Annotated in this window: 60 protein-coding genes, 6 tRNA genes and 1 riboswitch (1 of these 67 cut by a window edge); of the genes, 20 read left to right on the forward strand and 46 right to left on the reverse strand. The window is 41.3% G+C overall.

The window, feature by feature from the left end; translation table 11 throughout:
* Positions 1-696: the 5' portion of a heme o synthase gene (gene cyoE / locus ORD22_RS07105; RefSeq protein WP_317645236.1), read on the reverse strand. The gene continues 216 nt to the left of window position 1, outside the view; 696 of the gene's 912 nt are visible here — the first part of the coding sequence; it begins with the start codon at positions 694-696; the stop codon falls past the left edge of the window.
* A gap of 550 nt (positions 697-1,246) precedes the next feature.
* Between cyoE and ORD22_RS07110 the strand changes: the two genes are divergently transcribed.
* From ORD22_RS07110 to ORD22_RS07120, 3 genes are all read left to right on the forward strand, one after another.
* Positions 1,247-2,239 carry an ABC transporter substrate-binding protein gene (locus tag ORD22_RS07110; RefSeq protein ID WP_317645237.1) on the forward strand — a complete coding sequence of 331 codons (993 nt, stop codon included), beginning with the start codon at positions 1,247-1,249 and terminating at the stop codon, positions 2,237-2,239.
* Between the two features lie 108 nt (positions 2,240-2,347).
* Positions 2,348-3,208 (forward strand): ABC transporter permease, encoded by an 861-nt coding sequence (locus tag ORD22_RS07115; RefSeq protein WP_317645238.1) that lies wholly within the window; start codon positions 2,348-2,350, stop codon positions 3,206-3,208.
* A complete protein-coding gene (locus ORD22_RS07120) occupies positions 3,205-4,452 on the forward strand; it encodes a quaternary amine ABC transporter ATP-binding protein (RefSeq protein ID WP_317645239.1) in 1,248 nt (415 codons plus the stop codon). The genes ORD22_RS07115 and ORD22_RS07120 overlap by 4 nt, the downstream gene beginning before the upstream one ends.
* A gap of 52 nt (positions 4,453-4,504) precedes the next feature.
* Here the strand turns inward: ORD22_RS07120 and cobT are convergent, their stop codons facing one another.
* Positions 4,505-5,566 carry a nicotinate-nucleotide--dimethylbenzimidazole phosphoribosyltransferase gene (gene cobT, locus ORD22_RS07125; RefSeq protein ID WP_317645240.1) on the reverse strand — a complete coding sequence of 354 codons (1,062 nt, stop codon included), beginning with the start codon at positions 5,564-5,566 and terminating at the stop codon, positions 4,505-4,507.
* Positions 5,567-5,726: 160 nt separating this feature from the next.
* On the opposite strand from cobT, the gene ORD22_RS07130 reads away from it, so the two are divergent.
* A complete protein-coding gene (locus ORD22_RS07130) occupies positions 5,727-6,227 on the forward strand; it encodes a ferritin (protein ID WP_317645241.1) in 501 nt (166 codons plus the stop codon).
* 30 nt (positions 6,228-6,257) lie between these two features.
* Here ORD22_RS07130 and ORD22_RS07135 read toward each other — a convergent pair whose 3' ends face one another.
* The 5 genes from ORD22_RS07135 to ORD22_RS07155 form a co-directional block, all read right to left on the reverse strand.
* Positions 6,258-6,464, reverse strand: a complete 207-nt coding sequence (locus ORD22_RS07135) for a cysteine-rich CWC family protein (protein WP_317645242.1) — start codon at positions 6,462-6,464, stop codon at positions 6,258-6,260.
* A complete protein-coding gene (locus tag ORD22_RS07140) occupies positions 6,461-6,610 on the reverse strand; it encodes a hypothetical protein (RefSeq protein WP_317645243.1) in 150 nt (49 codons plus the stop codon). The genes ORD22_RS07135 and ORD22_RS07140 overlap by 4 nt, the downstream gene beginning before the upstream one ends.
* Positions 6,611-6,623: 13 nt before the next feature.
* Positions 6,624-7,622 carry an Era-like GTP-binding protein gene (locus ORD22_RS07145; protein ID WP_317645244.1) on the reverse strand — a complete coding sequence of 333 codons (999 nt, stop codon included), beginning with the start codon at positions 7,620-7,622 and terminating at the stop codon, positions 6,624-6,626.
* 109 nt (positions 7,623-7,731) lie between these two features.
* Positions 7,732-8,289 carry a DUF420 domain-containing protein gene (locus tag ORD22_RS07150; protein ID WP_317645245.1) on the reverse strand — a complete coding sequence of 186 codons (558 nt, stop codon included), beginning with the start codon at positions 8,287-8,289 and terminating at the stop codon, positions 7,732-7,734.
* Between the two features lie 68 nt (positions 8,290-8,357).
* Positions 8,358-9,248 (reverse strand): LysR family transcriptional regulator, encoded by an 891-nt coding sequence (locus ORD22_RS07155; RefSeq protein WP_317645246.1) that lies wholly within the window; start codon positions 9,246-9,248, stop codon positions 8,358-8,360.
* Positions 9,249-9,379: 131 nt separating this feature from the next.
* Here ORD22_RS07155 and ORD22_RS07160 point away from each other — a divergent pair, with 131 nt between their 5' ends.
* Positions 9,380-10,348, forward strand: coding sequence for a DMT family transporter (locus ORD22_RS07160; RefSeq protein WP_317645247.1), 969 nt, complete (start codon positions 9,380-9,382; stop codon positions 10,346-10,348).
* A 48-nt stretch (positions 10,349-10,396) separates the two neighbouring features.
* Here ORD22_RS07160 and ORD22_RS07165 read toward each other — a convergent pair whose 3' ends face one another.
* The 6 genes from ORD22_RS07165 to argC all read right to left on the reverse strand — a co-directional run bounded on the left by ORD22_RS07165 (position 10,397) and on the right by argC (position 18,064).
* Positions 10,397-12,013 carry a methyl-accepting chemotaxis protein gene (locus ORD22_RS07165; protein WP_317645248.1) on the reverse strand — a complete coding sequence of 539 codons (1,617 nt, stop codon included), beginning with the start codon at positions 12,011-12,013 and terminating at the stop codon, positions 10,397-10,399.
* A 186-nt stretch (positions 12,014-12,199) separates the two neighbouring features.
* Positions 12,200-13,723 carry an S-layer homology domain-containing protein gene (locus tag ORD22_RS07170; RefSeq protein ID WP_317645249.1) on the reverse strand — a complete coding sequence of 508 codons (1,524 nt, stop codon included), beginning with the start codon at positions 13,721-13,723 and terminating at the stop codon, positions 12,200-12,202.
* Between the two features lie 168 nt (positions 13,724-13,891).
* Positions 13,892-15,022 (reverse strand): acetylornithine transaminase, encoded by a 1,131-nt coding sequence (argD, locus tag ORD22_RS07175; RefSeq protein ID WP_317645250.1) that lies wholly within the window; start codon positions 15,020-15,022, stop codon positions 13,892-13,894.
* On the reverse strand, positions 15,019-15,798 hold the full coding sequence (gene argB, locus ORD22_RS07180; RefSeq protein ID WP_317645251.1) for an acetylglutamate kinase: 780 nt from the start codon (positions 15,796-15,798) through the stop codon (positions 15,019-15,021). Before argB ends, argD begins: the two co-directional genes overlap by 4 nt.
* Positions 15,761-16,984 (reverse strand): bifunctional ornithine acetyltransferase/N-acetylglutamate synthase, encoded by a 1,224-nt coding sequence (gene argJ / locus ORD22_RS07185; protein WP_317645296.1) that lies wholly within the window; start codon positions 16,982-16,984, stop codon positions 15,761-15,763. The genes argB and argJ overlap by 38 nt, the downstream gene beginning before the upstream one ends.
* Positions 16,985-17,029: 45 nt before the next feature.
* Entirely contained in the window at positions 17,030-18,064 is a 1,035-nt protein-coding gene (gene argC, locus ORD22_RS07190) for an N-acetyl-gamma-glutamyl-phosphate reductase (RefSeq protein ID WP_317645252.1), read from the reverse strand.
* A gap of 201 nt (positions 18,065-18,265) precedes the next feature.
* Between argC and ORD22_RS07195 the strand changes: the two genes are divergently transcribed.
* Both ORD22_RS07195 and brnQ read left to right on the forward strand, forming a co-directional pair.
* Positions 18,266-19,045 carry an enoyl-ACP reductase FabI gene (locus ORD22_RS07195; RefSeq protein WP_317645253.1) on the forward strand — a complete coding sequence of 260 codons (780 nt, stop codon included), beginning with the start codon at positions 18,266-18,268 and terminating at the stop codon, positions 19,043-19,045.
* 1,073 nt (positions 19,046-20,118) lie between these two features.
* Positions 20,119-21,438 (forward strand): branched-chain amino acid transport system II carrier protein, encoded by a 1,320-nt coding sequence (gene brnQ, locus ORD22_RS07200; protein ID WP_317645254.1) that lies wholly within the window; start codon positions 20,119-20,121, stop codon positions 21,436-21,438.
* Between the two features lie 96 nt (positions 21,439-21,534).
* Here brnQ and argH read toward each other — a convergent pair whose 3' ends face one another.
* Positions 21,535-22,860 carry an argininosuccinate lyase gene (gene argH, locus ORD22_RS07205; RefSeq protein WP_317645255.1) on the reverse strand — a complete coding sequence of 442 codons (1,326 nt, stop codon included), beginning with the start codon at positions 22,858-22,860 and terminating at the stop codon, positions 21,535-21,537.
* A 309-nt stretch (positions 22,861-23,169) separates the two neighbouring features.
* Here argH and ORD22_RS07210 point away from each other — a divergent pair, with 309 nt between their 5' ends.
* The 3 genes from ORD22_RS07210 to ORD22_RS07220 are packed head-to-tail and all read left to right on the forward strand — an operon-like array spanning position 23,170 to position 25,498.
* Positions 23,170-24,102: a cation diffusion facilitator family transporter gene (locus tag ORD22_RS07210; RefSeq protein ID WP_317645256.1), complete on the forward strand. Its 933-nt coding sequence runs from the start codon at positions 23,170-23,172 to the stop codon at positions 24,100-24,102.
* 5 nt (positions 24,103-24,107) lie between these two features.
* The gene (locus ORD22_RS07215) at positions 24,108-24,560 is read left to right on the forward strand and encodes a protoporphyrinogen oxidase (protein WP_317645257.1); all 453 of its coding nucleotides are present in this window, start codon (positions 24,108-24,110) and stop codon (positions 24,558-24,560) included.
* Complete coding sequence (locus tag ORD22_RS07220) at positions 24,560-25,498, forward strand: TRM11 family SAM-dependent methyltransferase (protein ID WP_317645258.1); 939 nt, start codon at positions 24,560-24,562, stop codon at positions 25,496-25,498. The genes ORD22_RS07215 and ORD22_RS07220 overlap by 1 nt, the downstream gene beginning before the upstream one ends.
* 38 nt (positions 25,499-25,536) lie before the next feature.
* On the opposite strand, the gene ORD22_RS07225 is transcribed toward ORD22_RS07220, so the two are convergent.
* The 3 genes from ORD22_RS07225 to ORD22_RS07235 all read right to left on the reverse strand — a co-directional run bounded on the left by ORD22_RS07225 (position 25,537) and on the right by ORD22_RS07235 (position 27,452).
* Complete coding sequence (locus tag ORD22_RS07225) at positions 25,537-26,901, reverse strand: leucyl aminopeptidase family protein (RefSeq protein WP_317645259.1); 1,365 nt, start codon at positions 26,899-26,901, stop codon at positions 25,537-25,539.
* Between the two features lie 45 nt (positions 26,902-26,946).
* Complete coding sequence (locus ORD22_RS07230) at positions 26,947-27,102, reverse strand: hypothetical protein (protein ID WP_317645260.1); 156 nt, start codon at positions 27,100-27,102, stop codon at positions 26,947-26,949.
* A 113-nt stretch (positions 27,103-27,215) separates the two neighbouring features.
* The gene (locus tag ORD22_RS07235; protein WP_317645261.1) at positions 27,216-27,452 is read right to left on the reverse strand and encodes a hypothetical protein; all 237 of its coding nucleotides are present in this window, start codon (positions 27,450-27,452) and stop codon (positions 27,216-27,218) included.
* An 88-nt stretch (positions 27,453-27,540) separates the two neighbouring features.
* Between ORD22_RS07235 and ORD22_RS07240 the strand changes: the two genes are divergently transcribed.
* Positions 27,541-27,987, forward strand: a complete 447-nt coding sequence (locus tag ORD22_RS07240) for a YaiI/YqxD family protein (protein ID WP_317645262.1) — start codon at positions 27,541-27,543, stop codon at positions 27,985-27,987.
* Positions 27,988-28,036: 49 nt separating this feature from the next.
* On the opposite strand, the gene ORD22_RS07245 is transcribed toward ORD22_RS07240, so the two are convergent.
* Positions 28,037-28,336, reverse strand: a complete 300-nt coding sequence (locus ORD22_RS07245) for a cupin domain-containing protein (RefSeq protein ID WP_317645263.1) — start codon at positions 28,334-28,336, stop codon at positions 28,037-28,039.
* 237 nt (positions 28,337-28,573) lie between these two features.
* Between ORD22_RS07245 and ORD22_RS07250 the strand changes: the two genes are divergently transcribed.
* Positions 28,574-29,653 carry a type III polyketide synthase gene (locus tag ORD22_RS07250; protein ID WP_317645264.1) on the forward strand — a complete coding sequence of 360 codons (1,080 nt, stop codon included), beginning with the start codon at positions 28,574-28,576 and terminating at the stop codon, positions 29,651-29,653.
* 1 nt (position 29,654) lies between these two features.
* Complete coding sequence (locus ORD22_RS07255; RefSeq protein WP_317645265.1) at positions 29,655-30,182, forward strand: isoprenylcysteine carboxyl methyltransferase family protein; 528 nt, start codon at positions 29,655-29,657, stop codon at positions 30,180-30,182.
* A 46-nt stretch (positions 30,183-30,228) separates the two neighbouring features.
* Here the strand turns inward: ORD22_RS07255 and ORD22_RS07260 are convergent, their stop codons facing one another.
* The 4 genes from ORD22_RS07260 to ORD22_RS07275 are packed head-to-tail and all read right to left on the reverse strand — an operon-like array spanning position 30,229 to position 32,509.
* Complete coding sequence (locus tag ORD22_RS07260; RefSeq protein ID WP_317645266.1) at positions 30,229-30,957, reverse strand: thermonuclease family protein; 729 nt, start codon at positions 30,955-30,957, stop codon at positions 30,229-30,231.
* Between the two features lie 18 nt (positions 30,958-30,975).
* Positions 30,976-31,317 carry a fluoride efflux transporter FluC gene (locus ORD22_RS07265; RefSeq protein WP_317645267.1) on the reverse strand — a complete coding sequence of 114 codons (342 nt, stop codon included), beginning with the start codon at positions 31,315-31,317 and terminating at the stop codon, positions 30,976-30,978.
* The gene (locus tag ORD22_RS07270) at positions 31,314-31,688 is read right to left on the reverse strand and encodes a fluoride efflux transporter FluC (RefSeq protein ID WP_317645268.1); all 375 of its coding nucleotides are present in this window, start codon (positions 31,686-31,688) and stop codon (positions 31,314-31,316) included. Before ORD22_RS07270 ends, ORD22_RS07265 begins: the two co-directional genes overlap by 4 nt.
* A 26-nt stretch (positions 31,689-31,714) precedes the next feature.
* Positions 31,715-32,509: an alpha/beta hydrolase gene (locus ORD22_RS07275; RefSeq protein WP_317645269.1), complete on the reverse strand. Its 795-nt coding sequence runs from the start codon at positions 32,507-32,509 to the stop codon at positions 31,715-31,717.
* Positions 32,510-32,620: 111 nt separating this feature from the next.
* Here ORD22_RS07275 and ORD22_RS07280 point away from each other — a divergent pair, with 111 nt between their 5' ends.
* Positions 32,621-33,133 carry a gamma carbonic anhydrase gene (locus ORD22_RS07280; protein WP_317645270.1) on the forward strand — a complete coding sequence of 171 codons (513 nt, stop codon included), beginning with the start codon at positions 32,621-32,623 and terminating at the stop codon, positions 33,131-33,133.
* 49 nt (positions 33,134-33,182) lie between these two features.
* On the opposite strand, the gene ORD22_RS07285 is transcribed toward ORD22_RS07280, so the two are convergent.
* The 6 genes from ORD22_RS07285 to ORD22_RS07310 all read right to left on the reverse strand — a co-directional run bounded on the left by ORD22_RS07285 (position 33,183) and on the right by ORD22_RS07310 (position 38,819).
* On the reverse strand, positions 33,183-34,262 hold the full coding sequence (locus ORD22_RS07285; protein ID WP_317645297.1) for a Fe(3+) ABC transporter substrate-binding protein: 1,080 nt from the start codon (positions 34,260-34,262) through the stop codon (positions 33,183-33,185).
* A 286-nt stretch (positions 34,263-34,548) separates the two neighbouring features.
* Positions 34,549-35,226 carry an ABC transporter ATP-binding protein gene (locus tag ORD22_RS07290; RefSeq protein WP_317645271.1) on the reverse strand — a complete coding sequence of 226 codons (678 nt, stop codon included), beginning with the start codon at positions 35,224-35,226 and terminating at the stop codon, positions 34,549-34,551.
* A gap of 5 nt (positions 35,227-35,231) precedes the next feature.
* Positions 35,232-36,878, reverse strand: a complete 1,647-nt coding sequence (locus ORD22_RS07295; protein ID WP_317645273.1) for an ABC transporter permease — start codon at positions 36,876-36,878, stop codon at positions 35,232-35,234.
* Positions 36,879-37,026: 148 nt separating this feature from the next.
* Entirely contained in the window at positions 37,027-37,407 is a 381-nt protein-coding gene (locus tag ORD22_RS07300; RefSeq protein ID WP_317645274.1) for a metal-dependent hydrolase, read from the reverse strand.
* Between the two features lie 60 nt (positions 37,408-37,467).
* Positions 37,468-37,653, reverse strand: coding sequence for a hypothetical protein (locus tag ORD22_RS07305; RefSeq protein ID WP_317645275.1), 186 nt, complete (start codon positions 37,651-37,653; stop codon positions 37,468-37,470).
* 308 nt (positions 37,654-37,961) lie between these two features.
* Positions 37,962-38,819 (reverse strand): YitT family protein, encoded by an 858-nt coding sequence (locus ORD22_RS07310; protein ID WP_317645276.1) that lies wholly within the window; start codon positions 38,817-38,819, stop codon positions 37,962-37,964.
* A 226-nt stretch (positions 38,820-39,045) separates the two neighbouring features.
* Here ORD22_RS07310 and ORD22_RS07315 point away from each other — a divergent pair, with 226 nt between their 5' ends.
* The gene (locus ORD22_RS07315) at positions 39,046-39,210 is read left to right on the forward strand and encodes a Fur-regulated basic protein FbpA (RefSeq protein ID WP_317645277.1); all 165 of its coding nucleotides are present in this window, start codon (positions 39,046-39,048) and stop codon (positions 39,208-39,210) included.
* 226 nt (positions 39,211-39,436) lie between these two features.
* Here ORD22_RS07315 and metK read toward each other — a convergent pair whose 3' ends face one another.
* Positions 39,437-40,648, reverse strand: a complete 1,212-nt coding sequence (gene metK / locus ORD22_RS07320) for a methionine adenosyltransferase (protein ID WP_317645278.1) — start codon at positions 40,646-40,648, stop codon at positions 39,437-39,439.
* A gap of 176 nt (positions 40,649-40,824) precedes the next feature.
* A riboswitch (SAM riboswitch) is annotated at positions 40,825-40,944 on the reverse strand.
* 177 nt (positions 40,945-41,121) lie between these two features.
* On the opposite strand from metK, the gene pckA reads away from it, so the two are divergent.
* A complete protein-coding gene (gene pckA / locus ORD22_RS07325; RefSeq protein ID WP_317645279.1) occupies positions 41,122-42,708 on the forward strand; it encodes a phosphoenolpyruvate carboxykinase (ATP) in 1,587 nt (528 codons plus the stop codon).
* A gap of 50 nt (positions 42,709-42,758) precedes the next feature.
* Here the strand turns inward: pckA and ORD22_RS07330 are convergent, their stop codons facing one another.
* The 6 genes from ORD22_RS07330 to ORD22_RS07355 form a co-directional block, all read right to left on the reverse strand.
* Complete coding sequence (locus ORD22_RS07330; protein WP_317645280.1) at positions 42,759-43,556, reverse strand: alpha/beta hydrolase family protein; 798 nt, start codon at positions 43,554-43,556, stop codon at positions 42,759-42,761.
* Positions 43,525-44,007, reverse strand: coding sequence for an NUDIX hydrolase (locus ORD22_RS07335; RefSeq protein ID WP_317645281.1), 483 nt, complete (start codon positions 44,005-44,007; stop codon positions 43,525-43,527). Before ORD22_RS07335 ends, ORD22_RS07330 begins: the two co-directional genes overlap by 32 nt.
* Positions 44,008-44,054: 47 nt before the next feature.
* Positions 44,055-44,369, reverse strand: a complete 315-nt coding sequence (locus ORD22_RS07340) for a transposase (protein ID WP_317645282.1) — start codon at positions 44,367-44,369, stop codon at positions 44,055-44,057.
* A 105-nt stretch (positions 44,370-44,474) separates the two neighbouring features.
* Positions 44,475-45,797 carry an NAD-dependent malic enzyme gene (locus ORD22_RS07345; RefSeq protein WP_317645283.1) on the reverse strand — a complete coding sequence of 441 codons (1,323 nt, stop codon included), beginning with the start codon at positions 45,795-45,797 and terminating at the stop codon, positions 44,475-44,477.
* A 106-nt stretch (positions 45,798-45,903) separates the two neighbouring features.
* Positions 45,904-46,083, reverse strand: coding sequence for a YjfB family protein (locus ORD22_RS07350; protein ID WP_317645284.1), 180 nt, complete (start codon positions 46,081-46,083; stop codon positions 45,904-45,906).
* Between the two features lie 64 nt (positions 46,084-46,147).
* The gene (locus tag ORD22_RS07355; protein WP_317645285.1) at positions 46,148-46,597 is read right to left on the reverse strand and encodes a Dps family protein; all 450 of its coding nucleotides are present in this window, start codon (positions 46,595-46,597) and stop codon (positions 46,148-46,150) included.
* Between the two features lie 96 nt (positions 46,598-46,693).
* On the opposite strand from ORD22_RS07355, the gene yidD reads away from it, so the two are divergent.
* Positions 46,694-46,927, forward strand: a complete 234-nt coding sequence (gene yidD / locus ORD22_RS07360; protein WP_317645286.1) for a membrane protein insertion efficiency factor YidD — start codon at positions 46,694-46,696, stop codon at positions 46,925-46,927.
* A 90-nt stretch (positions 46,928-47,017) separates the two neighbouring features.
* Entirely contained in the window at positions 47,018-47,998 is a 981-nt protein-coding gene (locus ORD22_RS07365; RefSeq protein WP_317645287.1) for a metal ABC transporter solute-binding protein, Zn/Mn family, read from the forward strand.
* 25 nt (positions 47,999-48,023) lie between these two features.
* Here ORD22_RS07365 and ORD22_RS07370 read toward each other — a convergent pair whose 3' ends face one another.
* The 5 genes from ORD22_RS07370 to ORD22_RS07390 form a co-directional block, all read right to left on the reverse strand.
* On the reverse strand, positions 48,024-49,457 hold the full coding sequence (locus ORD22_RS07370) for an o-succinylbenzoate--CoA ligase (protein WP_317645288.1): 1,434 nt from the start codon (positions 49,455-49,457) through the stop codon (positions 48,024-48,026).
* 66 nt (positions 49,458-49,523) lie between these two features.
* Positions 49,524-50,342 carry a 1,4-dihydroxy-2-naphthoyl-CoA synthase gene (gene menB / locus ORD22_RS07375; RefSeq protein WP_317645289.1) on the reverse strand — a complete coding sequence of 273 codons (819 nt, stop codon included), beginning with the start codon at positions 50,340-50,342 and terminating at the stop codon, positions 49,524-49,526.
* 13 nt (positions 50,343-50,355) lie between these two features.
* The gene (menH, locus tag ORD22_RS07380; RefSeq protein ID WP_317645290.1) at positions 50,356-51,183 is read right to left on the reverse strand and encodes a 2-succinyl-6-hydroxy-2,4-cyclohexadiene-1-carboxylate synthase; all 828 of its coding nucleotides are present in this window, start codon (positions 51,181-51,183) and stop codon (positions 50,356-50,358) included.
* Positions 51,173-52,894 carry a 2-succinyl-5-enolpyruvyl-6-hydroxy-3-cyclohexene-1-carboxylic-acid synthase gene (gene menD / locus ORD22_RS07385; RefSeq protein WP_317645291.1) on the reverse strand — a complete coding sequence of 574 codons (1,722 nt, stop codon included), beginning with the start codon at positions 52,892-52,894 and terminating at the stop codon, positions 51,173-51,175. Before menD ends, menH begins: the two co-directional genes overlap by 11 nt.
* Entirely contained in the window at positions 52,887-54,263 is a 1,377-nt protein-coding gene (locus ORD22_RS07390) for an isochorismate synthase (RefSeq protein WP_317645292.1), read from the reverse strand. The genes menD and ORD22_RS07390 overlap by 8 nt, the downstream gene beginning before the upstream one ends.
* Before the next feature lie 231 nt (positions 54,264-54,494).
* On the opposite strand from ORD22_RS07390, the gene ORD22_RS07395 reads away from it, so the two are divergent.
* Positions 54,495-55,406 (forward strand): 1,4-dihydroxy-2-naphthoate polyprenyltransferase, encoded by a 912-nt coding sequence (locus tag ORD22_RS07395; protein WP_317645293.1) that lies wholly within the window; start codon positions 54,495-54,497, stop codon positions 55,404-55,406.
* A 155-nt stretch (positions 55,407-55,561) separates the two neighbouring features.
* The gene (locus tag ORD22_RS07400; protein ID WP_317645294.1) at positions 55,562-56,266 is read left to right on the forward strand and encodes a TraR/DksA C4-type zinc finger protein; all 705 of its coding nucleotides are present in this window, start codon (positions 55,562-55,564) and stop codon (positions 56,264-56,266) included.
* Positions 56,267-56,348: 82 nt separating this feature from the next.
* Here ORD22_RS07400 and ORD22_RS07405 read toward each other — a convergent pair.
* From ORD22_RS07405 to ORD22_RS07430, 6 genes are all read right to left on the reverse strand, one after another.
* Positions 56,349-56,420: transfer RNA gene (locus ORD22_RS07405), tRNA-Glu, on the reverse strand.
* 9 nt (positions 56,421-56,429) lie between these two features.
* Positions 56,430-56,520, reverse strand: a tRNA-Ser gene (locus tag ORD22_RS07410).
* A 10-nt stretch (positions 56,521-56,530) separates the two neighbouring features.
* Positions 56,531-56,605 (reverse strand) — tRNA-Asn (locus ORD22_RS07415).
* A 1-nt stretch (position 56,606) separates the two neighbouring features.
* Positions 56,607-56,683: transfer RNA gene (locus ORD22_RS07420), tRNA-Ile, on the reverse strand.
* Positions 56,684-56,688: 5 nt separating this feature from the next.
* A tRNA-Gly gene (locus ORD22_RS07425) sits at positions 56,689-56,762 on the reverse strand.
* 5 nt (positions 56,763-56,767) lie between these two features.
* Positions 56,768-56,843: transfer RNA gene (locus ORD22_RS07430), tRNA-Phe, on the reverse strand.
* Positions 56,844-56,856 lie beyond the last annotated feature (13 nt).

Genomic DNA, 56,856 nt, shown 5'->3' on the forward strand with positions numbered 1-56,856 from the left:
CAACATTTGGCGCTTAGTGAATTCAAAGCCGCGCACGACTGGTAACATCGCTACATTTGCCGCTTTGTAATCCTCGTACTTCTTCATCGCAATCGCAAATGTATGTGGCATTTGCCATATGAATAAAATCGCGAATAAAACGATAGGTACTATATGGTTTGCCGACATAATTGCTGCCCAACCGATGAGTGGTGTTACGGCACCCGACACACTTCCGATTACCGTATTTAATGTGTATTTACGTTTAGACCACATCGTATAGGGTATCACATACGTAAACCATCCGATAAATGCGTAGATTGCTGCTTCGAAAGTAGTAAGCAACAGTAATACCATACCAATCGCAGATAATACCAAACCAATATTCAACACCGTTCGTAAGGAAAAGTTCCCTGTCACCGTCGGACGTTGTTTCGTTCTTTCCATTAAGGTGTCAATATCCGTGTCATACCAGTTATTCATGACGAGCGCACCCGCCATTAAAAACGTACTGCCGATCATAGTCAGCCAGAATACGCTCCAATTCCCGGCAAGTGTCATACCTGAAAAGTGCAATGCTAGCCAAAATCCAGCGAATACTGGCAAGACGTTTGCTATAAGTACAGGTCCTTTTATCAATGATTTAATATCTGAGAAAAAGGTAGACGCCGAGCGACTATGCGTAGTAGTCGATACAATATGGACTTCTTTCGACATAAGTTCCGTTCTCCTTTTACGTTACATTTCTATACTAATTACATGCGTACTACTAACTATATCATCTTCTCAAAAGTAAAATCAAAAAAACTTGGTATTTCCTTTATAACTGTTACAAATCTTTGTCTATTCTATTGATAAAAGAAAATAGTTTATGATCTTGATTAAGTCTGTTGCAGACTGTATATATACTATACAATTATTCAACATCTTCCGCCATTATTCGACTCAAGGAAAACCTATACCCTCTATAGGATTAAGTCACTCTAAATTCATTTAAGAACACCTATCTCCACTTGATTTTTTCATTCCATTTACCAAAAAATATTTCTCAGAAATACTGTTGTGTCCGACAGTTTTCTAAATAATTAAATTGATATTAGTTTTATTATACTGTAAACTAACGTAATGATATCGCGAAAAAATAATGATAATTTTTCCTTAATCTCTTCAACTCCCTTATTTCTTTGAGTGTGGATGTATATAAGAGATTCGAGCAAAAAATATCATTTCGTGATGAATAAATCATAAATAGAAAGGGTTTGATTTTTTGAGAAAGATTATGTTGTTTTTCTCCATTTTCACATTACTACTTTTAACAGCTTGCGGTAACAGTGCGAGTAAAGATTCAATCGACGAAATTAAATTGGCAGATGCAGGATGGGACAGTATTCGCGTCCATAACAGTATCGCGCAAATCATCTTAGAAGAAGGTTACGGATATAAAACAGATGTAGTGAACGGTACATCTACAGCAACATTCCAGGCTTTACAACAAGGTGATATAAACGTTTATACAGAAGTTTGGTCAGATAACTTGGGCGAAGCATATACAAATGCAATCGACAGCGGAGACATTGAAACTATTTCGACGAACTTCGACGATAATTCGCAAGGCCTGTATGTTCCGACATACGTTATAAAAGGTGATCCAGAGCGTGGCATTGAAGCGGTGGCGCCAGATTTAAAAACAGTAAGAGACTTGGCGAAGTATCCTGAACTGTTCCAAGATCCTGAAAACAAGAAAATGGGTCGTATTATCGGTGCACCATCAAGCTGGTTAGTCAGTAAGCACTTGAGTGAAAAAATCGCTGCGTATGGTTTAGATGAAAAGTTTACGTATCTAGCTCCAGGTTCAGACTCAGCTATCGTAGCTGACTTAGCTAGCGCATATAAAAAAGGTGAACCGTGGGTCGGGTATTACTGGTCTCCTACTTGGGTCACTGCAACTTACGACTTAACACTATTGGAAGACGACCCATTTGACCAAGCTGCTTGGGATAAAGACAAGTCGGGCGAATTCCCTCCAAACGATGTATTCGTCAGTGTTCATAAAGACTTAAAAACACAAGCTCCTGAAGTAGTGGAGTTCTTCAGTCATTACGAAACAAGTAGTGCACTAACAGAAGAAGCATTGAAATATATGGGTGAAAATGATGCAAACCCTCATGATACCGCAAAATGGTTCATGAAAGAACATGAAGACATTTGGACTCAATGGGTGCCCGAAGATGTTGCTAAGAAAGTAAAGGCAGCACTATAAACACTAGAGAATGTGGGGTGGATGCTTTCCGCTCCATCCCCCTTCTTTTTTAACAAACTTACACTAGAGAAAGAGAGGGACAAGCTAGTATGACCTAGCTTACCGCCTATGAATGAATTTCCCGACGTACGAATACCTATAGGAGATTATGTTGAAAAGTTTATCGATTTTCTAGCTATGAATTTCGGATGGCTGTTTGACTTTATCTTCGTGATTGCCTCTACGACGATACGAACGATCGAAACAACTCTTTTAGCCACTCCTTGGTGGGTCATTATGATCATCGTTTTCTTATTAGGATGGTATTTCAACAATATATTTGGAGGATTACTATTTGCAGCCTTCATATTTTTAATAGGATCTTTTGATCTGTGGGCAGATACGATGACTACAGTTGCGATTATTGTCATTTCCGTTGTACTATCCCTCGCAATCGGGATTCCGGTTGGTATATTAATGGCATTTAGCCGAGCATTCTCTGTCATTATGCGACCTATTTTGGATGCGATGCAAACAATGCCTACATTCGTCTACTTAATACCTGTAATTTTCTTCTTCCCTTTAGGAAACGTTCCCGCAATTATCGCGACAATCATTTACGCATTACCACCTGTTATTCGGTTAACTGAACTTGGTATCCGTAATGTTGATGAAGAAGTGATTGAATCTGCTGAATCATTCGGATCTTCACGTAACCAAATGCTTGTAAAAGTACAGCTTCCTCAAGCACTGCCGACAATGATGGCAGGTATCAACCAGACAACGATGATGGCATTGTCTATGGCTGTTGTCGGTTCAATGGTCGGAGCCCACGGTCTAGGTGAACGTGTATTGTATTCAATTAACCAAATCAATATTTCATTAGGTTTTGAAGCTGGTATCAGTATTGTATTTTTAGCAATCATTATTGATCGCATCACTAATGGAGTGGCAGACCGCCTACAAAATACTAGGAGGAGATCAGCATGACCGTAAAAATCAAAGTAGAGAATGTCACCAAGATTTTTGGTCCGCGTCCTAAAAGGGTCATTCCATTAATTGAAAAAGGAACTTCGAAACGTGAAATACTTGAAAAGACCGGCCATACAGTAGGTGTTTATAATGCCAACATGGAAATCATGGAAGGCGAAACATTCGTTATTATGGGCTTGTCTGGTAGTGGTAAGTCAACGTTGATTCGATGCTTCAACTTACTGAACAAACCAACATCTGGTGCTATTTATGTAGATGGTGAAAATATCGTCAAATACAATAAAGAACAATTAAAGTTTTTCCGTCAAAAGAAAATCGCGATGGTTTTCCAACACTTCGGTTTGTTTAGTCACCGTACCGTGATAGAAAATATTGAATATGGTTTGGAAATTCGCGGACTTTCAAAAACCGAAAGACGTAACATCGCTCAAAAGCATATCGATACGGTTGGACTTAAAGGGTATGAAAACCAGTATCCAGATGAACTTTCAGGCGGTATGCGGCAACGTGTAGGAATTGCACGGGCGCTAACTAACGATCCTGACATTCTATTAATGGATGAACCATTCAGTGCACTCGATCCATTAATCCGTAGAGAAATGCAGCTTGAGCTTCTAGATATTCAGACACGTTTACAGAAGACCATCATTTTCATTACACACGATGTCAACGAAGCATTTAGAATTGGAGACCGTGTCGCTGTTATGAAAGATGGAAATGTAGAGCAAGTCGGAACACCGGAAGATTTATTGGAATCGCCTGCCAATGATTATATCGTCGAGTTTACTCGCGAAATCGACCGTTCTAAAGTTCTTCAAGCGATGAATATCATGTCCAAACCGTTAAGCGTTATGAATAGTAAAGACGGCTTGCATGTAGCGATTAAAAATATGGAGGAACATGGGATTTCCAGTGTCTTCATTACCAATCGTGAACGTCAGCTACTTGGTTTAGTCACAATTGACCAAGCGATTGACGGCGTGAAAAACCGTAAAACAATCGATGAAGTGATGTCAACAGACGTTGTCACTGCGCATCCCGAAGAATATGTACAAGATATTATTCCACGCGTTCTAGATTCTAAATATCCACTAGTTGTAGTAGATGAAACAAATCGAATTGAAGGAATCATCTTACGCGTACACGTCCTCTCAAGTATTATTAGTAATACTTCAGAAGACAGCAAAGAAGAGAGTACTGAAGAAAAAAGCATACCTACTGAAACTGTAGTAAATGAGTAAAAACAGGGAAGAAATGGAACTAGCCATTTCTCCCCTGTTTTTTTAGATTTCTTTATTCATTCTTTCCTGATACGCCTGCACTTTCAAACGTTGCCATTTCTTGTACCATACGAACTGCGGATTGAATAATGCTATAAGCAACTACCGCTCCTGTTCCTTCACCAAGTCTCATATCTAGTGAAACAATTGGTACTTTCCCTAAATATTCAAAGGCTTTTTGATGTCCAGGTTCCATCGATTGATGACCGAGTAGCATGTAGTGTAATGCCCCGGGCGCAATTTTGTCCGCTACACATGCCGCAGCAGTAGATATAAATCCATCCAATACGATCGGTATACGGTTTGAAGCAGCCGCAAGCATAGCTCCTACCATCGCTGCGACTTCTAAGCCACCGACTTTACGTAAGATATCATAGCCATCTTCCCTATCGATCTGATGCAATTCAAGCGCTTTTCGTACAACTTCGATTTTATGTAGATGCTGTTCAGATGAAATGCCTGTACCATAACCAACCAACCCTGCAGGATCTAGTTCTGTCACAGTTGCTACAATCGCACTACTTGTAGTGGTATTTCCGATGCCAACTTCCCCAACCACTAGGCAATCTACGCCTTCTTCAAATATAGCGAGTGCTTCTTCATAACCAATCGCTAGCGCTTGTTCGACTTCTTCCTGTGTCATCGCTTCTGTTTGTAAGAAGTTTTTAGTTGCTTGGCGAACTTTTCGATTTTTAACAGGTTCTGAAAATTCTTCTCCCTTCACTCCCACATCAACCAATGAAAACTTCGCCAGCTGCTGTCTGCCGAAGACGTTGATAGCTGCTCCACCTTGCGCCATATTATCAACCATTTGACGCGTCACTTGCTGAGGAAATGCTGAAATTCCCTCGTCTACAACCCCGTGGTCTGCAGCGAAAACGATAATCCCTAGTTGATTCATAACAGGCTGTCGTTGTCCTGTTATTTCAGCGAGTTGCACGACGATTTCTTCTAATCTCCCTAAACTTCCAACAGGTTTCGTTAATGTATCTAAATATTCTTTTGCTTGTATCCCAGCTTCTTTATTCAATGCTGGAATTTCGTAGTTACTCAAAAAAACTCCTTCTTTCCACATGTTTTTCTATTTCAAGTTCACTTCTCTAGTATATCATGAAGTTAAAACGAGGCGCATTCTACTTCTACAAGGTATAATATGAGCTATAAGCTAGCTAACTAGATTTACTATACATAAATTTGGGTATAGCATAATCATAAGACAAAAGGAGACGATGCACATGATTAGTGAAAAATTAGCACAAGCATTGAATACTCAAATGAACAATGAATTTGCAGCAGCTCAAACGTACTTATCTATGGCGTCTTATTGTGAACACCGCAACTATAGCGGATTTGCACACTATTTTCTTCAGCAGGTGGAAGAAGAACGCATGCACGCAATGAAAATCTATTCGTATTTACACGATCGCGGCATCCGCGCCATCATTACAGAAACACCTGCCCCAGCAACTTCATTCGACAACCTACTCCACACATTTGAAGTGGCACTCGAACAAGAAAAAGAAGTGACAAAATCATTCTACAGCATCATGGATTTGGCTTGGGAAGAAAAAGAACACGCAACGATTTCCTTCTTAAACTGGTTCCTTGATGAGCAAGTGGAAGAAGAAGCGACATTCGATAAGCATATCGAATACTTAAAGCGCATCCGTGAAGATAAGAACGCATTGTTCATCTACGAGAAAGAACTTGCAACACGATCATATGTAGATGAATAAAAATGAGGCTAGGCGATACAATCGCTTAGCCTATTTCTTCAATTGGATACGTTCTAAACAACGTTCACAAATACAGTGTTTATACAGTTCCTCTTCCGGAATTTCACGAAACACTTCTTCTGGAAATACTTTATCTGTACACCAACAGCTTCCTACTTCTTTTGGCAGGCCATTTCCGCATTCGTTATTACCTTGGCAAATCGGGCAGACATCTTTCATGAGAGGCTCCTTGTTCATAAACGATGCTTGTCCAACTCTGCCGTATTCTTTTTTTCCAATGCTTCTACTCGTTCTTCGAGTTCCTTATTGCGCTTCATACTTTCCATCGAATATAACCCCGCTAATAATGCAACTACGAATGTTGCGTAATTAAACCACTCCATACACCCCGCCCCTTTACTTTTCTTTTTTTAAGAATTTTTTATACACCAACTTTAATGTGTCCGGTGTTAGATCCATATCATTTTCATACATATATTTTATCGCATATCCAAGAGCTACCGTCATGGATCCTGCTACACTCGCTGCGACGACCATCCCTGCGCCCGGAATAACTTTTACGATTTGGCGGAACGCGGTTTTGCCAATATTTCCGACAACTGTCGCGATAATCAATTCTTTTGCATGGTCTTTCGTAATAGGTTTTCCATATAACGTCGATAGCTTCAGCATTAACCCTACCTGTAACGTCGTTAACGGAACAAAGTCTGCACCTGGAATAGGAGCAGCACCTATTGCTGCCGCAGATGCTCCGGATGCTAAAATCCACCGTTTGGCGATAGACGATTTATCTGCCATATTCGCTGCTAGTAAGACATCCTTATTTACTTGTTTTAGCTGTAGAAGAATTTCTTTTTGCAGCAACTCCATATGTTCTCCCGTTTTCGAAGATATGGGAATAACAGGATAGGCAAACCCAGTATGCTCCAATATATAGTTTACTAAACTGGGAATATCGTCAGCTGCATCAATTTTATTCAGAACGAGTATGATTTTCTTGTTGAGCGTTGCGATTTTGTTCAAAGATTTTAACTCCGTGTCCGATAGTACCGTACCTGCAGCGTTAAGGAAAAATAGGATGACATCTGCTTCATTGTAGAAATTCAATGTCTCTTGTGAATGTTCCTGATTAATATCGTCTAGCCCAGGCGTGTCGACAAATAAAATATTTTCCCTGTAATAATACTTCTGAACCTCTTTCGTCTCGCCTGGTTGCGCCCCGACTTCTGCTACATCTTTTTGCATCAATCGATTGAGCGTAGAAGACTTCCCCGCATTGACATCACCAATCATGGCAATCAAAATTTCTTTTTTCAACTGTTCATTGATATCATTTGTTTCTTGATTAAAAATTTCATCAAATGATTCATCCGACATAAAGTCTGAGACTTTCATGTAAACACATCCATTCATTTTTTAAATTTTCGGTGAAATCATGTGAGAAAAAAGCATCAGTCATTAACCTGCTTCTGACTGATGCCTAATCTGCACTATTGCTCTTCTCTTAATAATAAGGGGAAATCAAAATATACACAAGTACTCCAGTGAAACTAACATATAACCAGATTGGCATTGTCCAGCGAGCGATTTTACGATGACGCTCATTTTCCATATTCCAAGCACGAGCGACACTTGTCAATGCAAGGGGTACAATCGCAGCAGCCAATACAATATGAGAGAACAGGATGAAGTAGTAGAAACCAGCCATAAACCCACTGCCACCAAACGAAGTGGATTCTGCTAAGTAATGATACATCACGTATGTCACTAAAAATAACGCAGTCGTACAAAATGCAGCATAAATAAAACGTTGATGGATCTTCACATTTTTCTTCAAGATGGCGACAAGCGCACACACTAAGAAAACAAACGTAAAACTATTGAAAATAGCATTCAATAAAGGCAAAATCGTAATGTCGAACGCAGTAAAATCCTCGACACCTGGCAACCCTGACAATACACCGATTGCACCGATCAAAAGAATTGAAATAATAATGATCGCTGGACGATAATTACGTTTCTTACATGTAGAGGACGTTGTTGATTGATTACTAAAATTCATCTATTGACACTCCTAATTCTATATTTCTAGCTACCCTACATATTAGCATACCTAACATGCTTTCTGCGTTAACTTTGTGTCGAATTTTGAAATTGAGCGGTAGTTTCTTCATGAAACTCTTCAATGATTTGAATGAATTTATCGATAGTTGGTGTCAAATAAGAATCAGCACGACGGACGAAAACTGTCTTGATGCGACTATACTTCGGTGGCAGATGATAGCAATAGACACTTCCTTTTTCGATCAGATGCGCAACGGTTGATATCGGAACAAACGTCACACCTAATCCTGCGACAACACTGCCGAGTATCGTTTCAAGTGTACCAAATTCCATCATTTTCGTCGGTTTGAACTGTTCATCCTCTAACCATAGTTCGAGTCTCGCTCGATAACCACAGCCCTTTCTAAAACAAAGAATCGGTTCATCTTTAATGTCTTCGATAGATTGAAACGGCTTGTCGGATAGCAGAACTAACTCTTCTTCCAATACTTCATGAACTGCTAAATCAGGATGCACGAAACCTTCCGAAATAAATGCACCGTCTAATTGGTGATTTAGGACTCTAGTTTGCAATCGTTCCGTAACGCCTGTCAGTAACGATAGATCTACTTGTTTATATTTTTTATTGTATCTAGAAAGAATGATTGGTAGCTTGATGACTGTTTCGACAGAGCCGATTTCTAGTTTACCTGATGGTTCATTATCGTTTTGGACAACTTTACGCATTTCATTCGTCAACGATAAGATTTTCTCACTGTAAACGAGCAGTCGTTTTCCTTCAGGCGTTAAGATCATACCTCTGTTATGTCGATTAAATAAAGGCGTCTTGAGCTCGTTTTCTAACTTTTGAATACGTGATGTAATATTCGATTGTACATAGCGAAGCTCTTTTGCCGCTGCCGTAATCGTTCCTTTTTTAGCTACCATTTGAAAGATTTCTAAGTCTTTAAATTCCATGGCTCTCTCTCCTTTTTACCTGTTATCTCTATGGTATCAATAATAATGATAGTAGTCATCATTATTATTCGTTTTACATGATGTCCAATCTTTAGTTTACTAGAGTAAGTACTTCTAGGAGGTTGGGTTTAATGAAAAACAAAATTATTTGGGGAGCGTTCCTTTGCTTCATCGCAAGTGCGTCATGGGGTGCGATGTTCCCAGTTGCCAATAGCGCGTTTAACGCAATTGATCCTTTTTATTTTACTTTGATTCGCTATGTTTCAGTCACAATTGTGCTAATTGTTTTGTTATGGTGGAAAGAAGGGAAACAAGCCTTTCGTTTAGAGAAGAGAGGTTTATCACTATGGTTTTTCGGAACGATGGCATTTGTCGTTTATAATTTGTTCATCTTCTGGGGACAAGACTTAATGGGTGAACCTGGAGTGATGGTCGCTTCCATTTCTGAAGCGATGATGCCAATGATCTCAATCGTTATTATCTGGATGATGAGTCGTCATAAACCTCATGGAATTACATTAACGTTTGTATTTACGGCATTTATCGGTGTGATGCTCGTCATTACAAAAGGTGATTTACGTTCATTCTTGACCGGCACGAATGATATTATTCCATCACTATTAATCTTTATAGCAGTAATTGGCTGGGTGATCTATACGATGGGTAGTAATCATTTCAGTGAATGGTCCGCATTACGCTACTCTACATTAAGCTGTTTGCTTGGGACGATAACTGCATGTGTTGTCGTTTCTATCGTCACATTAACAGGTTATATTTCTGTACCAACATTGGAAGTTGTGCAGACTGTTACACCGCATATGTTATTCATGATTATTTTCCCTGGAATTATTGCGCTTCTTGGGTGGAATGTCGGAGTTCGTATTTTGTCTCCATTGAATGGTTTACTATTCATTAACTTCGTACCCGTGACGACGTTAGTTATTTCATATATACAAGGCTATCAGTTAACGATATTCGATTATATCGGAACGGTATTTATTATTGCTTCCCTTGTCGGCAATAACATATTTATTCGCGTACAACAAAAACGTAAAGACGAGGCACGACAGTACAAAAAGCGATCGATCCAACCTGCATAAGTACAAAAAACAGTTGTCGCAAGTTTGCTTCAACTGTTTTTTGTACTATTAAAATTTAAACCGATGAACGATTTGATTGAGTGCAGCAGCTTGCTCTGTAAGTATGACTGCCTCGTTGGCTAATTGTTGAAAACCTTCAACTTGCTCGTCCATGCCCGCGACCGTTTCAGTGACACTTTCTGTAAACCGTTCGGATATGTTAGTAATTTCGTCAATGATGTTTTCGATTTGTTCGCCATCTTGAATCATTGCTTCTGCATGACGGCTATTATCGCTAATAGCTGCTTTCGTGTCTATAACAGCTTCATTCATTTGTTGAATCGATTGACCGGCGACTTTGACAATTTCTACACCTTCTTGAATCGCATCTGTATTTGACTCTACTTGTTGCACAGCAATTTTAACTTCATTACTCGTGTGCTCCAGTGTGCGTACAACATCATTTGCAAAGTTATTTGTTTCTTCCGCGAGTTTACGGACTTCATTGGCTACAACGGAGAAGCCACTTCCTGCCTCACCTGCACGTGCGGCTTCAATCGAAGCGTTAAGTGCCAATAAATTTGTCTGTTCTGCAATTTTCGTAATCAATGATACTTTCTGAATGACTTGGTTAATTTCATCCGCGACTCGCATAATTTTTTGCGACGACATATGAACCGCGTCATAGATTTGTTGCATTTTTTGTTCTGATTCTTCAATTGCAGCATTACCTTCTGCCGCCGCAACCGAGGCACTTTCTGATTTCGAAAGTGTTTGCTGTATGCGCACTTCCATTTCGCGGATTCCTTGCATCATCGTCAGTACCATAGCGTTTGCTGACTGCAATGAAGATAGCTGCTGTTCTGTGCCACTTTGGAAATTTTGCATCGTCACACCGTATTCTGTAAAGACATTCGATAAGTGTTTCGCTTCGGATGCTTGGACTTCACTAATTCGATCAACGATAGTAGAAGAATGATCTAATTCTTTAATAATATTTTTTGTGCCAATCACAATTTTATTGATTTCAAAACCAATTTGATTAAATTCTGAGCGGGATCGTCCTTTTACTTCCGCGGTCAAATCACCTGCTGAAATTCTTCTAGTTACCTTTCGCCAAGAGCGAATACCTTTCATGACTACTAGATAAAGACTACTCATTGAAATGGCAGATAGAATGAGTGATGCGACAGATAATGTAGCACCTTGAGTAACTGGTAAGTTAAACATATAGGTGATCCATGCCATAACGAGTGCAGGTAAAAGAATTGCAGCAGTCATACCGATGTAAATATATTTTTGATGCTTAATTCGGCCTAAGCGTAAATTATAGCGCTTACCATTCGATTTAAAAATAGGCACGGAGGCATCGATTATTTGCTCTCCTGATTGTCGTTCATATAATTGTAGTAATGGCTGATCAGTGTTCGCCGCTTTTAAACCAATTGGATCAGAAAATATCGTGCCTTCCCACAGTCGGTTAGTATGAATAACGCTACGTCCAGTTTCATCGACAATGACGAAGTATTCATCATGTTGTAGTTCATCGTCTAGCAATTGATGAAGTCGTTTGTAGTTATTGCTAAAAGATTTTTCGTTTTCCACTAGAGGTTTAATTCGTGTTGCTACTTGCTGTACCTTAGTGAGTGCTCTTCTTGCAGATGGCGTACGTAAGATTTTGTCCATTCACATTCCCCTATTCAGTTCTTATCTACTATATAAAAACTATACCATATGGCATGATAAAGGTCACACTAGTTTTCAATGAAATTCGTTATTCTATATGTTCTCGTATCAATAGAACAGGACACTTCGCTAATTTAGCACATCTATAATTTAAATCCCCGAACACTCGTAAAGTCTACGTCTCTATTATTTAATATATCTTCTAGCTCCTGAATACTCTGTATTGTATGGTTCTGTTATCATTGGAATGATTTCCACTGTGCGCTTCGGATTGGGTGCGTGGATCATCTGGCCTTTACCGATATACATCCCAACATGATGCACATTCCCTTTTCCTTTGTTGTAAGCGAAGAACAGTAAATCGCCTGGTTGCAGGTCCTTTTTCAACACCTTCGTTCCCGTAATCGCCTGAACCGAAGCGTCACGAGGTATGTCTATACCGTATTGGCGGTAAACGGAATACGTGAAACCGGAGCAATCTAGACCAAAGCCTGAAGTGCCAGCCCATAGATAAGGTAATCCATCAAAGATTTTTGCTGTGTCCAGAAGTTGACGTGCAGTCGGTTTTGCAATACCTTTTTTGGCATCGACACGTTTCACTGAACTTTTATCAATATATTTGACACCATCCGCTGGTGTTTGAACAGCAAAACTTCCTTGTTTTTCTCCAACAATAGGTAGTGCTGTATTGAAACTAATCGTACGGAATGATTTTTTTCCAACTATATCATTTGTCAAATCCGCTGATCTCGTTGTAACCATTGCTGTATCGCATGTTTTATAATTTGGATAAGTAGTTGTTAGATGATTTTTCGGTAACCAACCTGGGTAACCTTCTTTATGCTTTGGTGAGCTTTGATCAATGACGACAACTTGAGCCCACTCACCTTTCGTCTGCAATACCTTTACTGTTTGACCATAAAGAGCTTGGGTTTCGATTTTGCCGACAAGCCATTGTTTTTCTTTTATGTTCATCGCTGCCACCCATTTAGTAATATCCGGTGTTTTTGCAGTAGCAAATGCATCCACTGTGCGTTGTGCGTCCGGTTGTTTCCATAATGTTGTAACAGGTACGTTAACGACTTGGCGTGCTTCGTTATCGCCGGTATAGCATGCTGGAGTTTCTCTAAAGTTCGGCTCTAAAATCCGTGCAAGAAATACGGCGAAATGGCCTCTTGTTAACGAGTCGTTTGGCTTATACGTATTGTCTAAATAACCTGTTGTGATTGAGCGTACAGCTAATGTTTGGATGTCCTTTAAGGCCCAATAGGAAGCGGGAACATCACGGAAGCGATAAGTTGATACGCCCGTTAAATTGAATGCACGAACGAAGACTGCAGCCATCTGTCCTCGTTTCAAATGACCATTCGGTAGAAATTCTTTATTGGCATTGCCCATGAAAATTCCTTCGTCTACCATTGTTGCAATCAATGAATACTGCGGATGAGATGATTTAACGTCCACTAGTTTAACAGCGGGTCTGTTAGCCATTGGCAGCTTTAATGCACGTTGAATCATGGCAGATGCTTCTAGACGAGTAATCGGTTCATTAATTCTGAACTTTTCATGCGACTTTTCTATAATAATTCCTTTTTCTGCTAAGTAACGGATTTCAGCAGCTGAATTATGCTGATCACTTACATCTTTGAATACAGCAGCAAACGTAGTCATTGGCCATGCTGACACGACAAATATAAGGGTTACTAACAAACCGTATAATCTCCTCAAGTCTAGGACACTTCCATTCTATTAGATTTCATTTTCTTAACTATACCTGCACAATTATTCATTGTATAGAAAAAAAAGAACCCCCCCTATACTAGGAGGATTCTTCAATGTTGAATAGTAGCTCACGGTCTACTTTAATTCAAGTGCATGTTACGATAAAATGTTTTTCAATAGCGCAACTGCCTGATCGATTTCATCAGTTGAAACTGTTAGTGGCGGCAATAGACGAATGACATTTGTTCCAGCTGGCACTACTAGTAAGCCTTGCTGTTCGGCTTGTTGAATGAACGGGCTAATTTCTTCGTCCGAATGAATTCCAACCAACAAACCATTGCCACGGATAGAATACTTTTCAGCTGGTAATGCTGCTTGAAGCTGTGCTTTCAAGTACGCTGATTTATTTTGTACGTCTTGTAAAAATGCCGGTTCAAAGACATGGTCAATAACTGCTTGCGCTACAGCGACTGCCAACGGATTTCCACCGAATGTCGTGCCGTGTGAGCCAGGACCGAATGTTTCGAATAACTCTTTACCGGCTAGCAATGCACCGATTGGGAAGCCACCACCCAGGCCTTTTGCTAATGATACGATATCCGGCTTCAATACCGTCTGTTCATATGCATATCGAGTCCCTGTTCGACCGATACCTGTTTGAACTTCATCGATGATTAGTAAAATTCCATGTTGCTCACAAATATCCATCACCGCTTGCGCGAATGCAGGATCGATGGAATTGACGCCACCTTCTGCTTGGATGACTTCTAGCATAATTGCCGCCACGTTTTCATTGGCTGCGTTCTTTAGCGCTTCGATGTCGTTAAACGGTAAAGCTTCAAAGCTTTGAAGCATAGGGCCGAAACCTTGTTGAATCTTTTCTTGGCCTGTTGCAGCCATTGCGCCGAATGTACGGCCATGGAAAGATTGCTTGAACGTTAAGATATGATGCTTACCCGTATGCTTTCTCGCAAGTTTAATAGCTGCTTCATTCGCTTCCGCTCCGCTATTACAAAATAATGCATACGCAAGATCCGTGTCTTTCACTAAAGATTCAGCTAATTTTTCTTGCTCAGGACTTTCGAATAAATTGGAAATATGCCATAGTTTTTCCCCCTGCTGCTGTAACGCCTTGACGATCGCAGGGTGTGCATGGCCTAAACTGACGACAGCGATGCCGCTCGTAAAGTCCAAATAGTCTTTTCCTTTATCGTCTGTCACGATGGTGCCTTGTCCTTTGACTAGATGCACCGCACGTCTTGCATAGTTATTAAACAAAAAAGTCACGCGATTGCCTCCTCATTGGTTATGACCGTACCAGTAAGTTGCTGACCGACAATCTGCACAGAAGGGATGCCCGCTTCTAAACAATCGATCGCTGCTTGTACTTTCGGAATCATTCCACCGTAAATATCTTCCGTCTCAATCCAGTGATGAATAGCTGAAGGCACTACTTGCGCTTGCGGTTTATCATCAATTTTTATGCCTGGTGTATCAGTAACAAGAAGTAAACTTTCCGCATTTACAGCTAACGCAATCTGACTAGCTACTGTATCCGCATTGACGTTCAAAGGCTCACCTGCAGCTGTTGCACCTATACAAGAAATGACTGGAATTACGCCTGCGTCTAGCAAAGTGTCAAGGATATCCGTTTGCACTTGTTTGATTTCACCTACATAGCCATACGTTTCAAAATCAAGCAAATCACAAGTGAACAGATTTGCATCGAAGCCACTAAGTCCGATTGCTTTCACACCTTCACGATTGAATCTGTGAACAAGCGCCGGATTGACTTGACCAATTAAAATCGATTGTACGACACCAATCGCTTCGCCAGACGTGACACGGAAACCATTCACTACAGAAGATGTAATGCCTCTGTCTGCTAATTCCTGATTGATATTCGGTCCGCCACCATGGACAATTACTAATTGTATGCCTTGTTGCTGTAATTCTTTTATACGATTGAAAAATGATTCACTTAACTCATCGAGCATACTGCCACCGAGCTTAATGACCTGCCGTTTACGTACGGTAGGTTGCATTGATTTGGACGTAGTCATACGTTAGATCGCACCCCCATGCCGTTCCTTTACCAGTTCCCTGGTTTAGTTCTACTAAAAACTTCACTTCATGCTGCTTCAAATAAATAAGTAATTTTTCTTCTGAAAATGGAATCGGTTCCCCCGCTTCTACTACAAGCGTATCCCCGATATAGATTTTGATAGCTTCTGGATCAATCGTTGCGCCACTATACCCTACTGCAGCGATAATACGACCCCAGTTTGCATCACAACCGAATACAGCTGTCTTGACAAGAGGTGATCCAACAACCGATTTAGCAATTTTACGTGCTTCTTCATCGGAAATTGCACCTGTTACTTTAGTTTCGATTAATTTTGTTGCTCCTTCTCCATCTTTTGCGATCATTTTCGCCAAGTCACGTGCAACTGCATGCAAAGCGTTGACGAATGACTGCCAATCAGGATGATCAGGTGTTAGCGTGTGGTTCCCCGCCAGGCCGTTCGCCATCACGAGTACCATATCGTTTGTCGACGTATCACCGTCTACTGTAATGGAGTTAAAAGTAACGTCTGTAATTCCTTTTAGTGCTTGTTGCAAATGCTCCGATTCAATGTTCGCATCTGTTGTGATGAAACCTAGCATCGTCGCCATATTCGGCTCAATCATCCCTGAACCTTTTGCGACACCTGCAATGATTACTTCACGCTCATCAATGCTCGTTGCATACGCTGTATTTTTTGTCACCGTATCTGTCGTTAAAATAGCTTGTGAGAATTGAATAGAACCTTCTAATGTATCCAATGGCTTTAGTTTCTCAATACCTGATAGTAATGGTTCCATTTTCATCTGTTCGCCAATCACACCTGTAGAAGCGATCCCTACTAAATTTGGGTCGATTCCTAAATGTTCGGCCGTTTTTTGTTGCATCGTAAACGCGTCTTTCATACCTTGCTTGCCTGTACACGCATTGGCATTGCCCGAGTTGATAACGATTGCTTGCATTTTCTTCGTTTCATAAACTACTTGTTTCGTGACAGCAAGCGGAGCCGCCTGGATAGCATTCGTTGTGAAGACACCCGCAACACTTGCTGGAACTTCGCTGACTAATAAAGCTAGGTCGTTTTTCTTATGCTTTAGACCGCAATGGATACCGACTGCCTTAAAACCTTTTGGTGAGATAATATTTTTACGCGAAATGCGCTTCATGCTTTCAATCGTTTCCATAATAGTGCTCGCCTCAATTCTCATATGTTCTGTTCTCTTAGTAGATTATATGAATAACGGAATATTTGCAATACCAGTCGTTTCATCCAAACCGTATTGAATATTCATATTTTGTATTGCTTGTCCAGCTGCACCTTTTACTACATTGTCAATGACCGAAATGATCGTTGCGCGATTCGTTCGCGGATCCACTTTGACATGTATATCGCAATAGTTCGAGCCGTATACCTGTTTCGTGCCGATTTTTTGGATATCAGTTAATACTCGAACGAACGGATGATTTTCATACGTTTCTTTCAAGCAGTCGACTAGTTGTTGTTCCGTGACTTGTCCATTCACTTTCGCATAACTCGTAGCCATAATTCCTCTCGTCATTGGTACGAGATGTGTCGTAAATGTAATAGGGTCAGGTTGATCAGCAAACAGATTCATCGCTTGTTCGATTTCCGGTATATGTTGATGTTGATGTATTTTATAAATCGAGAAGTTTTCATTCGTTTCACTGAAATGCGTTGCTTGACTCGGTTTATTACCTGCACCTGATACGCCACTTTTCGCATCAATTACTAGTTGGCTACCATCGATTAATTTATTCTTTAATAATGGAAGCAACGATAATAAAACTGCTGTTGGATAACATCCAGGATTGGCAATGAATTCTGCTTCCTGTATTGCTTTTTTATTCCACTCCGGCAGTCCATAGACACTTTTCTCAAGGAATTCATTTGCAGGCGCATCTTTCTGATACCACTGCTCGTATAAAGCAGGATCTTTCAATCTAAAGTCTCCTGCTAGGTCAATCAATTTGGGACCCGCACCTACTAGTGGAGGTAGCAGCGAAGTTGTTACACCTGCTGGAGTACTGAAAAACACTGTATCAAGCTTGCTGATGTGATCTTGTGCTATTTCATGCATCGGCTGATCGTGAATATTCACGAGATGCGGATATTTCTCAGAAAAAATAGTCCCCACTTCAGAGGAAGTGAATAAATCAATCTTTTCAATTTCCGGGTGGTTATGCAGCAACCGAATCAACTCGAGGCCACCATACCCGGACGCTCCTATGATTCCTACCTTCAACGTCATCACCTCATTATTCATTAATGATAAGTATACGTATGTATAATTATAAAGTCAACTGTATTTTTATTTATTAACAGTTAATTTAATTAACTATAACTTACTCTATAGAAAAGGTACATGTCATTCGCGCAATATGTTACTATTATGTATGAAGAGTATTAAATGATAAAGTATCTAATGAAAATTCAGGAGGCTATTATGGTAGATTTATTGAAGTTGTCAGGAAAAAATATCGTCATCATGGGTGTGGCGAATGAACGCAGTATTGGCTGGGGCGTCGCAAAAGCGTTATTTTCAATAGGCGCAAATGTTATTTTCACGTATCGGAAAGATCGTTCACGCGATAAATTAGAAAAAGCATTGGCTAAGAATGAATTTACAGCGACTCAAATCGTACAATGTGATGTAAATAGTGACGAAAGCATCGAACAAGCTTTCAAAGCTATCGGCGAACAAGTCGGTGTAATCCATGGGGTCGTTCACTCTATTGCATTCGCACATCAACAAGACTTGCATAATCCGTTCGTCGAAACGACTCGTGAAGGGTATGCTTTCGCTCAAGATTCTAGCTCGTATTCATTAGTCGCTGCGGCACGTGAAGCTCGTCATTATATGACTGAAGGCGGTGCGATTATTACAATGAGTTATTTAGGAGCTGAACGTGTTCTAGAAGGCTATAATGTGATGGGTGTTGCAAAAGCAGCTCTTGAAGCGTCTGTGCGCTACTTGGCATCTGAACTTGGTCAGCAGAATATTCGTGTCAACGCAATCTCTGCAGGAGCGGTTCGCACACTGTCTGCAAAAGGAGTTCCTTCATTTAATACCATTCTTAGTAAAATTGAAGAGCGTGCACCTCTGAAGCGTAATGTTACACCTGACGAAGTATCCGATATGACTGTAGCGATGCTTAGTAATTTATCAAGCGGCGTGACGGGTGAAGTGATTTATGTCGATGCTGGTTATCATATTATGGGGTAATTAAAGAAGGGTTGTGCAAGGAGTTGTGTATTCCCAACTTTTTGCGACAGCCTTTTTGTTGTGTCGTAGCTCGACCGATTTACGGTGCTGAAGTTAAGGTGGGTTTCTGTACATAGGAAAACCATTTTGTGTTGTGGCGTTGCTCGACTCTTTATTGATACTGAAGTTCGTAAAGGTCAGCTTTCTATCATCGCTTCGGCACGTGGGGGATTGCCTCCCGCCAGAAGCCAACAAGCAAAAGACGCTAGTTGTCTCCTGGCTTCGGCCGACCCCGCAGTTGTGCCTTCGCTAATGAGTACAGTGATGATTTGTAAGCTTTGGTACGGGGGTAACCAATTTTGTGTTGGATCGTTGCTCGACTTATTTTCGATACTGAAGTTAGTAAAGGTCGCTTTCCTATCATCGCTTCGGCACGTGGGGGATTGCCTCCCACAAAGAGCCAACTAGCGAAAGTCGCGCTAGCTGTCTCTTTGTTTCGGCTGACCCCGCAGTTGTGCCTTCGCTAGTAAGGACAGAGTAGTTTTAGTAGGCTTTGTTACAGGGAAAACCGTGTTGTGTCGTAGCTCGACTTATTTTCGATACTGAAGTTCGTAAAGGTCAGCTTTCCTATCATCGCTTCGGCACGTGGGGGATTGCCTCCCACTAAGAGCCAACTAGCGAAAGTCGCGCTAGCTGTCTCTTTGTTTCGGCTGACCCCGCAGTTGTGCCTTCGCTTTTGAGTACAGTGTAATTACGGTAGTCTTTGGTACATAATAAAATTCACTTTTAGACTTCAACGTACTATGCTACTTACCTTTCACCACTAAACGAAGGCGCCTTACAAGCGGTAGCGAAGCGATGAGCCACCCGCAAGCATCGAAGTGTATTCAGTGATCAAAATTAAGTCTGATTTTTGACCTTATACAGACATTATTACATTTTCTCTACCAATTACTGAGAATTCACTTCTGTATACTTGACAGAACATTATTACTTATCATATAGTGTTACAGCAACAATGGCCTAGTTGGCTATACATACTACAAGTTATCAAAATACATACACTTTTTAAAGTACCTCAGGAGGCTTTACACATGAATAGTTTTACCAAATTCGACACGTTGAAATTAGGGCTGACTATGTTTGCCCTGTTTTTTGGCGCGGGCAATATGATTTTCCCTCCAGTTCTAGGTCAACAAGCTGGAGTCGAGACATGGATCACGCTTGCCGGATTTTTAATCACCGGTGTCGGATTACCTTACCTTGGTGTCATTGCAGTTACGATGAGCGGTGCGCAATTAAATGATTTGGCCGGCAAAGCCTCACCTTTATTTGCGATGATTTTTCCATTGATCATCTACTTAGCAATCGGTCCATTTTTCGGTATTCCACGAACTGCTACAGTAGCGTATGAAATTGCCATATCCCCCTTTGTGCCGAACGCTTATGGAACACTCGGACTCGTAGTATTTTCAGTGCTTTTTTTCAGTATAACTGTTTGGTTATCATTGAAGCCGAATAAAATCGTTGATCGTTTCGGCAGTATTTTAACGCCTGTCTTGCTTGTGATTGTGACGTTTTTCATCGTTATTGGGATTGTCAATCCTGTCGGTAAAGCAGGTCCTGCGTGGGAGCCATTTACAGAAGATGCTTTCGCCAAAGGATTCATTGAGGGCTATGGCACGATGGATGCGATTGCGGCTCTTGTGTTTGCGCTTATCGTTATAAATGCAGTAAAGATGAAAGGTATCACCGATCGTAAAGAGATTACTTCCATTACAATCAAAGCAGGTTCGATTGCAGTTATCGGCTTAAGTTTGGTTTATGCGGGTCTTGCTTACTTAGGGACAACAAGTCGTGTCATCGCAGCTGGTGCAGAAAATGGTGGTGATATATTAGCGAAGCTTGCATATGCTTTAATGGGCAATAGCGGACTGTATATACTCGGTTTGGCTGTAACTCTCGCTTGCTTGACGACTGCTATTGGATTGACTTGCGCAAGTGCGGCTTATCTTTCCAAAGTTATACCGATTATTTCTTATAAAATGTTTGTATTTATCATTTGTGGCTTTACAACTACCATTTCCAATATCGGCTTAACGAAATTACTAGACGTGATGATTCCTGTATTGATCGGTGTTTATCCGCTCGCCATTGTGTTGATTTCATTTAGCTTATTCGATCGGTTGTTTAGAGGCTATCACGAGGTCTATATATACGGCTTGACCGCTGCAGGTGTCGTAGGATTTATCGACATGTTAAATGCATTCAACGTGCAGCTAGGGCCCATTTTGAAGGTATTAGCGTATTTACCACTGTTTGATCAAGGCGTTGGATGGATTGTGCCTGCAGTTGTTTTTGGTTTTATTGGATTTATCGTGGCGCTTGCGCAAGGCAAGCCGCGGGTTCAATAAGTTATTACAATTATTTATTCGAAAAAAAGCCTGCATACTTTTGCAGGCTTTTTCTTATTATACGTAGTCAAAATCATGAGGAAATAAAATTACATGTCACTCCCCTTTCATCCATCCTTTATTCCCTTTAGTGATGATCACTTCATAATCGATGTATTCGTAAATATCATCTTCAATATGGTCACTGAATTTTTGCAGTTCCCCTACGGTTAAGTCTTCGATTGCTTTGTTTTTCTGTTCACAATAAATAATAATTTTCCCGACGACTTCATGCGCATCACGGAATGGTGTGCCTTTTGCGACTAGATAGTCCGCCAGCTCTGTCGCGTTAAGGAAACCACCTTTAATAGCTGCTTTCATATGATCGGCGTTGACGGTTAATGTGTCGATCATTTTAGACATGATTTCTAAGCAGTCAAGTACTGTGTCGAGTGCGTCAAAGAATTGTTCTTTGTCTTCTTGCATGTCTTTATTATACGTAAGTGGTAATCCTTTCAGTGTCGTTAATAACGCAAAGAGTGAACCGTAGACGCGTCCTGTTTTTCCCCTGATCAATTCTGCTGCATCTGGATTTTTCTTTTGTGGCATCATACTGCTACCTGTTGAATAAGCATCTGAAATCGTCACGAAACGGAATTCTTGGCTACTCCATAAAATGAGTTCTTCACTTAAACGGCTCATATGCATCATGATTAATGAGAAGCTAGACAGTAATTCCACTACATAATCCCGATCGCTGACACCGTCGAGGAAGTTATCGACTGGCTTATCAAAACCGAGCAATACCGTTGTGACTTCGCGGTCTATCGAATGTGTCGTACCAGCAAGAGCACCGCAGCCTAATGGGTTTTCATTAAGAATCTCTAATGCATTTTGTACACGTTTCTTGTCACGCGTGAACATTTGCGCGTATGCTCCTAAATGGTGACCAAACGTAACAACTTGCGCACGTTGCAAATGTGTATAACCAGGCATTATGACGTTATTCGCTTTACCTTTTCTTTCGAGTGAGTCGATCAATGTTTGCAAAGCATCCATTACGACAAACGCCTGATTTTTAGCATATAGTCTCATATCGACTGCCACTTGGTCGTTCCGGCTACGCGCGGTATGTAACTTCTTGCCTGTTTCGCCTACCCGTTCAGTTAAATTCATTTCAACGAATGAATGGATGTCTTCATAATTTCCTTCGATTGTTAATTCACCCGATTCGATATCAGCCAAAATGGACTGCAAGCCATTAACGAGTAACTCGCCTTCTTCCGGCGTCAATAAATCACAGTGAACTAGCATCGTGACATGTGCGATACTCCCAGCTATATCTTCTCGAAATAAACGATAATCCACAGCAAGAGAACTGTTGAATTTCTCCATGGCTTCATCTGCTTTACCGTTAAAACGCGCGCCCCAAAGTTTCATCATTCATCCAACCTCCCAAATCGTATTTTTATACACATTCACGTATAATTAGTGTTTTCTATTCGTCAGTGCAACGACACTATCTATATAGTTTGACACATATACAATCAACTTTCTAGTTTGAGTTCCGTGCCATATAGTTGCATCATGAACTGTTTCATGTGATAATAAATGAACTACAAATGAATGAGTGATGACAATGAGAAACTTTGTCCCAACACAACCTTTAAAAAATTTCCAAACCTTGCCCACACTAGGCGAGGTTTTTTTGTTGCTTTAAGGAAACACTACTATTAGGGGAGGGTAACTTTTATGACAACTTACAATTCAAAACATGCTAAAGCTTCACTTGTAGCTATATGGATTAGTTTACTAAGTAATATTGTGTTAACTGCATTAAAACTAATCGTCGGCTTTCTGTTTAGAAGTCCTGTTTTACTTGCAGACGGTTTTCATAACGCAGGCGATGTCGTTGCTTCTGCCGCTGCTTTGACATCGATGCAAATTTCTAAGCGACCAGCTGACGAAGATCACCCATACGGTCATGGTAAAGCAGAAGTCATCGGCTCAGGTATTGTAGCCATCATTTTAGGTTTAGCTTCTATTTATATTGCATTCGAAGCAGTGATGGCTTTATTTGAAGATCCAGCAACAGCAAGTAGAATCGCGTTACTTACTGCGATCGTCTCACTCGTATGGAAATACGTATTGTATATCTATACAATGCGTGTTGGCAAGGCAGAAAACAGTAAAGGTTTGATCGCGACAGCTTATGATCATTTAGCCGACATCTACGCTTCACTTGCTGCGGTTGTCGGGATTGGGCTTGCATTAATTGGTGACACATTCAACGTTCCTCTACTAGCCTACGGCGACCCGATTGCAGGTATTATTGTGTCAATCCTCGTTTTCCGTATCGCAATGGATATTGGAAAAGAGAGTGTCGATATTTTAATGGAGAAAAGTGTGAGCGACGAGCGTCTGGTTGCATTCGAAGAAATTATCCGTTCCATGCCTGAAGTAAAACGAATTGATCGGTTGCGTGCACGCGAACACGGCCACTATATATTAGTCGATATTCGCATCGGTGTCACAGGCAATTTGACAATTCAGGAAGGACATATGATTTCAAGTAGATTACGTAATTTGATCATGGCGCAAAATGAAGATGTAGACGAAGTATTAATTCATTTAAATCCATGGTATCCCGAAAAACAATCCGGTATACTTACAAACGAGGAGTGAATGATATGAACCCATTAACAATTAACGCACTAGAAGTATGCCTGAAGGAAACGGAAGAAGTAATCCGTACCGCAGATGATCATTTTTCACAGCAACCCATTTCTTATCTACAATCAAATATAGCTGAATTTTTCTATGTTGATTCTCCTGACTTCGACAACATCAATGTAGATTCATTAGTATTGGAAGTAGATGATATGTTCAAAACGTACATGGCGTTGTTCGGTTTACAAGGTAAGAAAAAAGAAGGCAACGCAATCCGCGAATTTATCGAAAATAAACTACAGCACAAACTTACCGGATGTAGCATCTCGTTTTCCGATAATGAAGGTTTCTGGGAAGTGAATATGCCGCTTGATCCAATTGAAGGTTTTGAGGAATCCATGCCGATTCAAGACGTCTTGCAACTTCTTTACGGTATACTTGGCGACCTTAACGAAATGAGAGCAGGCCAGTAATGACTACAAAATTTATCTATACGTATATCCGGCATCGTGATGAGCAGGAATTATGCCGGATGGAAATGCGTTCTTTTTTCGGGAAAGACGTGCAAGATAATGTCATTCTAAGTGAGGTGGCAGTCAATCCGTCTCGAAGTCCGTTCATGCAGGCGCGTTTAGAAGTATGGATTCAAACCGATAGCTTGGATTCATTAGTGCAACAAGCGGCTGAATTGGAAGTAGAAAAATCATTCAAGACTGTCTGCTTAAATGATATGGAACTAGCAAGTACTGAGAAAATAGGACATGCCAAACGACGGAATATCGAGCGCCAAGTAGGACTACAGATCAAAGGTGAACCTGAGCTAGATCATCCTGAACTATTGATTGGAATTATGCAATTGGAAGATCAGTGGTATGTAGGAGAACTAGTTGAAAGTTCTTCTGACTGGCATGTACATCAGCAGAAGCCTCATATGTATTCCACTGCGCTCGGTACACGTTTGGCTAGAGCCGCTGTCAATATTGCTGTACCGCATCCTGAAGGCATCCGTGTCATCGATCCTTGTTGTGGGATTGGGACGGTTCTTGTGGAAGCTTTGTCGATGGGTATTCCGATTGAAGGCCGCGACATCAATCCCCTAGTCGTCTATGGTTCTAGAAAGAACATTGCTCATTTCGGGTTACAAGGCGAAGTAGAGATTGGGCCGATTGCAGAAGTAAAAGAAGTATATGATATTGCGATTATTGATATGCCGTATAATCTTTTCACGCATATCACAGCGGAAGGACAGCTCGCTATTTTAAAGGAAGCACGACGCTTTGCGAAGAGTTGTTTAATCATTACGATAGAGAATATGGATGATATGCTTAAAGAAGCTGGTTGGAAAATCACCGATCGGTGTCTTGCGCGGAAAGGTACATTTTCTCGAGAAGTGGTATTGTGTACATACTGAAAGACGAGTCGGAAGCGTGACTTCCACTCGTCTTTTTTTTAATGTAATGAAACTGTATAATCTGCTAGTAATCGAGCACCATAGCCCGTTGCAGATTTTGTGTAATAGCCTTTAGGTTTCTGCTTATCCATTACTCCAGCCATGTCGACGTGCAACCAGTTGTTCTTCGGAGCGAATTTACGCAAGAACAGCCCAGCAGTGATCGAACCAGCTACAGACATCGAACTGATATTGTTGCAGTCCGCATACGCGCTATCTAGAGATTCTTCATAGACATCTACTAAAGGTAGTGGCCAAACAAAGTCACCGTTTTGATCGCCGATTTTTTTCATTTTATACGCTAGATCCTCATCGCCGAAAACTCCACCGATTTCCGTACCAAGTGCCCCGACGACTGCTCCTGTTAGTGTTGCGATATCTACCGTATATTCTGCCCCAAGTTCCCCCGCGCGGATCAAGGCATCTGCCAAAATCAAACGACCTTCCGCATCGGTATTCCCTACTTGTACACTGATTCCATTCTTGTATTGAATCACTTCACCCGGCATTACCGCATCCGGTCCAGGTGTATTTTCAACCATTGGAATCAACACAACTACATTCACTTTTGCATCTGAATGTGCAAGTAGTGACAACGCACCGCTTACTGCAGCCGAGCCGCCCATATCCATACGCATATCACTATCGTCACGTCCGCCTTTTAAACTAATACCACCTGAATCGTACGTTACGCCTTTACCGACAAGGGCAACTAATGGCTTCGAAGCATCCGTCTGCAATGTCATCTCAACAAATGAAGGCTCATATTTACTACCACGGCAAACCGTCAACACGCCGTTCATCTCACGCTCTTTGATTTCCTTCTTGCCTAGTACATCGATTTTCACTTTTGTACCTTTAAAGTGATCTTTCAATACTTCCGGGTATGTCTCTGGATTCAAGACATCCGATAATTCATTCATCAAGTCACGAGAAAATGCCATCGCATCTGCTCGCACTCTTCCTGTTTTCACTGATGCTTGATCCGAACCAATAACAGTCAGTTTCGTTACAGGATTCGCCTTTTTGGATTGGTAGCGATCGAAGTTATACGCTCCGAGATGCCAACCTTCTACGAATGCAGTAACTGCTTCGTCTGTAACAGACCACTTCTTTGCTAATTGATCTGCTTGAATTGTTGCAGACTTTACTTTCTGCGCTGCTACACTGCGTGATACTTCTCCAGCGATACTGCGGATTTCATCTAGTGATTTCCACTGCTTATCTTTTAAAACGACTACTTGCTTATCCCCTAGTACGAGTGAACAATGTCCGCCTGGTTGGTTCTCGACGAATTGTTTCACCAACTGATTTTTCGTTACTTGACTATCATTTGCGAATAAAATTTCTGTGTTAATTTCCATTTTTGAAGTTACCCCTCTCACTCTTTCGGTTTCCTAAATAGTTTATCACTTTTTACCCGACAGTGCTAAGAAGAGTGTTGCAATCGGTCCAAGAAAAATTGAGAGTATGAACCAATTCAGACCGCTACGATTTTTCCCCTGTGCAAGTACGGCATTGATCAAAGCTAGCGTCCCCCAGCCAACAACATATCCTTCATTCATCTTATATCACTCCATTAGTCATGTATGCTATCTATACGTTTTGAGAGTGTACTATGTTTCATTTTACCAAGTACAAAAAAGGAACATTCTAAATGTCCCTTGGTGTCAGTTCTTTAGCTATTAATTGAAGTTGGTGCGTTATCATCTGTGGCGTTGTCATAATTTTGATTGCCGACTTTCGCTCTAATTTCTTCTTCTGTTAGTGGTGGCGGGATTTCATGCTCAGCTAAGGCATGCGTTTCAAGTGGAACTTCAACATTCTCCAAAGCGGCATTACGCGCATCCATTTCGCGTCCATATTGCTCACGCTGTTGCACTGTTGTTCTTTCTTCTTTTGGTAAATCAGCCATTTCGTCACCTCAATCTTTCGTTTTCCCTTATCCTACCCGATATTTGCTATACTAAACGTATCGACTACAGCGAAAGGTGGAAGAAAACGTGACGACTATTTTAGTAGATGCGGATGGCTGCCCCGTAATTAACGAAACTATTGCGGTGGCAAAAGAGTACGATCTACCGTGTATTTTAATTTGTGATACCGCACATGAAATGCATAGAGAAGGCGCGGAGACAATTACAGTGTCAAAGGGTGCTGACGCAGTCGATTTTGTTCTAGTGAATCGGATCAAAAAAGGCGATATTGTCGTGACACAAGATTACGGCTTAGCCGCAATGGCATTAGCCAAACAAGGCTTGCCACTAGACCAGAACGGCAGATGGTTCACAAACGAAAATATCGACCAATTGCTTGCTGCACGACATAAGGCACAGAAAATCCGTCGTGCGGGTGGCAGATTACGCGGCCCCAAAAAACGGACAGCTGATCAGACAGAAGATTTTGTTTTGAGTCTACGAAAATTATGCGACACTTTCCCAACAAACTAAAAAAACGCTAATTCACTGGCTGAATTAGCGTTTTTTAGTTTAACCATATTCAAGGCTTTACTTGTATCAAAACTAAATCCGTATCTTCAATCGCATAAAGGCTATGTTTCTCAAGCGGCGCCATATGTAAAATCGTATCTGGAGTCACTTCAACGGGCTCTCCTTCTACCGTAAAACGCACTTTTCCTTTGCGCACGATAATAAATGCCTCGTTCTTTGAATCATGTTCTGCAATTTCCTGGCCTTCCTGTAGCTGAATATTCGTCAGCGTCGCATTGTTCACACTCGCCACCTTCGCCAGATGCTTTTCTTTCTCAGTCAACTGAATCTTCGTATCAATCAATTTCATGTCTACTCTCTCCTTTCAATAATTCTTTCGCAATTAGCTTATCATGAAATCCTAGTTATTCGAAACAAAAATCGCTTCATTTCATAGGTTTCCAATGTAGGTTGTAGGGAATAGTAAAGTACTATCACATCGCGTACTCTTTGAGGCAAGTTTCGTCTCTTAGACAAGTCTTCGGCATCTATTGCATATAGTTTACAAGATGTTACTTTTATCAATACTAGTTAACGGAGGTTGCTTATGCCAACAATTCAATCTGTCAGTACGGTCTGTCCACCTGTTGAACTGAAACAGGAAGAGGCGATGAACTTTGCTCGTTCCCTTTTTTCCGATTCATTTAAAGATATTGATCGATTGTTAAAAGTGTTCCAAAATGGCGAAATAGATACGCGCCAAGTATGTATGCCACTCGAATGGTATGCGGAGCCACATGACTTTGAAACGAAAAACAATCTCTATCTCGAACATTCCGTCGCGCTTGGCAAACAGGCAGTGGAGAATTGTTTGACTAATTTATCGACACTTGAGCGTACTGTAGATCCTGCAGAGATTGATGCGATTTTCTTCGTATCGAGCAGTGGATTAGCAACACCTAGTATCGATGCACGCCTCATTAATCAATTACCGTTTCGACATGACATTAAACGTATTCCGATTTGGGGGCTTGGCTGTGCAGGCGGCGCGTCCGGCATAAGTCGTGCATTTGATTACTGCAAAGCATACCCTGATGCAAATGTTCTGGTGCTTGCTTTAGAGCTATGTAGTTTAACATTCCAACGCGATGATATAACGAAAAGTAATCTAGTCGGTGTTTCATTATTTTCAGATGGAGTAGCCTGTGCATTAATTTCTGGTGTACAATCAACGATTACATGTTCACGTCCAATGCCTGCGATCCGTGCAACTTCTTCCCGCTTCTTGCCTGATTCAGAAGGCGTGATGGGTTGGGATATTAAAAACGATGGTTTGCATGTCGTATTTTCGAAAAGCATTCCACATGTCATCCAAAGCTGGCTCGGGCCATTCGTCCATCAGTTTGTAGAAGAACAACAACTAACCACGGACCGCATAAAGCATTTCGTCGCGCATCCTGGCGGCAAGAAAGTACTCGATGCCTATGAAAAAGCATTGCATATGGAAGCTGATCAGACCGCTACTTCTAAAAGAGTATTGCAGTATCACGGCAATATGTCTTCCCCTACCGTACTCTATGTATTAAAAGATTTCATTGAACAGCAACCAAAACTAGGAGAACTCGGTTTAATGGCGGCACTCGGACCTGGCTTCTGTGGAGAATTACTATTACTGGAGTGGCAGTGATATGGGCAAGCTGTTTCTGTTTGTTTACATTATTGTCGTAATTCAACGACTAGTCGAGCTAACCGTCGCCAAGCGCAACGAACAGTGGATGCGAAGTCAAGGAGCAATTGAAGTTGGAGCATCGCACTATAAATGGATGGTATTCATGCATACCGCATTTTTCGTTTCATTGCTAGTAGAAGTCACTATGTTCAATAGACCGCTTTCTCCTGTCTGGGGTTTATTACTAGTAACTTTCCTGTTGATGCAACTATTGCGCGTCTGGTGTCTGTCATCGCTCGGCAAGTTCTGGAATACGAAGATCCTGATCTTGCCGGGTGCGACTGTTCAGAAAAAGGGACCTTATCGCTGGATTCGCCATCCGAATTATGTAATTGTCACGACTGAACTACTTGTCTTGCCCTTATTATTCAGCGCTTATTTTACAGTAGCTCTATTTTTTGTATTGAATCTATGGATGCTATCCGTAAGAATTCCTGCAGAGGAAAGAGCATTGCGGGAGCTAACTAATTATACTGAAGTGTTTTGATACTATACAAAAAGACTTTCTCGCGATGAGAAAGTCCTTTTGTATATTATTCACAAGCCCATCCATCTCGATTTCGATCCATATGTTCGGCATACGCTGGATGTCCTTTTTTAACACCTTCCGGATACTTCTCACGGAGTTCCGCGCAATTCTTAAAACTCTCCATTTTTCCCGAAACAGGTTGCTTATTTTCTTTATTCGGATACGTATCACTATCAAATCCACGGTCTGTCGCGTAATCTTCCAGTGTCCAAATGCCAATGCCAGACTTTTTCGCTTGAGCTTCTGCGCTCTTGAACGCATCTAAATGTTTAGTGTTTGGAGGATAAACGTACCCTACCCGAGCTAATCCTTCTTTTAACAACTGTTCCTGCACGCTTTTACCGTCTATGTATATATAAGCTAATAGTCTGCCGTATTTATCATATTTATCACCAATATCGAACTCAATCTCCAGTTGCCCTTTTTGCAAAAGCTCTTGATTCCGGACTTTTGCTTGCTGTCCAAAAGGTTGCTTGCCAAGACGAGGATGATTCGTTTCTGGTGTATCAATCAATAAATACCGCACATTTACTTCTTTTCCTTCATACATAATCTTAATTGTATCGCCATCAATCGTCTTAACCAATTCGACAGGGATCAATCCAGAGCGGCTTGGCTGTTTTTCTTCATCACCGAATAGTTCTGGAAAATAAATAGCTGCAATCACGAGTACAGCAGCGAGTAACAAAGAACTAATCCACTTCTTATTTTTCGTTTGCTTTTTATTATTCATTGAGTTAAAACCTCTTTTCTACAAACTGTAGCCACTATATACCAAACCGATTCCCAATCCAAATGTTAGTATAGTATACAGAACAGCGCGCCCTTTGCGACCTTCTATCCAATACGTCCAAATTTCTTTCATCAATGTAGAGTAGGTAGTCAACGCGCCCGCTACACCTGTTGCCCAAAATAATGTCCACTCAGTCGGTAATTCCATTCCAATGATCCAGCCGATGAAAAAACACCCGACACTATTGACGAGCAGCGTCCCATATGGCAACGAACGTTGGTTCAACCAAGTGGAACATTCATAACGCAACAGCGCCCCGAGAATCCCTCCACAACCAACTGCTAGGAAGTATAACATCATCTAGCCACCTTCTTTGCTAATGAAAATCCAAGCGCTGCCATCGCCAGTCCACCGAATAAACTACTCCCTACATAGGCAATTGCAATCCCTAATAAACCTTCTTCAACCAACACAATCGTTTCCAAACTAACCGCTGAAAACGTCGTAAAGGCTCCGAGAAAGCCGACTGTAATAACGGACACAGCGAGTGGTGTCAGACGACGACCGAGTCTAGCCCACTCTACTAGAAAACATAGCAACATCGTTCCGACCATATTCACCGTAAACGTAGCCACGGGAAATGCGCCACTGACGAGCAAGAGCTGGCCTACAAGCAATCTTGTCATGGCTCCGATTCCACCTGCAATGCCTATGTACAGTCGTTCCCTCATCTTTTCACATCCCGAAATTCTTTATGTTAGTCAATCACATAACCTAGTGAACGAAGAACATTATTCATAAATGATTGTGTATAGAAATACATATCTTCACGATTAGGTTCTTGGAATACATCATGACGCGCTTCTCTCCACAGCTTATATTGCAATTCTGATAAATTTTGCGCAAATGCCCATCGACGTGTGAACTCCCGATCTGTTATACGATCAAGTTCTCCTGTATGTAGCAACAACGGCACATCTTGTATGATTAAATCTGGTTGCATGACTGATTTCATAAGTGTCTGCAATTCACGATACCAGCCCCCTGACACTACTGGCACATACAATGGATCTTCTTCAAATTGCTCCAAAAACTCCGGATCACGTGATAATTGATCAGCTGTGATTTCATGGTCGACTGTTGTAGTCTGTGACCATTTCGTCAACATCTTTGCACGCATCGATGGATTATATTCCAAGTGTAACCAAGGGGATGAACAAATAACACCCGCACATTCAATATGTTCCATTTGTAATAAGCGCAAAAGGAACGTTGCTCCCATACCATGTCCAAATAAAAATAAAGGTAAATCATCTTCCAAGCCGGTACGAATCATTTTCTTGATAAATCGTCGATAATCTTTAAATGCTTCCGCATGAACTTCCAAACCTTCTGTACCATGGCCTGGTAAATCCCCAGTCACCACATGAAACCCATCACTTCTTAGTTTTTGAATTAACCATATATAGCGGCGGTGATGTTCATATGCATTATGAACAATTACAATAACTGCTTTCGCTTTTCCTTCTGCTTCCCATTTCCACACGTACATCACTCCTTATTTAACTATCTTATTCTATTCATTACAATCTTATGTATCGTAAATTCCAAATGTTTGATACGATAAATTATACATGATTCTAGTAGAAAAGAGGAGATTTGATTGATTTATCCATACGAAGGTAAAATGCCAGTGATCGATCCATCCGTTTATATAGCGGATTATGTAACTATTTCAGGAGATGTGACGATTGGTCCTGAGTCATCCATTTGGTTTAATACGGTTATCCGCGGAGACGTTTCTCCAACAATTATCGGAACAAAAGTAAATGTTCAAGATTTCTGCTGCTTGCATCAAAGTCCAAAATATCCACTTATTTTAGAAGACAATGTAACGATCGGACATAAAGTCATGTTGCATAGTTGCACAATAAAAAAAGGTGCACTCATCGGAATGGGTGCAACAGTGTTAGACGGTGCCGAAGTTGGTGAAGGTGCATTTATAGGTGCAGGCAGTTTAGTTACACCCGGTAAAAAAATTCCTCCAAACACATTAGCACTAGGCTCTCCTGCTCGCGTGGTACGTGAATTGACCGATGAAGATCGTGCGGATATGACACGTATCGTCAATGAATATGCGCGCAAAGGCCAACTGTATAAAGAGTTGCAAGACTGATTATACAAAACTAAAAAAGCAGTCCTAGGACTGCTTTTTTGCATTCAACTTATTTCCAGCCTACTTGATTCATTAATTCTACAGCTTTCGGATTATACGTTCCGTAGTCTGCAAAGTCCACTTTTTGCGGAGTGAATGTTCCCCAGCTCGCCATTACTTCTGGTAGCTTTGCTTCAACATTTACTGGGAACTCGAAGTTTTCGTCTGACACTTGTTCTTGCGCTTCTACAGTTGTTAAGTACTCAATTAACTTTACTGCATTTTCTTTGTTTTTACTATGCTTCACTAAACCTACACCACTAATATTAATATGTGTGCCCGTTGTTTCTTGGTTCGGGAAGAATACGCCGATTTGGTCAAATACTTTTACATCTTCTACTTCGTCTGATACAGACATATGACCTACATAATAACTGTTCATAATTGCAACATCACCCACACCTGCAACGATTGCACGTGCTTGGTCACGGTCTCCGCCTTCAGGTGCACGCGCTAAGTTGTTCGCAATTCCTTGCGCCCACTCTTTTGCTTTTTCTTCACCGTTAAGTGCGATTAATGATGCCATTAATGATTGGTTATAAAGACTATCAGATGAACGGACAAGCAACTTGCCCTTCCACTTATCTGTCGCTAAATCTTCGTATGTAGATAAATCTTCAGGCTTTACACGATCTTTCGCATAAACGATGACGCGCGCACGAGTAGATAAACCAATCCATTGATTGTCTGTGTCGCGAAGCTCTGCCGGAACACGCTCGTCAATTTCTGCTGATTCAACCGGTTGTAATATTCCCTCTTTTTTCGCTGTGTTCAAAATCCCACCGTCGACTGTCATAAATAGATCCGCTGGTGTATTTTGTCCTTCACGCTTCAAGCGCTCGATCAATTCAGGTGCTTTTGCTTCGATTACATTTACTTTAATGCCTGTTTTTTCTTCGAAGTCGGCATATAGGATAGCATCTACGTCATAATGTCTGGCTGTGTAAACATTGACTTCGCCAGCCGTTTTTTCTTCTTTTGCAGTTTTTTCTGTTTGTTCCGCTTTGTCAGAACTTGAGCTACATGCGCCTAAAATTGCTACCAGCAACAATAGAGCAAATACCCATACTAACGAATTTTTCTTCAACATATTTCTCCCCTTGTCTATTATTTCATTCAAATGAACCGTTTGATAATGAGAATCGTTTTCATCTGTATGCAAATCATAATACATTTTCAAGAAAAAAGCTAGTATTTTCATGTTCTTTTATGTAAAAAAAAGCCCAACATATATTGGGCTCATTTAAGACTTTATAAAAAATACGAAGTAAAGCAAAATGGAAACTAGCGACTTCGAGGAGTATCCGTTCGTCCTCTCCTGAAACACATCCGCCTGCAACACAGAGTAACGGTATCGTCTCGATAATTCCCTTCACTTATACTAATACTGTTTCTTTATCTGCCCCAACGTACGTTGCACAATCAATATAAATCGTTCGATCACAAATCGCATCTACGTCGGCTTGATCGTGTGAGACGAATAGACACGTAATATTCGCCTTTTGAAGAATGTCACGCACTTCCATACGGATTAGTGACTTTAAATTCGTGTCTAAGTTACTGAACGGTTCATCCATTAATAAAATGGATGGCGCTGGTGCTAAGGCTCTAGCTAATGCAACTCGCTGTTGCTGTCCTCCACTTAATTCATGCGGATAACGTTTGGCGAATTCTTGTAGCTGAACTAGTTCAAGCATTTCATCTAGGCGTTTTTTTCTTTCTGAGCGTTTCAATTTATGTAATCCAAAACAAATATTTTCGCCCACTGTCAGGTGAGGAAATAGTGCGTAGTTTTGGAACACCATGCCAACGCCACGCTTTTCTGCTTCAATATACGTTCGATCCCCTACGATCAGTCGCCCGTCTAACACGATGCTGCCTCCCGTTGGATCTTCGAGTCCTGCCAGTAATCGTAATAACGTACTTTTCCCACTACCACTTGCCCCGACAATACCAACGATTTCACCTTGTTCGATTGAAAGCGAAAAATGATCAATGACCGGCTTCTGTTTTCTGGAATAGTGAAAAGATAAGTTTTGAATTTGTACGAACATAATAGTCACTTCTCCTCGAATCGTAATATTAATATCACCGACAAGATACTTAGGCAAATGAGCAGTAACGAAGATGGAGCCGCTTCATAAATTCGCTCGTCAATCGCATATTGATACGTTCTAGTCGAGAGCGTGTCGAAATTAAATGGACGCAATAATAACGTTAGCGGCAATTCTTTCATAATTTCCAAAAATGCCAAGGCGAATCCGATTAAGATTGATCCACGCAATAAAGGAAATTCTATTTTCCAGAATGTGTACGTCAATCCTCTACCGAGCAAGAAAGATGCTTCCCGATACGACGGCGGAATTTTCGTATAGCCGGATTCAACGGCATTGAATCCTTGTGCCATAAAACGAATCACATACCCTGTAATCAACATCGCAATCGACAGACTAAGTACGAGTGTTCCTGATTCTACTCCTAGAAGTTTCGGATATAGAAACGCTAACTTTTCGTCTAACGTAATAAACAATGCTAGTACACCGATTGCTACGACTGCACCAGGAACTGCATAACCTGATGTCATCACGCGGGCTAATAAGTTCGAAGACATCGACGGATAAAGATTAATCGTACGGGCCGTCAAAACCGCAAAGAAGCTAATGATTAACGCACCGATGAAAGCTGCAACTATACTATTCGTCATTAAGCTTAAAAAGTCACCACGCCACACTTTTTCGTATGTTTTTACTGTCCAAACGATTAATTGTATAAACGGAATCAAAAACGCTGCGAAAAAAATCGCTAGACAAGCTAATGTAGCACCAAAAGCGAAAATGCCGCGAAGTTTTTTCCTCGCAAGCGGTCTACTTTGCGTCACATTTGTATCGTATTTTCGACGTTTTCGTAAAAATCGCTCCAGCATGAAGACCCCTAAAATGATGATAAGTAACCAAGCAGCTAAACGCATCGCTGCATTGATATCATACATACCGAACCAAGTTTGGAAAATGGCCGTCGATATCGTCCGCACACCAAAGAAGCTCGCAACCCCATAGTCACTTAATACTTCGAAAATGATTAGCATCGCACCCGCAATAATTGCAGGCCGAGCAATCGGTAGTACTAAACGAAAAAACATCTGAAATCCGTTCAAGCCTAACGTTTTCGCGCTCTCAATATAAGCAGCACTTTGTTTTTCAAAGTAGTGTAACGTTAACATATACACATACGGATACAGGAATAGCGTCAAGACGAAAATCGCACCACGCATTGACATAATTTCAATCGTTCCTGGTGTAAATTGAAAATCGAGGTGATTACGGAAATACGACTGGATAACGCCTGTATAGCCCGTCATCGTGCTGTATGTGTAGGCCGCGATATACGGAGGGATTGCCAAAGGTAAAATGAGCAACCACTTAAACTGCTTGCGGAATGGGAATTCATAAGCCGCAACAATCCACGCTAACGTAAGGCCAATCACAGTAGATAAAAATCCTACAGACCCTACCAAAATCAATGAGCCTTTAATATAATCAGCTAGTAAAAATTCTTTAATATGTTGCCAGTTCTCGCTCGTCGGCTGGAAGAAGCTGAGGATGACATATGCAACTGGCATCACGATAATTAATGCGCCAAGCATCGTCAAAATAAACCAGCTATTCGCTCTACGCCGAAGTTCTCTTAACCATACGGATTTATTCATTATGTATACAACCAACTTTACTGCGCCAATAGGCGATTTTAGTGACTTTCAATAAATTATATAATGGATGATTTTCATTCTCAAGTATATAGGTATTTATAAAACTGTCCACTATTTTCACAAAAATTCAACAAATTAATGATGGTAGTTAAAATTCTTTCTTCCAAATCGGTGCAAATAATTTTACTCCTCTGCGATTCACAGGTAAAAACTTCATACCAGCAACTAGATGACTAGCATAACCCGCAAGCGCAGCTACAAACACACCATTCATCAGCCATTGTTGTAGTGAATAATGGAGGATGGATGCAAAGAATGCCAGACCTAGCAAAGAATGTGTATAGGAACGATGGGGAAGAAATGATGCAATTATAATGTAACACCCTGCAAGAATAATACCAATGGACGTATGTACGAATAGACCGAATGCGATAAAAAGGATACCAGTTATGGTCAATAGTCGTCTTTGGGTAATGACTTGCGATACAACTACTAACATTGCTGCGACTAGCGCTATAATCCAATTCATCGACTGCCATCCTGTTTGTATGAATTGATAGGTCACTATGACAAGTAATCGCATAAGTAGTTATATCCGCTTTTTAGAGATCGTGACACCGTTCGAGGCAGCGCCGTTCGTGTCGAGATCTGGTACTAATGCAGCTATACAACCACCTGCTGTACATAAAAGAACAGTTTCTATGTCTGGCTGCGTTTGATATCCTATCGCTGCTCCAATCACAGTACCTATTACTGCGCGCGAGCTTCCCTTCATGTGAAGTACGTCTCCTTTATGGGCTTTATTCTAAGATGATTTTCTTTTCAATTTTTCTTATATGATGATTCAATCAAATAAGTGGACTTACTTCATGATTACATAATTTTTCTCCTACTACAAGCCGCATCGACACTTGTTTTTATTCGATTTCTTTAAACGCCATTTTTGTCGCACTACTTGAACTTGCATTACCTCTCATTGTCCAGTGGTTCATTGAAGGGCTCCTTCCGTCAGGCGAATCAAGTTTAAACGTATAAAAAAGAGCTGTGCAAGTCACGAGTGACGACTTGCACAGCCCCGTTTTATTATGTTAATGTCTCACCTTCTCGTCTAAAGAAGCCGAAGATTCCTACCGTCTGCACAATATTCGTAAAGGCTTGTGGATCTGTTTCATTAATAATACGTTCAAGATCATATAGTTCATAACGTGTAATGACGACGTAGAGCATGTTTTTGTCTTCTTTAGAATACGCTCCTTTTGCTGGTAAAATCGTAATACCACGCACCATTTGACGATGAATCGCTTGTTGCAGTTCGTCTGCTTGCCTCGTTATAATCATCGCTGTAACTTTTTCATGACGCGTATGGATCATGTCAATGACCGACGTGGTCACATAAAGAGCAATCATTGTATATAATGCATTTTCTGGCTCGTAAAGAAACCCTGCAAATAAGATTAAAATCCCGTTCAAGACTAAAAAATACATACCAATTGGCTTATCTTGCATGCGCGATAAAATCATCGCAACGATATCCATTCCACCAGTAGAAGCACCTAACTTTAGTGAAATACCTACACCAACCCCTGCCAATACACCGCCAAACACCGCATTCAACATAATATCATCCGACACCGAACGAAGGGGCAATAACTCAAGAAATAATGTAGTAAATGCGACAGAAACGATACTGTAAATCGTGAAGCCTTTACCTACTTTAAACCAACCGAGAATAAACACCGGAATATTGAATAGTAGCAATAAAATACCAGTACTGATCGTAATATTCAATTGATCAATTAAGACACTCGATACCAATTGCGCAGCACCCGCAAAGCCACTCGCATAGACATTAGCATTAATTAAAAAGAAATTTAGCGATATCGCCATTAGGAACGACCCTAAAATAACGACTGCGATTCGTTTTGCTTCAATAAAAAACATAGCAACCTCCTATGATAAATAACAATTTTATGCACGAACTAGATTATAACGATTCTCCCCTTAGATTGGTACCCATAAACAAAAATAATTTTAACTTTCCCCATTCTGCCCAATAAATCCATCTTATGTATGAATACAATTCAAAGTATTCTACTTATAAGTAATGTGGTTTAACGCGGTCGATAATTGGCTATAGTAAGAGTGGGAATCAAGGAGGAAATGTTCGATGAAAAAAAAGAAAGATGTATGTGATACGAAACGAGACAAAGTCATTGAAGAACTTGTTTCGAATGGGGTATTTAAAATTGATGGCAAGCAGTTGTATGAGTTGCCGCTTCAGTTACTGATGCAGGAATATGAAGCTTTCGGCAATCCAGAAGCTCAGATGTAATGAATACGTTAGGCAAATAATTAGAGACGTTACCGATTCATTTGGTGACGTTTCTTTAGCTTTCAGACTATAATTTGCTTGCTGACTTTGGTGAAAATCAATCAATAGCTAAGCATTTTCGGATATAGCAACTTTAAAAGATCGAGCAACGCTACCTAGCAAAATAAAATTCTACAAAAAAAGCTGTCTCAAGAAGTCACAACTTCTTGGACAGCTCTAGTACCGATTATTGTTTAATGCGTACTTTACTAGCCAATTCCTTCAGTGCATCCACTTTATCTGTCTGTTCCCACGGCAAGTCAATATCCGTACGGCCAAAATGACCATAAGCAGCCGTTTGTTTGTAGATCGGGCGACGAAGATCTAGCATTTTGATAATGCCTGCTGGACGTAGATCGAATAGTTCGCGAACGAATTCAACTAATTGTGATTCAGTTAGACGGCCTGTATCAAATGTATTGATAGAAATTGAAACCGGACTTGCAACGCCAATCGCATAAGCCAATTGAACTTCACAATGATCCGCTAATCCTGCCGCTACGATATTTTTCGCAACATAACGCGCTGCGTATGAAGCGGAACGATCCACTTTCGTTGCGTCTTTACCAGAGAATGCACCGCCACCATGACGAGCATATCCGCCATATGTGTCGACGATGATTTTACGTCCAGTCAGACCTGAGTCGCCCTGAGGACCACCAACGACAAAGCTTCCCGTCGGATTAATGAAGTATTTAGTCTGTTCGTCCAATAAATCTTCAGGTACTACCGCATCGATGACTACTTCTTTTATATCCTTCTCGATTTGCTTGAGCATTACTTCTGGATGATGTTGAGTAGAAATAACGATTGTATCGATTCGTAAAGGATTGTTATTTTCATCATATTCTACGGTTACTTGCGTTTTACCGTCAGGACGTAAATATGGAATCAAATCTGTTTTACGTGCTTCAGCCAGTCGGCGTGCCAATTTATGTGACAAACTAATTGGTAACGGCATTAATTCCGGTGTTTCATTACAAGCATAACCAAACATCAATCCTTGGTCACCTGCTCCAATTGCATCTAATTCTTCATCTGACATAGAACCTTCACGTGCTTCCAATGCTACATTGACACTTGCTGCGATTTCTGGTGATTGTTCATCAATAGAAGTTAAGACAGCAGACGTTTCGTAATCAAAGCCATATTTTGCACGCGTATAGCCAATTTCTTTCACTGTATCGCGAACAACTTTAGGAATATCCACATATGTTGTTGTTGTGATCTCACCCATTACTAGAACGAGTCCAGTTGTAATGCTTGTTTCACACGCCACACGAGCATTTGGATCTTCCATTAAAATTGCATCTAAAATTGCATCTGAAATTTGGTCGCACATCTTGTCAGGATGGCCTTCAGTAACTGACTCCGATGTAAACAGTCGACGGTTTGTCATTTTGTTTCCCCCTATATTAAGCAACATGATACGGTACTCTCATAAGTCCCCGGTAAAGTTCCACGCCTAGACGTCAAGCATATACCATAAGGATTCAGGGCTAGACAATATAAAAAGCCTTTCACTCATATTCAATCCATGAGTAAAAGGCGAAATTTCACGCGCAGCACCTTTCACTCTTATCGTCCAAGGAATTAAACCTTGCTTCAGGTTTGGCACCTTCGCGCAAGACTTTTGTCTTTTGCAGGTTGCCGGGTTTCACAGGGCCTGTACCCTCCACCAACTCGGGATAAGAGTATCCGTTCATGTCACATCTTATAAAAAAGTTTCGATTTTGTCAATTTTTTTATTTTAAATCACTTGAGTTTTGAATTAGGATAGATTATTATTCTTAATGTGTTATACTATTTACGAATTAAGATGTTCTACTCAAATAAAAAATAAAACGACTACGCAAAGGACGGTATGTAATTATGATATCTGCAAAAATTGATGATAGTTTAAAAAGTCTTCTAACTGGAAGCAACGTGACGATCCAAGCGTCTGTGGCCGAATTAACTGAAAAAGCAGTAAGCAGAGGAGAAGCTCAACTTACAGCAGACGGCGCAATTGCGGCACGTACCGGAAAATATACAGGACGCTCTCCTAAGGACAAATTCATCGTCGAAGATGCAGTGTCTAAAGATAAAGTGGACTGGGGAAGCTTAAACCGTCCCATCTCTCCTGAAGCATTCGATTCATTATACACGAAAGTCATCAATCATTTGAAGGAAAAAGATGAATTATTCGTTTTCAAAGGATTTGCAGGTGCAGATAAGGATTCTCAGCTTTCTATTCAAGTGATTAACGAAAAAGCTTGGCAAAACTTATTTGTTCACCAATTATTCATCCGTCCTACTGAGGAAGAGTTTCAAGCGCATGAATCACAATTTACGATTTTGGCTGCTCCTTCATTCAAAGCGGATCCAACAGTGGATGGCACAAACTCTGAGACATTCATCATAATATCTCTTGAAAAGCGCATTGTCTTGATTGGCGGAACAGAATATGCTGGAGAAATGAAGAAATCCATTTTCTCTGTTATGAACTTCTTGCTTCCTGAACAAGGTATCCTTTCCATGCACTGTTCTGCAAACGTTGGAGAAGAAGGCGACGTAGCGCTATTCTTCGGTCTTTCTGGGACTGGTAAAACTACACTTTCTGCAGATTCTGATCGTAAGTTAATCGGTGACGATGAGCACGGATGGTCTGACAACGGTGTATTCAATATCGAAGGCGGATGCTACGCAAAATGTATCAACCTTAGTCAAGAAAAAGAGCCTGAAATCTTCGGTGCGATTCGTTTTGGTTCCGTTCTAGAAAACGTTGTACTAAATGAAGAAACACGCGTACCTGATTACGACGATAAATCATTAACTGAAAACACACGGGCTGCTTACCCAATCGAAAATATCGATAATATTGTGACGCCATCTGTTGCGGGTCACCCGAAGAACATCATTTTCCTAACTGCAGATGCTTCTGGAGTTCTACCTCCAATCTCGATTTTGTCAAAAGAGCAAGCAATGTACCACTTCCTAAGTGGATTCACATCTAAACTTGCTGGAACAGAACGTGGTATTACTGCTCCTGAACCAACATTCTCTACGTGCTTCGGTTCTCCATTCTTACCACTTCCTGCAGCAACTTATGCAGAAATGCTTGGGAAGAAAATCGATGAACATGGCTCAAAAGTATTCCTAGTCAACACAGGTTGGACTGGCGGAGTGTTCGGTGTAGGTTCCCGTATGAACTTAGGATATACACGTACAATGGTTCGTGCTGCAATCGCAGGTAAATTGGATAACGTTCCTACGAAAAAGAACGAAATTTTCGGATTGGAAATGCCTCTTGAAATCGAAGGCGTACCTAGCAATGTATTACACCCTCGCTACGCTTGGGAAGATCCTGCAGAATACGACAAAGAAGCAACTCGTCTAGCTGCTGCTTTCCGTGAAAACTTCAAGAAGTTTGATCACGTGTCAGAAGAAATCGCAATAAAAGGCGGACCTATCGCTTAATTTTACCTATACAAAAGCCATGCAGATTACATTGCATGGCTTTTTTCTGTTTAATCGCTCTGTCGTTTCATCCAATCGACTGCATCTGTCACGAGCTGGCGATTCATTTCTGGAGGTATATAGTGCGTATAATCTTCTAAATACCACGTTTCATATTCTTTATTAGCATCTCGTAGTGCATTTTCGAGCAACAACGCTTGTTCAAATGAAACATTCGTATCTAGCTTTCCATGGATAATCAATATTGGAATATCAATGTCATGTACTCGAAACAATGCTGTTCGTTCCCTATAGGCATCGGGTTGATTATTCGGTGTACCGCCAATGACGCGCTTCATCATACGCCGCATATCTTTTCGTTCCTTATACGTAAAGACCACATCTGACACACCTGCCCACGTCACCATCGATGTGAGATCATCCCGTAAAATGGCTGTCCATAACGCCATAATTCCTCCACGAGAAAAGGAAAATAAATGAATGCGCTCAGAATTTACGGCATGTTGTTGTTTTAACACTTCAACACCCGCTACCGCATCATTGCGATCATCCCCTGCAAATTCATCCTTGCCCTCTCCCCCTCGGTTCCCACGATAATACGGAGCAAAGACGACTAAGCCATGCGAAGCAAATTGAGCGATACGTGCAGGACGTACCATCCCTACATGCTGAATACCACCACGTAAATAGAGTAAACCCTCATAACGACCCGCCGCTTTAGGTGTTGCGAGCATCCCTTTCACTCGCAAGCCATCAGACCAGTACGTTATCTCTTCCAGTCGTACTGTAGGATTCGGTGATGGATAGTCTTTTCGTTTACAAATCGTTCCATTCGTTTGTTCGACCATTCGCTTCCACCCACTTCCTGAGCTCACCCATTCCGCGATCTTTCATATGGAAACTTAAGTCCGTACACGCATCTAGTTCGCCATCTGTCATCCAAACTAATCCTTCTGTTTCCATTAACGTATACTCTTTTTCAATATGTGTTACTTCACCAGTAAAAACAGCTTTGCAAAATGGTGGTTCTGTAAATACGACATATTCAGCAAATGATTGCACATTCGAAATTGTCACGCCTGTTTCCTCTAACGTTTCGCGGATAGCAGCGTCTTCAATCGTTTCTCCTAGTTCAGCTTTCCCTCCAGGAAATTCAATACCCCGCATACGGTGTTTTGTTAGCAACCAATGGCCCTTGTGCTTGATCACAACAAGTACATGGCGCGGTTCAATTTGGTGTTGATTTGGTCCAAATGTCAATTCGACATTGGCTCCTTGTAAATCTTCAAATTTCAACAAATGGCTCACGTCCTTTACTCTAGTGTAGCGGAAAAGGACGTGGTGAATCAACGAAAGAAGGGTAATTTTTCGATAAAACGCTTGTTTTCATCGTCTGTGTATTCATGGATCAACGCGTAGACTTTCATCATTCGTAGATCAATGTCGTGATTGTTGTGATCGTAATGATACGGGATATACGGTAAGTGGGAACGCAGGAAGTTACGGAATTCTAGACGATCCATTTGGGAAAATAATCTTTCAAAAATGGGATATGCTTCTCTTGGTACTTCTACTTTGTATTCCCATGGTGATGAATATGGATCGATAAGTACTTGCTTATGGTTGACGGATACATACATCGTATACATTTGCTCGCTCATAATCAGCCTACTTTCTTTTAGTCGTAGTATGGCGAGAAATGAAAAATTCATTCAATGGAAATATCAAAAACCTATTAACAGTAAAAGTTAATAGGTCCAGTGTAGTTATTCCCCTTGTTCTTCGTAAACGACTTTTTCAACTGCTAGCGCTACGTTGATGTGGACGTTTGGATCTAGTGGATGAGGTACTAGATCATCGCGTTTTGTACTTTCTACTATGGCGAGTGCAGCCGCGATAAGCATTGGGTAGGTGATTGCTTTGGCATTTGCGTTTAATGCACCGCGGAAGATGCCTGGGAAACCTAGGACGTTGTTGACTAGGCGTCCATCTGCCGCATACGCTGCGCCTGCTTCTATAGCTACGTCAGGTGCAATTTCTGCATTTGGATTCGACAACGCCAAAATGATTTGCCCTTTGCGTACCATTTCAGGCTTGATCAAGTTCGCAACGCCTGTTGTTGCGATGATCAGATCACACGTTTCCATAATTTCTTCCATGGATTCTACAACAGTCCCCCCATAATCGGCAAGCATTTTTTTCGCGTTAGGATTTGGATCGGTTCCTTTCATTTCATCGACACCATAAGCCATGAACATTCTGCTAATCGCAAGACCTGCGGCACCTAAACCGATTTGTCCGACTGACGAATTCGCTAGATCTACTCCGACATGTTTACATGCTGTTAAAGCAGCTGCTAATGCGACGACCGCCGTTCCGTGTTGATCATCATGCATGACAGGGATTGGTAATTCTTTTTTCAAACGTTCTTCTATTTCAAAACAATGAGGTGAACCGATGTCTTCTAATAAAATTGCACCGAAGCCTTGATGGATATGCTTGATGGTTTCCACGACTTCGTCAGGATCACTTGTATTCAGTAAAATAGGAATCCCGCTAATACCAACGAATTGATCAAATAATACAGCTTTCCCTTCCATTACAGGCATACCTGCCACCGGACCGATATCGCCTAAACCTAAAATGGCAGTTCCATCCGTAACAATTGCTACTGTATTGGAAATCCCCGTAAAGTAGTTTGCTTGTTCTGGGTCCTCTTGAATCGTTTTACAAACACTAGCCACGCCTGGTGTATAGACTCTACGCAAATCTGCTAGTGAACGAATTTCCGTAGTAGCTTTCATGTGAATCTTTCCACCTTCGTGGGCTTGAAGAACATCATCTGTTACCGCATGCACTTTAATTCCTTGTTTCAAGTTTTCAATCGCTTCTACAATTTCATCTAAGTGTGCCTTGTCATTACATTGCAAGGCGATTTCTCTAATCGTCGAAACCGTCCCTACCTTGATCATTTGGACATCTCCAATATCTCCACCTAACTGTCCAATAGCCATCGTCACTTTTCCTAGATTCCCCGGTCTAGAAGGTGTTTCAATAATTAAATTTCGTAAAAATTGCCCTTGCGCCATATTAGGTCAACCTCCTATATACTATGTATCGTTATGCTAAATAAAATTCACTGCTGTTAATAGGAAAAACACACATCCCTAATCATACGAGATGTGTGTTTACCAATCAAGCCTTGATATCTACGGATGCCCCTTTATGAGGATGTGCGACAGGCTGACTTTCTAAACTATTCAGCATTTCGGTAACCGCAGAAGTTTCCATCGAAAGAGCTTTCGTCATAACACTCATTTGAACGGTCGATTGCAAACTTCTCAACTGACTGGACATGATTGAATTGATATCCATTTCGTTCACTCCTTCCTACTACTTCACTTCTTACTATCGGTTATTTTCATGCTAATTGAAGGTTTTATTCATTTGTTTCGCCTAAAAATGCATTAAGCATCCATTGATGTTTTTCAATGCTTTGATAAATTGCGTTCAACATATCTTCTGTCATACCGTCTGATTCTTTTGCTGCTAGATCCATTCCTTTTTTCAAGGACTTCATGATCTTATCAAAATCATCGACTAATGCTTGTACCATATCATTCGCTTTCTCTGTTCCTTTTGCTTCACTCACTACAGATGTCTCCAAATGCTCTGCTAACGTAGCCGTCGGTTCGCCACCTAATGTCAACACGCGTTCAGCGATTTCATCCATATGTAGCGTCGCTTCGTTATATAATTCTTCAAATTTAGCATGCAATGTGAAGAATTGATTACCCTTTACGTACCAGTGATAATTATGCAACTTTGCGTACATAACTGACCATGTAGATACTTGTTTATTTAACTCTTGGATTAATTCTTTTGACATAAAAAAAACACTCCTCTAAATAGTTATATGCTTCTCTCTTTTAATTTACCACGTAACTAGGTAAACTAAACCTACTTAAATCGGAAGGTGATTATTATGGTGAAGAAAGTGTTATTACTATTCATCCGCTTTTATCAAAAGTTCATATCTCCAATGTTTCCGCCATCTTGCAGATTCTATCCGACTTGCTCACATTATGGTGTAGAAGCGATTGAAACACATGGTGCAATAAAAGGTAGTTATCTCGCAGTCATACGGATATTAAAATGTCATCCTTTTCATAAAGGTGGATTTGATCCTGTTCCCCCAAAAAAGAAAAGAAAAAAATAATGTAGGTTGCAAACGTAAAAAAAATCTTGTATGATGAGGAAGTTATCTAAATAGTAATCATTCCGATTAACATCATGGAGGTTTTATGAAATGAAAAAACGTATTGCATTATGGGCAGCTGCTTTACTTCTTGTGTTAAGTGGCTGTACGAATAAAACTACAGAGGAAAAAGCTAGTCCTTCATCCGAGAAACTGCTAGTCTATACTACTGTTTATCCGCTACAATACTTTACCGAGCGCATTGGTGGAGAGTTTGTTGACGTACAAACCATCTACCCACCTGGAACGGATGAGCATGTCTTTGAACCGACGCAAAAAGATATGATGTCATTAGCGAAAGCGGATCTATTCTTCTACATCGGACTCGGCTTGGAAGGTTTCGTTCAAAAAACCGAAAAAACGTTACAGAAAGAAGATATTCATTTCATTCCGATAGCAGACGCTATTGACCCAGAAGAATTAGCACCTGGCCATTCGCATGAAGATGAGGAGCATGAAGATGAAGGGCATGAAGGAGAGGAGCACGATGATCACCATCATGATTCTACAATCGATCCTCACGTTTGGATTTCTCCTTATTTGAGCACATTACTAGCGGAAAAGATTAAAGATGAATTATCAGATGAACTACCTGAACACGCAGAGCAATTTCAATCGAACTTCGACACATTATACGATGAGCTTGAAAGCCTGGATCGAGAATTTAAAACAATGGCCGATGCTGCGCCAAATAAAACATTCTTCGTATCCCATGCAGCATTCGGTTATTTAGCTGATACGTATGGATTGCACCAACTCGCTGTATCTGGTTTGGATTCGCAAAATGAACCTTCCCAAAAACAGCTAGCTAGCATCGTCAAAGAAGCACAAGAAAAAGATATTAAATATATTCTATTCGAACAAAACGTGAGTTCGAAGTTAGCTGAAGTCATTCAAAAGGAATTGAATGCTGAAACATTGACGCTCCACAATTTAAGCGTACTGACGAATGAAGATCTTGAGAACGAGGAAGATTATTTTTCCTTGATGGAACATAATTTAGATGTATTGAAAAAAGCCTTAAGTAACTAACAGCGGAATTGCTTCCGCTGTTTTTTTATAGCCAATTTTTCAATTCAAAACGCATAAGTTTATTCGAAGCATTGCGTGGTAACTCGTCAACGAATTGAATTTCTTTCGGTAACTTATAGCGTGCTAGTCGCGTTTCACAGAAATCTAGAATTTCTTTTTCTGTCACGGACTCACTAACGATGAATGCGACAGGTACGTGACCCCATTGTTCATCTTCTTTACCGCATACTCCTGCTTCTCTAACGGCTGGATGGGCTAGCAAAACATTTTCAATCTCCGCGGGGTAAATATTCTCTCCACCTGAGATGATTAAGTCTGCTCGTCTATCCACAATGAACAAATAGCCTTCTTCGTCTACGTACCCTACATCCCCTGTAGCTAGCCAACCGTCTTCAGTCAATGGGGAACATTCCTTTTGGCTTCCAATATAGCCAGGCGTCACGTGCGGGCCTTTTATGAGCACTTCCCCTACTTCACCTGCTTGGTCTGTCCCTTTAATTGAAATTTGATTGAAAAATAAAGGCTTACCTGCTGACCCTAATTTACGTTTAGCATCTGTTTTGCCAAGGGTCGTAGTTTGTGAACACGTTTCGGTCATGCCGTACGTCTGAAGAATAGGTAATCCAAGCGCAGTTGCCCGTTCCAGATAATCTAGCGGCACAGACCCGCCACCAACTAACATAGCGCGAAATGAAGGATGGGTTGTCATATTCTCTTTCTCCATCACACGAACAATTTGATCCAACGTCAGTGCAACGACTGACATAGCCGTGACGTTTCCCGCTGCGATTTGCGAAGCGGCCTCTTTTGCATCAAATTTTTCGTACAACCGCATTTCCATTCCATAAATGACCGAGCGGATAATAATTGACAATCCACTAATATGAAATAACGGCATCATGCATAGCCACGAATCTTTTTCCGTCAATCCTAAATTTAAAACGGATGCTAATGCACTTGCCGTATGATTACCCGCTGTCTGACGAACACCTTTTGGCACACCTGTCGTACCCGAAGTATACATAATCGATTGTGTTTGATCTTCTGCCCACTGTTTTACTAGTTCGTACGTTTTCTTTTCTTTCTGAAGAACCTCTGAAAACGTTACACAATCCAGGCCATCAAGTATAGCGAATTTCGCGTCATCAATTAGTAAAAAATCAGCCTGCGCATCCTCTACTTGCCAACGCAACTCTTGCTCAGTCAACCGACTATTAAGACAAACCACTTCTACCCGCAATAACCAACACGCATGGATAAATAACACCGTCTGCTGATTGGACTGACTCAGTAAAGCTATTCTATTTCCAGGCTGTATACCGGCATGATGTAGCTGTTGCGAAATTTCAAGCGACTCTTTATACAACTCACCAAACGTCCACTGTCTTTCATCGCTAACCAAAGCAGACGCATCGGGGGTCAACTTCCCCCGCTGATAAAGCCAATTAGGAATGATCATCTATACCCCTCCACATAATTTTTCATAATGAAAAAGCTACCTATACGTAGGCAGCTTTCCAGTTGTTTAAGGGAAACGTGGGAATTGATCGAAGTCTGGTTTGCGCTTTTCTTTAAACGCATCGCGTCCTTCTTTCGCTTCATCAGTTGTGTAGTAAAGAAGCGTAGCGTCTCCAGCTAATTGCTGAAGTCCAGCTAGGCCATCTGTATCTGCGTTCATTGCAGCTTTTAAGAAGCGCAATGCAGTCGGACTCTTGCTTAACATTTCTTCACACCATTGTACTGTTTCGTCTTCTAGTTGCTCGTAAGGAACGACTGTATTGACTAGACCCATGTCAAGTGCTTCCTGTGCGTCGTATTGACGGCACAAGTACCAAATTTCACGCGCTTTTTTATGTCCAATAATACGTGCTAAATAGCCTGAACCATAGCCCGCATCAAACGAACCAACAGTTGGTCCAGTTTGTCCAAAACGAGCATTATCTGCAGCGATTGTTAAATCACACACAACGTGAAGTACGTGACCGCCACCGATTGCATAACCTGCTACCATTGCGACAACTGGTTTTGGAATTACGCGAATCAAACGCTGTAGATCCAACACGTTCAAGCGTGGAATTTCGTCTTCTCCAACGTATCCACCGTGACCACGAACGGATTGATCGCCTCCTGAACAGAATGCTTTCTCTCCTTCACCTGTTAACACGATTACACCAATTCTGTTATCATCTCGTGCACGTGAAAATGCATCAATCAATTCCATTACCGTTTTCGGTCTAAATGCATTTCGCACTTCTGGACGATTGATCGTGATCTTAGCGATACCGTTGTACATTTCATATTTAATATCATCGTATGTACGTAGTGATTCCCATTGACGCGTCATAATTAATTCCTCCTCAATTGATTGCTTTCAAATAACTCTTTATCATTGTAGCAAATTGCCGCGGTTTTTCCACATGAATTGCATGCCCTGCGTCTTTTATTGTCTCATGTTGTACATTTGGTAAGTATTTTTCCATTTCCCGGGCAATTCCTACAAACTTCGTATCTTCACTGCCTGTCAGCAAAAATACCGGGAGTTCTATTCGTGCTAAGTCATCCCAGTACGATTGCTGTTTACCGGTACCAATACCGCGTAAACTATTCGCCAACCCAGTAGTCTGCTGACTCAAACGCTCATTGCGCACCGCAAGTCGCTGTTCATCCGACAGTTTCTTCTGCGTAGAAAACAACGGAATCTCTTGCCAAAAGTCTACAAACTTCTCGATACCATGCTGCTCAATTCGTGCCGCTAATTTCGCATCCGCCTCACTACGTGCCTGACGTTCTTCTTCTATGCGTAAGCCGGGTGAACTACTTTCAAGAAGTAGACTAGCGACTTGATCAGGGTAAGTTGCGGTATAACCGAGTGCCACGCGTCCCCCCATCGAATAGCCGAGTACGATTGGACGTTCGATCTGCAAATCTTCAAGTAGCTGATGCAAGTCCTTAATCTGTTCTTCCATACAATAACGTGCTGGATCTAACGGGGCTTCTGTTCGACCGTGCCCAATTAAGTCGACAGCCACTACATGATACGCTGCAGTCAATGTTTTAATTGTTTCCTGCCACGTAGACGTCGAACCTGTAAAGCCATGGAGCAACAGAACTGTAGGCAACTGTCTATCTCCATGCCGTTCAACATACGTCTTTATGCCACGAATTTCGCGTAGTTCAGCCTTCACTTTGCTCCACCCTCTTCGCAATTTCACGCCACACAGATCGATGCGCTTCTACATTCTCTGCGCGATTCGTAAACACTTCAATAATCCGCAAGTCTGCAGTTTTAGATGCTTGCAATGCCGTTTCAAATGCCCCCACTGTAGACGCTGCCTCATACTGTGCTTCGTACATTTCGGCTAGATGATTAAACGTCAAATTAGTTGGTGTACCAAATAGCGTTTCATAATGATCTTCAATAGACGATTGCGGTAAGTAAGAGAAAATCCCGCCACCATTATTATTTATAACAACGATTGTTAGATTGGTCTTTTGTAGTCGCGAAATGATCAAGCCATTGACGTCATGTAAGAACGCCAAATCCCCAATCAATAAATAAGTAGTACGTTTGCGACCTTGTTGGATGCCAAGTGCTGTTGATACTACGCCATCGATACCATTCGTGCCTCGGTTACAAAATAGCGCAATATCTTTATCCGTCGCTCGGAAATACGTATCTAAATCACGAATTGGCATACTACTGCTACAAACGACATCCGATTCATTCGGTAGATTCGCGATGAACTGTCGAACGAAATGCCCTTCATCTTCTGCAAAGTGTTGATCTTCAGTAAGCACGTTGCTTGAAATCTTATTCGCTTGAATCCAGCGCGTCGTATAATCTGTTCGTTCCAACTGACTATTTACCATTTGCCACACAGTTTCCGCAGGCACTTGCAAGTGATGCGTTGTAAGCAGTAGAGGGTCACGATAGTTTGGTGATTCATCCACTACTATATATGTTTCCGGACGCGTTTTCTTCAAGAATAACAATAACGGTTTAGAAATCGGTTGTGGTCCAAAGCGAATCACACAGTCCACCTTCACTTCTTCGCTAAACGCTTCACTCTTTAATAACGCATCATACTGATCAATACATAGGTCTAGACAGTCAGCAGGCACCTCTGAACGAAGATTAGATAGTGGATCACATAATACTGGCCACTGAAGCGCCTTGGCAAATAACCAGAACAACCCTTTATCTACAGTAGCAGGCTGTTCCCCGACAATAACAATCCCTCGCTGAGATTGCGTCATGGCCTGCTGCAAGACATCTTTCATTTGTTGAGAAAGCGTCAAGTCCCCCACTACTTGTTGCTGGAATCTACCGCTAGGCACTTGCTGTTGAAAATCTATTAGCAGTGGTTCGCGAAACGGTACATTGAGATGAACGGGCCCTTGTGGCACAGTTTTCGCAACAGAAAGAAGACGAATTGTTCGATGTTCCATGTACGAGAGAATATCTGCTCGATCCTCAGGTATAGGAAAATCTACACTTTCTTTTACATGTTCACCAAACATGCGAAGCTGATCAATCGCTTGTGGCGCACCAATTTCACGCAACTCATGCGGTCGATCTGCTGTAATAACGATTAACGGTAAGCGAGCATAATAAGCTTCCGTCACAGCCGGATGATAATTAGATGCAGCCGTTCCAGATGTACAAAGCAACACAACTGGCTGTCCTGTCGCTTTAACTAAACCAAGCGCATAAAAAGCAGCCGAACGTTCATCCGTATGAATATATGTCTGCATCGCCTTGGACTCTGAAAATGCATACGCAAGCGGAGTCGAACGTGAGCCTGGACTAATGACCGCTTGATTAGCTCCTTGCTTAATTAATGCCTCTGTTAAACGAAAGACATAATTAGTTAATCCCGATTGATGATCATTCATGTAAACGGCCCCCGAGCGCACGTAAAACTGGGCGGAACTTCACCCATGTTTCCGCATATTCTTCCGTTGGTGTAGAGTCAGCCACAATACCGCCACCAGCGTATAAGTAAGCATCTTTGCCTGTTAATAAACCAGAACGAATAGCTACAGCAAATTCTCCATTACCCGCAGCATCTGTCCAACCAATCGGTCCCGCATAAAAACCACGATCCATTTGTTCCTCTTCACGAATGATTTCGAGCGCCTTATTACGCGGAACTCCACCTAAAGCAGGCGTCGGATGAAGAGCTTCTACTAGACGAAAAATATCCATATCCTCCGCTAGTTTCCCTTCTACGGGTGTAAATAAATGTTGAATATCCCGCACTTTCAATAGCTTTGGTGTTTTATTCACTTGTAATGAAGTACAGAACTCAGAAAAAACAGCGGTAATCATATCGACGACATATTGATGTTCTTCGCGATTTTTCTTATCACGCAACAAAACTTCACCAAGTTGCTGATCTTCTTGCGCCGTTTTCCCACGTTTAATCGAGCCAGCCACACATGCCGAGTAGGCTTGTCCATTAGAAATCTCTACAAGTCGTTCCGGAGTCGCACCAAAGAACATCTCTTGACCAATCTGTAATCCAAAATGATAACTTGCAGACTGTTCATTCGATATCGCATGCAAAGCCGCGGCTTTTTGGAACTCCTCGTCAAAAGTTAGTTTGATTTTACGCGCAATCACAACTTTTTCTGCTATTTGCTCTTTAATTTGAGATGTAACTCGTTTCACTGCTTTCATGTAGCGATCCGTTTCAAGTTCTGTCTGTTTCACAACGCTTGCCTTCGCTGTCAAGGTGAACTCCTCCACTTGCGCTAAGTGAATCAAGCGATCACGTTCATGGCGCAACGCTTCAAAATCCGCAGCTGCTTGCGGTTCTTCTGTTAGATAATTAATGGAGACATATGTCTTCCCTTTTTCAATCTTCATTTGGAATAATGGCACCGTAAAATAAGCTGCCGGGAAAGCAATCCATTCATCATCTTGTCTTGTTTGCGGATCAAAGGAGAATCCACCAAATAACACGGGATCCATATCCTTCTCTTCTTTGATCAATCCGTCACATAACGCTTTCCACTGCAATGAAATTGATGCGAAACGATTGTCATCCGCTGTTAACACAGCAGCTTGTCCCAAGCCAACTAGTTTTACTGTTTTATCTGCATTCTGCCAAAAAAATCGGTCTTTGCCATAATGTGAATGACCCGCTTCAAAAAAGGCTAATGGGCTAAGCGTTTCCACTTCTATTGTTTCCGTAAAAAAACGAGCATTGTTTCCTGTAGCAGAAACTCTGTTTGCTCGATCGGTCAATTTCGAATTCATCCTACTCTCTCCTTCTGTCATTCCAGATGTTTTTATCATGTTTGTCTTTTTATCTTTTTCGGTCGATAAGTACCTCTATTCTATCACAACGGACGCTTGACGTAATATGATAATGTCTTCCATCGATTGTGGCCGTTCGACAATTACATACAGATGCTCTCTCAACGTACCTAACCTCTTGTTTTTGTTGTATAATGGCATATGATGACTATATATAAGGAGAGATTACGCGTGCAACATACAATAGAAACGGATACCGGCTGGCGTGTGTGGTGGCAACTAACTAGACCTCATACATTGACTGCGGCTTTCGCTCCTGTCTTTTTAGGGACAATGATCGCACTTCAATACGGTTCCCTGCACTTCCCGTTATTCTTGGCTATGCTAACAGCTAGTCTATTTTTACAAATGGCAACCAATATGTTCAATGAATACTACGACTTTAAGCGTGGTCTAGATGATGAACATTCCATTGGGATCGGAGGCACCATCGTCCGCAATGGTGTCCAACCAAAAACAGTATTGAATTTAGCTTTATTATTATATGGTTTATCCGTTTTACTGGGCATTTATATTTGTCTGGAAACTTCCTGGCTTCTTGCTGTCGTCGGATCTATCGCAATGTTAATCGGCTATTTATATACAGGAGGCCCCTATCCGATCGCGTACACACCCTTCGGTGAACTAGTTTCCGGATTCGTAATGGGCATGCTATTAATCTTAATTGCATTCTACATTCAAACAGGCACAGTCACAGCTAACGCGATTCTTTTATCTGTACCGAGTATGCTACTTGTTGGAGCGATTATGCTAGCAAATAATATTCGTGATATCGTAGGAGATAAAAAAGGCGGACGCAAAACTTTGGCGATCTTAACCGGTCGTTCAACCGCTGTCAAGATCCTAGCTGCATTCTTTATAACTTCCTATTTATGGATTATTATTCTCGTGCTAACTGGCCACGTATCGGCCTGGGCATTACTCGTATTACTGAGCATTCCCAAACCGCTACATGCCATTAAAACGTTCAGACAGTATGAACAACCTATCCAAGTCATGCCCGCCATGAAAAATACAGGCGTAACGAACACATTATTCGGTCTACTTTTAGGTATAGGGATTTTAATTGCACATTTCATTTGAATAATCACTAACAGAAACGTCTACACTGAAAATGGTAGGCGTTTTTTTGTTGGAAAGGTTTACCCTTCCTTTATTTAAGGGAATGAAGGAAGTAATAAAGCTTTCATTCATCTATTAGACACACAAGAAAGCCAACGGAAAGGGTCGTGAAAGTATTGTTAACTACACAACAACTAGATAAATTGAAAAATGATTTGAAGTCGATGGAAGAACGTTTATCAGAAACAACGAATGAAACTGAAATCGTAAAGTCAGTACAAGAAGATGTTGGAGAGCTATCGATGTACGATAATCACCCAGCCGATATGGGAACCGAGTTATATGAACGTGAAAAAGACCTCGCATTGAATACTCATGCAGTGGATGAGTTAGAAAAGGTACAGCATGCCCTGCAAGCCATTAAAGAAGGTACGTATGGTATCTGTGAGGAATGTGGCAAGAAGATACCGTATGAGCGTCTAGAAGCGATTCCTTACACCACTGTTTGTATTGAAGATGCGGAGAAAGCCGTACTAGACGATCGACCAGTCGAGGATGATATATTACTCATGGCCGAGCCAAACTCTTTCGCCGAACGCCGATCCGATCCTTCACGTGATTATGAAGACAGCTTTCAAGAAATCGCAAAGTCAGGAACATCCGAAACACCTTCAGACTTTATAGGGAATGAAAATCGGGATTATGATGATCTATACGATGAAGACAATGATAAGAATGCGGAAGAATTCGAAGAGTTTGTGATAACCGACATCACAGGACAACCAGCCGGCTTCGTTCCTAACGAAGAAGCATTAGATGAGAATCCCTTAGGTGATATCCCATATCATAAGGGAGATAGTTATGTAGAACATGAAAAGTAATATACAAGAAGCTGTATCTTGTATATTCTCTAGTAATCAAAAAAAGATTCATTACACGTTTGTGTAATGAATCTTTTTAGTATGACCCCTACGGGATTCGAACCCGTGATACCGCCGTGAAAGGGCGGTGTCTTAACCGCTTGACCAAGGGGCCAATAATATATGGCGGAGAAGGAGGGATTCGAACCCTCGCACCGCTTTCGCGATCTACACCCTTAGCAGGGGCGCCTCTTGAGCCACTTGAGTACTTCCCCAATAATTAATTGGCTCCGCAGGTAGGACTCGAACCTACGACCGATCGGTTAACAGCCGATTGCTCTACCACTGAGCTACTGCGGAATGGTGGGCCTAAGTGGACTCGAACCACCGACCTCACGCTTATCAGGCGTGCGCTCTAACCAGCTGAGCTATAGGCCCCTAATTGGAGCGGGTGAAGGGAATCGAACCCTCATCATCAGCTTGGAAGGCTGAGGTTTTACCACTAAACTACACCCGCATAAATGGTGGCTCAGGACGGAATCGAACCGCCGACACAAGGATTTTCAGTCCTTTGCTCTACCGACTGAGCTACTGAGCCACATTGTAATACT

The organism is Sporosarcina sp. GW1-11, from assembly GCF_033088395.1.
Classification (GTDB): domain Bacteria; phylum Bacillota; class Bacilli; order Bacillales_A; family Planococcaceae; genus Sporosarcina.

What these genes read in the sequence shown, in the direction of transcription:
- ORD22_RS07115 (WP_317645238.1), top strand. Translation starts at nt 2,348, where the DNA reads ATGAATGAATTTCCCGACGTACGAATACCTATAGGAGATTATGTTGAA.
- ORD22_RS07120 (WP_317645239.1), top strand. Translation starts at nt 3,205, where the DNA reads ATGACCGTAAAAATCAAAGTAGAGAATGTCACCAAGATTTTTGGTCCG.
- cobT (WP_317645240.1), bottom strand. Translation starts at nt 5,566, where the DNA reads ATGTGGAAAGAAGGAGTTTTTTTGAGTAACTACGAAATTCCAGCATTG.
- ORD22_RS07130 (WP_317645241.1), top strand. Translation starts at nt 5,727, where the DNA reads ATGATTAGTGAAAAATTAGCACAAGCATTGAATACTCAAATGAACAAT.
- ORD22_RS07135 (WP_317645242.1), bottom strand. Translation starts at nt 6,464, where the DNA reads ATGAACAAGGAGCCTCTCATGAAAGATGTCTGCCCGATTTGCCAAGGT.
- ORD22_RS07140 (WP_317645243.1), bottom strand. Translation starts at nt 6,610, where the DNA reads ATGGAGTGGTTTAATTACGCAACATTCGTAGTTGCATTATTAGCGGGG.
- ORD22_RS07145 (WP_317645244.1), bottom strand. Translation starts at nt 7,622, where the DNA reads ATGAAAGTCTCAGACTTTATGTCGGATGAATCATTTGATGAAATTTTT.
- ORD22_RS07150 (WP_317645245.1), bottom strand. Translation starts at nt 8,289, where the DNA reads ATGAATTTTAGTAATCAATCAACAACGTCCTCTACATGTAAGAAACGT.
- ORD22_RS07155 (WP_317645246.1), bottom strand. Translation starts at nt 9,248, where the DNA reads ATGGAATTTAAAGACTTAGAAATCTTTCAAATGGTAGCTAAAAAAGGA.
- ORD22_RS07160 (WP_317645247.1), top strand. Translation starts at nt 9,380, where the DNA reads ATGAAAAACAAAATTATTTGGGGAGCGTTCCTTTGCTTCATCGCAAGT.
- ORD22_RS07165 (WP_317645248.1), bottom strand. Translation starts at nt 12,013, where the DNA reads ATGGACAAAATCTTACGTACGCCATCTGCAAGAAGAGCACTCACTAAG.
- argB (WP_317645251.1), bottom strand. Translation starts at nt 15,798, where the DNA reads ATGACTACGTCCAAATCAATGCAACCTACCGTACGTAAACGGCAGGTC.
- argJ (WP_317645296.1), bottom strand. Translation starts at nt 16,984, where the DNA reads ATGGAAACGATTGAAAGCATGAAGCGCATTTCGCGTAAAAATATTATC.
- ORD22_RS07195 (WP_317645253.1), top strand. Translation starts at nt 18,266, where the DNA reads ATGGTAGATTTATTGAAGTTGTCAGGAAAAAATATCGTCATCATGGGT.
- brnQ (WP_317645254.1), top strand. Translation starts at nt 20,119, where the DNA reads ATGAATAGTTTTACCAAATTCGACACGTTGAAATTAGGGCTGACTATG.
- argH (WP_317645255.1), bottom strand. Translation starts at nt 22,860, where the DNA reads ATGATGAAACTTTGGGGCGCGCGTTTTAACGGTAAAGCAGATGAAGCC.
- ORD22_RS07210 (WP_317645256.1), top strand. Translation starts at nt 23,170, where the DNA reads ATGACAACTTACAATTCAAAACATGCTAAAGCTTCACTTGTAGCTATA.
- ORD22_RS07215 (WP_317645257.1), top strand. Translation starts at nt 24,108, where the DNA reads ATGAACCCATTAACAATTAACGCACTAGAAGTATGCCTGAAGGAAACG.
- ORD22_RS07220 (WP_317645258.1), top strand. Translation starts at nt 24,560, where the DNA reads ATGACTACAAAATTTATCTATACGTATATCCGGCATCGTGATGAGCAG.
- ORD22_RS07225 (WP_317645259.1), bottom strand. Translation starts at nt 26,901, where the DNA reads ATGGAAATTAACACAGAAATTTTATTCGCAAATGATAGTCAAGTAACG.
- ORD22_RS07230 (WP_317645260.1), bottom strand. Translation starts at nt 27,102, where the DNA reads ATGAATGAAGGATATGTTGTTGGCTGGGGGACGCTAGCTTTGATCAAT.
- ORD22_RS07235 (WP_317645261.1), bottom strand. Translation starts at nt 27,452, where the DNA reads ATGGCTGATTTACCAAAAGAAGAAAGAACAACAGTGCAACAGCGTGAG.
- ORD22_RS07245 (WP_317645263.1), bottom strand. Translation starts at nt 28,336, where the DNA reads ATGAAATTGATTGATACGAAGATTCAGTTGACTGAGAAAGAAAAGCAT.
- ORD22_RS07250 (WP_317645264.1), top strand. Translation starts at nt 28,574, where the DNA reads ATGCCAACAATTCAATCTGTCAGTACGGTCTGTCCACCTGTTGAACTG.
- ORD22_RS07255 (WP_317645265.1), top strand. Translation starts at nt 29,655, where the DNA reads ATGGGCAAGCTGTTTCTGTTTGTTTACATTATTGTCGTAATTCAACGA.
- ORD22_RS07260 (WP_317645266.1), bottom strand. Translation starts at nt 30,957, where the DNA reads ATGAATAATAAAAAGCAAACGAAAAATAAGAAGTGGATTAGTTCTTTG.
- ORD22_RS07265 (WP_317645267.1), bottom strand. Translation starts at nt 31,317, where the DNA reads ATGATGTTATACTTCCTAGCAGTTGGTTGTGGAGGGATTCTCGGGGCG.
- ORD22_RS07270 (WP_317645268.1), bottom strand. Translation starts at nt 31,688, where the DNA reads ATGAGGGAACGACTGTACATAGGCATTGCAGGTGGAATCGGAGCCATG.
- ORD22_RS07275 (WP_317645269.1), bottom strand. Translation starts at nt 32,509, where the DNA reads ATGTACGTGTGGAAATGGGAAGCAGAAGGAAAAGCGAAAGCAGTTATT.
- ORD22_RS07285 (WP_317645297.1), bottom strand. Translation starts at nt 34,262, where the DNA reads ATGTTGAAGAAAAATTCGTTAGTATGGGTATTTGCTCTATTGTTGCTG.
- ORD22_RS07290 (WP_317645271.1), bottom strand. Translation starts at nt 35,226, where the DNA reads ATGTTCGTACAAATTCAAAACTTATCTTTTCACTATTCCAGAAAACAG.
- ORD22_RS07295 (WP_317645273.1), bottom strand. Translation starts at nt 36,878, where the DNA reads ATGAATAAATCCGTATGGTTAAGAGAACTTCGGCGTAGAGCGAATAGC.
- ORD22_RS07300 (WP_317645274.1), bottom strand. Translation starts at nt 37,407, where the DNA reads ATGAATTGGATTATAGCGCTAGTCGCAGCAATGTTAGTAGTTGTATCG.
- ORD22_RS07305 (WP_317645275.1), bottom strand. Translation starts at nt 37,653, where the DNA reads ATGAAGGGAAGCTCGCGCGCAGTAATAGGTACTGTGATTGGAGCAGCG.
- ORD22_RS07310 (WP_317645276.1), bottom strand. Translation starts at nt 38,819, where the DNA reads ATGTTTTTTATTGAAGCAAAACGAATCGCAGTCGTTATTTTAGGGTCG.
- ORD22_RS07315 (WP_317645277.1), top strand. Translation starts at nt 39,046, where the DNA reads ATGAAAAAAAAGAAAGATGTATGTGATACGAAACGAGACAAAGTCATT.
- metK (WP_317645278.1), bottom strand. Translation starts at nt 40,648, where the DNA reads ATGACAAACCGTCGACTGTTTACATCGGAGTCAGTTACTGAAGGCCAT.
- pckA (WP_317645279.1), top strand. Translation starts at nt 41,122, where the DNA reads ATGATATCTGCAAAAATTGATGATAGTTTAAAAAGTCTTCTAACTGGA.
- ORD22_RS07330 (WP_317645280.1), bottom strand. Translation starts at nt 43,556, where the DNA reads ATGGTCGAACAAACGAATGGAACGATTTGTAAACGAAAAGACTATCCA.
- ORD22_RS07340 (WP_317645282.1), bottom strand. Translation starts at nt 44,369, where the DNA reads ATGAGCGAGCAAATGTATACGATGTATGTATCCGTCAACCATAAGCAA.
- ORD22_RS07345 (WP_317645283.1), bottom strand. Translation starts at nt 45,797, where the DNA reads ATGGCGCAAGGGCAATTTTTACGAAATTTAATTATTGAAACACCTTCT.
- ORD22_RS07350 (WP_317645284.1), bottom strand. Translation starts at nt 46,083, where the DNA reads ATGGATATCAATTCAATCATGTCCAGTCAGTTGAGAAGTTTGCAATCG.
- ORD22_RS07355 (WP_317645285.1), bottom strand. Translation starts at nt 46,597, where the DNA reads ATGTCAAAAGAATTAATCCAAGAGTTAAATAAACAAGTATCTACATGG.
- yidD (WP_317645286.1), top strand. Translation starts at nt 46,694, where the DNA reads ATGGTGAAGAAAGTGTTATTACTATTCATCCGCTTTTATCAAAAGTTC.
- ORD22_RS07365 (WP_317645287.1), top strand. Translation starts at nt 47,018, where the DNA reads ATGAAAAAACGTATTGCATTATGGGCAGCTGCTTTACTTCTTGTGTTA.
- ORD22_RS07370 (WP_317645288.1), bottom strand. Translation starts at nt 49,457, where the DNA reads ATGATCATTCCTAATTGGCTTTATCAGCGGGGGAAGTTGACCCCCGAT.
- menB (WP_317645289.1), bottom strand. Translation starts at nt 50,342, where the DNA reads ATGACGCGTCAATGGGAATCACTACGTACATACGATGATATTAAATAT.
- menD (WP_317645291.1), bottom strand. Translation starts at nt 52,894, where the DNA reads ATGAATGATCATCAATCGGGATTAACTAATTATGTCTTTCGTTTAACA.
- ORD22_RS07390 (WP_317645292.1), bottom strand. Translation starts at nt 54,263, where the DNA reads ATGAATTCGAAATTGACCGATCGAGCAAACAGAGTTTCTGCTACAGGA.